Raw genomic sequence first — 56520 nt, forward strand, 5'->3', positions numbered from 1 at the left:
CCCATATAATCAAAATCGCCGGAATTACCTTAGCTCATTAGCTGGCGATGCTATGAACAACACCAAGGATCTGACCGCACAGCATCTTCGATATCTCGTGGCCTTGGTGTCAGAGTGCCATGTGACCCGTGCTGCCGAGAAAATGGGTATCGGCCAGCCGGCCATGTCCGCGGCTTTGTCACGCTTGCGCGAGTTGTTCGGCGATCCGCTGCTTATCAAGACTACGTCCGGCCTGGAGCCCACGCCGCGCGCCCAGGAACTGGCGCGGCGGGCGCAGGATGCGATCGAGCTGCTGTCGGGCGCCGAGCGCATGGCCGATACTTTCGACCCCGCCACCAGCAGCGGCCATTATCAGATCATGGCGTCCGAAGGCGTGACCGCGGTGCTGCTGCCGCGGCTGATGGAGCTGGTACGCGCCACCGCCCCGAATTTGCGGTTGACGGTCGGGGTGGGCGACATCTTGCGCGCGTCCGAGTTTTTGCGGAATGGCGAGGTGGATTTGATTCTGGGGTTTGTGCAGAAGCCCGCCCAGGATCTCTATCAAGCCGCGTTGTATTCCCAGCGGCTGGTCTGCATCGCAAGCAGCGCGCATCCGGTGATCCGCGGTTCGCTGTCCTTCGAGCAGTTCATCGAAGCGACGCATGTCGTATGGGGAGCACCGCCCCTTAGCCACCCAACGCTCGAGCTCATGGTCGACGAGGCGCTCAGGCGCCGCGGCGCCTATCGAAAGGTGGCCCTGCATCTGTCGAGCATGCGGTCGTCGGCTTCGATTGTGGCCAGGACGGACTTGCTGGCCGTAGTGCCGGAACGTATCGCGATGACGACTACCGGTTCGCTGTCGTTGCAGACTTTGCCGTTGCCTTTCGAAGTTAGCAGTGTCGATGTAAGCATGTTGTGGCACGAGAGATGGCATCACGCCGCCGCGCATGCCTGGCTGCGTGCCCAATTGCGCGACGTGGGCCGTACGCTGCAGCCCGGCAGTGTCTATGACTGACCGTCTATGCCGCCTGCAGTTTCTGCACCAGGAACTCGACGGCGTCTGACAGGCGCTCGCCTTCCAGTTCTTTATGCGGGCCGGGGTAGGCGACCAGGCGCTTGTCGGCCGAGCCGATGGCGTCGAATAATGCGTGCGTGCCGGGGTGGTCGAAGGCTTCGTCATTCCATTGTTGCGTGAACCACACCGGGCAGCTGATTTGCCGCGCCTGCGCTTCCAGGTGCTCGCTGGCTGCGTAGGTGGTAGACCACAGCCCGATGGCTGCCGCCTTGATGCGTGCTTCGCTGGCCAGTAGCGGCAGGCCGTATGCCGTGCCCATGGAGACACCGATGTACCCCACGGGTAGCGCAGCCCAGTCTTCTTGCTGTTGCAGCGCGTCCAGCAGGCATACGAAGTCGGCGGCGATGTCGAAGCGCCCTTTGCCCTGGCGCCATGCGGCGCGGAAATCGTTCTTGGCACGTATCGGATCCAGCGAGCCATCGGCGCGGCGCTGGCCGTGTACCGGGCCGTCGGGCGCCGCGACGACATAGCCGCGCGGCAGCAACTGATCGACTATGGCCAGAATGGCGCCCGATTCCTTGTGGCCGCTGCCTCCGTGGCAGGCCAGAACCAGGCCGTGCGCGCGGCCTTCGGGCACCCAGGCCGTCACTGGTATCTCGTGGCCGTCTCGCTGCAGGCTGAATCTGTGTATTCCGGGCTGGGCCGGGTCAAGGTGGCTGGCAATTGGAGTGTGCTGCGGCATTTTGCTTTATTCCCGGCATTCTTCACCCGACCGTGGGCATGCGCCAGTCTGGCCTGAGCGATTGTGGCTGGCTCCGCCATTGATGGAGAGCGCCCACGAAATATAGGATCGGGGTGGATTAGAGCATTGGCGGCGGGGCGCACGCCATGCCTGTGCGTCGATGGCGTCATCGGCCCGTAGCTATGGCGGCTGGGCCCTTGCCGTATGGATAATGGGCGCTCCCTGGACTGCCGGACGCTACACGTGGCAAGGCTGGGGGGAATGCGGCCCCGCCGGACGTACCCATGAGTATGGCTGTGCCGCGGAAATTACTTGGTCACAGCTGCGGTGGGAAATGCAGTAATAAAGAAGGCATATATGGACGACAACGGAATCCGGCCCGGAACCCTGGGGCCACAACAGATGCAAGAAAGGTTTGCCCGCTTTCCCGACTACGAGGCGGGCGGTCAGGTTCCCGCGCTTGCGCATGCCAGCGCGGTACAGGCGCTTTGGGGCGGAAAGCTCACTCCCATCATGGCCGGCGCCGCCGTACAAGGGCGGTTTGCGCGGGCCAAACTGCCCGCCCCGGACAGTGCCTGCACGGGTATGCTGGACTTGCCGGCAGGCGCGCGTTCGATGGTCTATCGCAACCCCGGCGCGTTCGAGAATATTCTGTGCCTGGATGGCAGCCTGGAAATCGTCTACGGCCCAGATTTGAGCCTGTCGATGACGCTTGGCCGCTTCGATATGCTGTCGATCCCGGCGGACGTGCGTCACAGTCTGCACGCAAAAGCAGGTACAGCCGCGCGCGCGGTCATGGTGCTGAACATTGTGGAGCAGGGCGACTACGGCGCAAAGTTCGAAGCAGCTACTGTGCCCGAGGCCGTCAGCAAGGCGGCCCTACAGGCCTTGCAACTAAGCATCGAGCCGCCTTCGCACGATAGCGGCGCCGCTGCAGACCTGGCCGCGCGCGTGGCTCGCTTTGCGACTCTGGTTCCCTATAAAAGCTCGCTGAGCGCCACGGCCGGCATTCCGCCCGAAGCCACCGAGATGCTGTCGGCAGGATCGGTTTTCCCGCTCATCGTTCCCGAAGGGCACGTGGGGCGCTCGCGTACGGCGCCCATGTATGGGCCGCAAGGGCTGTATCTTTCCATCGCCAAGTGTGTCGGAGGCGATGACGGCCCGCCGCCGCATGCCCATTCCGACACGCAGGAATCGTTTTTCGTGCTGGACGGCGAATGGGAGTTCGCCACCGGCTTCGATAGAGAATGCAGTGTGCAGGCCGAGGCCTACGATGTGCTGGCCGTGCCCACGCGGGTGATGCGCGCGTTCAAGAACAAGGGAAACAAGCCGGCGCATCTGTTTGTGATTATCCAGGGGCCCAAAAAAATGAACGATACCGTATCGTTCGCCAGCCATATCGGCGATGAGGTCAAACGCCGCTTCGGGCAGGAAACCATAGAGGCTTATTCGCGCATCAAGATGACGTTCGATGCCGAAGAAAGACTTTCTGCCGATGCGTAGATAATCGCGTATACACCACCGAAAGGAGGGCAAAGCAATCATGAAGTCCCTATTCAATCTTGCCGCCGGCGTGGTGGCATGCCTGGCCGCTACTTGTGCAGCAGCCGGAACTTATCCGGACAGATCCATACGCCTGGTCGTCCCCGCCGCAGCCGGCGGCAGCACGGATCTTGGCGCCCGGGTCATTGGCGACCTGCTGGGCAAAGAACTGGGCGTGCCCGTCATCGTAGAGAACAAGGGGGGCGGAGGCGGGCGCATCGGCGCAGCCTACGTGGCTTCGGCCAAGCCCGACGGCTACACGCTGTTGTATGGAAATTCCATTACCAACGCTTTGCTGCCCGCCGCATCACGCAAGCTGAATTACGATGCCGTCAAGGACTTTGCGCCTGTTGCCCAGGTGTTCTGGTACCCGACCATCATTGCGTGCAATGTCAATGTGCCGTTCAATGATCTTGCCGGCCTGATCAAGTATGGCAAAGAACACGACGGCAGGCCCGTGGTTGCCACAGCGGGTGTGGGCAGCGGCAACCATTTCAGCGGCGCGCTGCTGGGCTCCATGGCAGGCATCAATCAGCTATTCGTGCCCTACAAGGGCAATGCGCCCGCGGTGCAAGATGTTATCGCGGGGCGTGCGGACTGTATCCATATGACGGAGCTCAAGTCGTATATTGACGCCGGGCGGCTCAAGCCCATCGCCTCGACCGGGGCACGCCGGGATCCGCGCTTTCCGAATGTTCCCACCGTAAGCGAAAGCGGTCTGAAGGGCTACGACGCCACATGGCGCCAGGCTATTTTCGCGCCGGCCGGCACGCCGCAGCCCGTCATTCAGAAGCTTACCGCGGCTATCGAGCAGGCCGTCCAATCGCCCACGCTGCCCGCGAAAATGGAAGGCTCTGGTTTCGTGCCGGAATATGAAAATCCGCAGGCATTGGCGGATCTCATGGCGAAAGACACGCAAAAGTTCCGCAAGATTTCGCAGCAAGCCCATTTGCACCTGGATTAGATGTTGCAGAATCCATGGTGTATGTTGTGCCAGGCGCGCACGGGGCGCCTGAGCGGGGGATTTTCTATTGTGGGACGATACCGGCGGCTTTGATCAGATCTTTCCAGCGCTGTTTTTCCGATTTGATGAAGTCTGCGAAAGCGCGGCCCGTGACCCCTTCCACCGCGACAGAGCCTTGGCTTTCGATCGGTGCTTTGAATTCCGGATCGCTCAGTGTCTTTTGCAGCGCGGTCTCGAGCCTGGCTACTACATTGTGCGGCGTGCCCGCAGGCACGAGCAGCCCGAACCACGCTCTCAAGCTGATGTCCGGGTAACCCAGCTCTGTGAAAGTGGGGACGTTCGGAAGCCTGCTCAGGCGGCTTTTGGCGGTCGTGGCCAGGGCTGCGATAGAACCGCTATGAACCTGAGGCGTGACGGTAACGGCATAGTCGAACATCAGATCAATAGTGCCAGACAGTAGTGCCGTCATGGCATCTGCCGCACCCTTGAAGGGCACTTGGGTCATCTTGGTCTTGGTGATTCGCTGCAGCAGCTGGCTGGTCAGGTTCATGGCGCTTCCAGGCCCTGCAGTCCCGAAATTGATCTTGCCGGGATGTTCGCGGGTGTAGTCCAGTAACTGCTTGAGACTCCGGAAGCCGTGACTCTTCCCGACAACCAGCACGAGCGGGCTCTCCGAGAATACCCCGACAGGCTCGAAAGATCGCTCGGGCGAGTACGGCAGATTTTTATATAGCCAAGGGTTGGTTGCCAGCGTGCCGGAGGCGCCGAGCAGCAATGTATACCCGTCTGGTTTTGCATGGGCGACGAACTGGGTGCCTACGACCCCAGAGGCGCCTGCCTTGTTCTGGACGACGACGGAGACCCCGAGATTCTTCGTAAGGTGTTTGGCTAGCGTACGCGCCGCAAGGTCGGTCGCTCCCCCGGCGGGGAATGGAACCACGAAGTTGATTGGCCGTACTGGATACTGCTCGTCGGCGCGAGCCGCCCCGAACAGCATCAATGGGACAAGAAGGGAAAGCAGCAAGATTTTGCGCATGGGTTCCTCGATTGCTAGGTTGTGAGTGCGTGGCGGATCAGTGTTACGAGTTCTTCGTAGTCGTCTTCTGTGACGTATTGAGCCGCTTCGGGTGCGACGCATTGCAGTACGATGACGACCCGAATATCGGGAAGGACGCCGATGAAATGGCCGCGTGCTCCGAAGGCGGTAAAAGCAGCCGGCCGGCCACTCGACGCTTCCACCCACCACATGCAGCCATAGTGGGAAAACATGCCGGTGAGGCCGGTCTTGGAGATGGGCCGCGTGGTTTGTTCTACCCAATCGGAAGGGATGATGCTGCTGCATTCGAACAGGCCGTGATCCAGATAGAGCTGGCCGAAAGTCGCCTGGTCGTCGGCGGACAGTGAGAACTGGTAATACGGCGCGCGGGGCGTGGCGCCGAGGTAGTCGCGCCGATACAAGTATCTGCCGTGGGAAAACGGGTCGAAATGTCTCATGCGCGTCGGCCGGGCGATCAGGCGCTCGAACGCCAGGAAGACGCTCTTGCCGGTCAATTGTTCGAATAGAAGGCCGGCAACGTTGAAGTCCCAATTGTTATAGAACCACTTCGCTCCCGGCTGGAATTTCCCTCGGGCCGGGCGGGGTTCGTGCAGCCAGTGATGGTGTTGCGGCCGGCTGCGCAGCGAAGGATAGTCGGGCTGTGCGGGTTGGGGCGGGGCGGGTAGAAAGATCCCGGAACGGGAGCAGAGCAGATCCCAGAGCCTGGCTGTCTTCTCGTGCCCGGTCAGGCCGGGCGCCTCGTCGAAATCGGCGTCGCCAAGGGTTATGTTGACGTCGATGTCGCCATTCCGGACGGCGATTCCGTACAGGGCTCCGAGCAGCGATTTCCGTACTGAATTGACCGGTACCGGTCGATCGCATGGGCCGATCCGCAGCAAAAGCTGGCCCTGGTGACGCAACACCAGGGCAATGGATTCACCGCGCGACTCCATCCAGCGTTCGATACGGCGCAGGCTCTTCGCGGTGCCGCCGCTGCCGATTACACCCATGTCTGCCTCTTTCCCCGATTCCTCTGGTAGCGGAGCTTCAGTCCCGATCCGCGGAACGGCGCAGTGCGTTCCACTCGTCGGCACCAAAGCGTTGAAAGCCTTTCAGTACAGAATCTTGCCCGGCCGCCGCCTTCGGTAGCCGGGTATGAGCCAGATCTGCAAGTACCCGATCGAATGTCGCGATGGCGGATCGGAGCAATATGCCTGGCAGGATTGCCAGGCGGTATCCCATGGCTTGAACCTCATCGAGGCTTATCACGGGCGTCTTGCCGCCTGGAACGATGTTGAGCATGCACGGCCCCTGCACGCGTCGGGGTATGGCGGCCATCTCGTCGATATTCGCAGGCGCTTCCACGAATGCCATGTCGGCGCCGGCAGCGATGGCGTCATTGGCCCGCCCAATGGCTTCGTCGAGCCCATGCGTGGCACGCGAGTCGGTTCGCGCGATCACTAAAAAGTCAGGATCCCGCCGGGCCTGAACCGCCGCCCGGATTTTTGACAAGAATTCCTCGCGCGAGACAATTTCCTTCCCATCCAGGTGTCCGCAGCGCTTGGGCGACACTTGATCTTCGATGTGCAGGCCGGCGACACCTCTGGCCTCGTATTCGCGAACAGTTCGGGTGACATTCAGTTCGTTTCCATAGCCGGTATCCGCGTCGGCTATCAGCGGAATCGACACCGAGCGCGCGATCACACCGGCGTTTTCCGCCATTTCGGTCATCGTGACCAGGCCGAAATCGGGAAAGCCTCGAGCGGCTGACGTCCCCGAGCCGGTCATGTAGACGGCCTCGAACCCGGATTGTTCGATGGTGCGTGCAGAGATGGCGTCGTAAGCGCCGGGAGCAACCAGCAGTTCCCGGCGCTGGAGCAATTGCCTGAGTCCGGCCGGATTGTTCATTTCCCGATTTCGGTCATGGAGGTTCATCGTTGCTCAGCCTGCTTTGGCCCGATACGGATCAGCCGGAAGCTGTATGTCGAAGCGATCGCGCAGTACGGCGGCGATTTGGTCGTAGCAGATGCCGAATCGAACGACTTTGAAGTCGCGAAAGTCGATCTGCGTGCTGGACAGGCTGCGCGTCTGGATGTGCTTCGAGGGCCCGTAGTCGATGATCAAGTCAGCGGCGGCCAGAACCTCGGGTTCGATGTCTTCGACCCGGTATTTGGTGCCCTTGAGCGACGCGTTGGCCGATGACCCGATGATGGGGAACTGGTGTTCCCAGCTGAGCTTTGCAATCTCGTCGCGAAGCTTGCCGGCGTTCATGAGAAAGTTGACAGTTCCGTCGCGCGTGGCCATGCCGCGCAGGAACGGCGTGAGCTTGCCGATGAATGGGTCTTCCGGCGCGAAAGGCGCGATGACCGATAGCGGCAGGTCATACTCCTGCACAATGATTCGGATCATTTCCTTTTTTTCTTCTGGCAGGACATGCACCTTACGGTGTATTTCATAGCTGCCGCTCACGCCGCTGGCGCGGTCGTAGCTTCGATTCTTCGCCGCGTAGACCTTGCGCAGCGCATCGTCCGTAGCGCACAGAACGGCGTACGAAACGTCGTAGTGGAGGATGACCACGCCGCCGGATTGAAGGCACTCGAATGCCTTTTGCCCGTCCTTCTTGATGGTTGCGTCGTCGGGTATTTGTTTCAGGGCCATGAAGTATTCCTTTCTGTGTATTGAGTGGCTTCGAGGTGACTGCCGGAGGGCTGCTTGAGTCGTACGCGGTCTTTTCAAGATGCGGCGCAATCGGCCAGCGTAGCTCATGTTTCGCTAATCATAATAACATTATACTGTTAGGTCAATGTTTGTTTTGAACCATGATGGGCCTTTGCGGCAGCGGCATGTCTGGTCGTGGGTGCGGCCTCTGGCATTACTCCCGCGTTCGGCATCCCGCCGTTCCGTTGCCGTTTGTTCACACTGCCGGTGTTCTTGTCTATGGCCGGGAAAAGCGTGTGGGCGTGCGGGTGCGACGGGCCCGGCCAAAGGGGCCTGGCCTCGAACACACTTCATGAGGGCGGGCTTCAGGCGATTGAGCGGTCGTGCACGATCCGGCTGGAAATGCTTTGCTGCATTTCCGACGATGGCAAATTCAGCAATACGCGGCTGCGTTCTGGATTGGCATGAATGGTCAGGTGCTCCACCGGCCGCTCTTGTCGATCGTAGACGAGCCGGGTTACCCGCAGGAGCGGGGCTCCGACCTCGGCCTGAAGCAGCTTGGAGAACTGCGGATTGGCCGACACCGCCGTGATTTCTTCGATGACGCGTCCGAACTCAACGCCTTGGTCGATAAGGATTTGATACAGCGGCTTGCGCTTGAGGCGCGCGAGGGTCACGGTCTTGCCTAGGGCAATAGGCACCCAAGCTTCCGTCACCATGAGCGGAACTTCTTGTACGTGGCGTAGCCGCGCAGCGTAGATCGCCTGTTCCCCGCTGTGCATCTGCATCTGCAATGCCACGGCGCCGGGGGGGATCGCCGTCTTTATGTCCAGGACATGAACCTGGGTCTCGCGGCCCCTTTCCTTGATTGCTTCAAGAAAGTTGGTCGCGTGGAATGGGTGCGCGTCCGGAAGCTTGGTGCTGACGAAGGTGCCCCTACCCTGTTGCCTTTCGACGAGCCCCTGTTGCTTCAGATCCGACAGCGCTCGGCGCACCGTGATTTTCGACACGCCAAAGTAACCGCACAGCTCATCCTCGTTCGGCAGGAGCGCGCCCGGCGCATACACGCCGAGCATGATCTGCTCGCGCAAGACCAGGTACAGCTGCCGGTGCAGAGCGGTGCCTGGTGTCTTGACGAGTTTTTCTTGCTGGAAGGTTTCGTTCATGGGGATGCATTGTAATCTGCCAATCGAAACATTATAATATTATTCTGTTATGATCTTTAATCATGCTGATCACTGCCGTCAAAGTCCTATGAAAACTGCTTCCCCTCTTACTTTGTTCGACAAGGTCTGGCAGCGCCATGTGATTCTCGAAAGAGATGGCGCCACCCTCCTGCACGTCGGGCGCCACCTGGTTCATGACGGCTCCCGCAACGCCTTCCAGCAGCTCTATGATCACGGATTGAACTTGCGCAGGCCAGATCGCACGTTCGCCACTCCCGATCACTACGTCCCCACGGAAACCCGAATCCTGAGCGACGTAGCGGCCGAGAAGCAAGAGATGGTGTTGGCATTGAACCGCAACGCCAGGCAATTCAATTTCCCCATCTTTCCTCTTGGGGACGAAAGACAAGGCATCGTGCACGTCGTAGGGCCGGAACAGGGTATTACCTTGCCCGGTCTCGTAATTGTCTGCGGCGACAGCCATACCGCAACGCACGGCGCGTTTGGAGCGCTAGCATTCGGCGTCGGAACCTCCGAGGTCGCTCATGTGCTGGCGACGCAAGCGCTCTGGCAGATCAAGCCGAAATCGTTTCGCATCGATGTCGCTGGAACTTTGCCCCGGTTCGTGACGGCGAAAGATCTGATCCTGCACATCATTTGCCACATCGGGGCCAATGGAGCGGGCGGCCATGTCCTCGAGTATGCCGGCAGTGCCATACGAGGCCTGAGCATGGAAGGGCGAATGACCTTGTGCAATATGTCGATCGAGGCCGGAGCCCGCGCAGGAATGATCGCGCCCGACGATTTGACGTTCGCGTATTTGCGCGGGCGGCGCTATGCGCCCTCCGACGACTTCGACGAGGCGGTGCAAGACTGGCGTACCTTGCATACCGACGCCGATGCCGTGTTCGACCGGGAGGTGCGTCTGGATGCTTCGGCCGTCGTACCTATGCTGACCTGGGGAACCAGTCCGCAAGATGCTGCGGCCGCGGCCGGCAGCGTGCCGGATCCCGACAGTTTCAGTGACCCCGTGCGCCGGGCGGCGGCCCGCGATTCGCTCGCATACATGGGCCTGAGCCCGAGACAAGCCCTGGAGACGGTGGCTATAGACAGGGTATTCATCGGGTCGTGCACGAACGCCCGCATAGAGGATCTACGTGCGGCCGCGGGCGTATTGCAGGGCAGGCGGGTGCGTGTGCCCACGATGGTTGTTCCCGGGTCAACGCAGGTAAAAAGACAGGCCGAGCAAGAGGGCGTCGCAAGGATTCTGACCGAGGCCGGGGTGCAGTGGCGCGAGTCTGCATGTTCTATGTGCTCCGGCACCAACGGAGATGTTGCACAGCCCGGCCAGCGCGTCGTTTCGACAACCAATCGCAACTTTGTGGGACGGCAAGGCAAGAACGTGCGCACCCATCTTGCCAGCCCGGAGACCGCTGCGGCCTGCGCGGTAGCCGGCCGACTCATCGATCCCCGGGAATTGCCATGAAACCATTCAACATCGTCCGCTCCAGAGTCGTCCCGCTGGATATCAGCAACTGCGACACCGACCAGATCGTTCCGGGCCGGTTCCTGTCGAGAACGCGTTCGGCCGGTTTCTCGGAGCAGCTATTTCATGACCTGCGATACGAGAGCGGACGGAAGCGGCCCGAGTTTCCTATGAATCGGCCCGAGTTTTCGGGGGCTGAACTGATCGTGGCCGGAGCGAATTTCGCTTGTGGCTCTTCTCGAGAGAGTGCCGTCTGGGCTTTGGTCGATTCGGGAATCCGCGCCGTCCTGGCGCCCAGCTTCGGGGATATCTTCTTCGGTAATGCCTTCAAGAATGGCTTGCTCCCTGTCCAGCTGCCAGCCGTAGAGGTTGAACGCATCATGCACGCGGCGCAGGCGCATCCGGAGCAGGAACTCGAAATCGATCTTCCGAACCAGGACATACGGTGCGGCGATGGTTCCACGCTTCGTTTCGACATCGATGCCTTGCGCAAGCAGATGTTGCGTCAAGGTGTGGACGAGATCACTTTCACTTTGACACACGAATGCGAGTTGGCGGCCTTCGAGCGTGGCTATGACGCACGCCAGCCTTGGCTTGCCGCGGCGACACGAGCCGTTGCTGCCCGTTGACCAGCGAATTTCTTATTAATAACGACGGAGGAGTAAACCGTGCTAACGAAGCGACGATCCTTGTTGGCTGCCATGGCCAGCCTGCCGCTAGCCGCACAGGCTGCGGCGAATAATAGCTGGCAACCGCGGCGGCCCATCGAGATGCTTATCAGCTACCCCGCGGGCGGAGGCGCTGATACGATCGGCCGCGCACTGGCCGCGCAGGTGGGCCGGCAGGCAGGATGGAAAATCATACCGATGAATAAGCCCGGCGCAGGAGGGCTTGTTTTCCTGCGCGACTTGAGCGAGGCGAAGCCCGACGGAAGCCGCATCGGGATCTGCCTGAGTTCCCAGCTTACGTTTCCACCCGGCGGATCCAAGAGTCTGGCCGTCAATATCGACGATTATGTGCTGCTGGGCTCTGTCGCCACTAGTTATATGACCATTCTTTCGAAAGGCGGCGGCCCTCTTGCATCGATCGATGCAATCAAGTCGTATGCGAAGAAAAACGGGTCGGTGTCGATCGCCGTGAGCCCGACTTTCTCTTGGCTGAGCCATGCCCTGAGCGACGCCCTGGGCGTAACCGTGATCGGCGTCGTCTACAAAGGCGCGAGCGAATATCTGCCTGCGCTGCTCGGCGGGCATGTGGATCTGGTGGTATGGGCCGGCGGAACCCAGCAGCTCGAGGCGGCGGGAACCGTTGTTGTCGTCGCGACCCTGGCGTCGCAAAGGATTCCGGGCGACCCCTCGATACCGACCCTCAAGGAAAACGGTATACCCATAGAGGTGGAAGCGGATTTCATCGTGCTCGCCCCAAAGGCTATGGATACAGGCATTACAGAAACATTCACGGGTGTCATAGCGAAGGCGGCCCAAAGCCCGGCTTTCCAAAGCCGCATGGAGGCCTTGCTTGGCCGCCCGGCGCGCTACGTCGCGCCGCAGCAGCTGTTTCCCCATCTGAAGGCGCAGCAGCAAGTCGCGCTCGAATATGAATCCCGCTATGCGAAGCACTGAATCTCAGCGAGGCGCCTTCCCGTACTTTATTTATCCTGGAAATTCGGCTGCCGCTTCTCTCTGAGCGCGGCGACCCCTTCCTGGAAGTCTTCGCTGTTGCTCATGACGTCCAGTTCGCGCATTGGTATGGCGCTTTGTTCTACTGCGCTTCTGGGCAGTACGTCGCTGACGAAGCGCTTGAACATGCGCATGACAATAGGAGAGTTCTTGGTCATGCGCCTCGCCATCTCTTGTGCGACCGACAGGTGCTGGCCCACAGGAACTATCCGGTTGACGAAGCCTACGTCATAGGCGCGCTCGACGCTGATCTCTTCGCCCAGAAGCATGAGCTCCATGGCGATCTTGTGCGGGATGCGCCCGGCGATGGAAGCAATCATCCCGCCTCCGAAACCTACTTTGGATTCGGGGAACATAAAGCGGGTTCCTTCGGCCGCGACACAAAGATCGGCCGTTTGAACCAGCGTAATGGCGCCTCCGATGACCCAGCCGCTTACCGCCGCGATAATCGGCTTGTCGACAGGTATCACCGCGCCGGGGGTGAATCGCCTGTAGTCCGGCGGCTCGGTCATGTTGCGGTCGCGCCCCGCCGAAAAGGCCCGCTCGCCGGCGCCGGTAAGCACGGCCACGCGGTCTTCCTTGCTGGCGTTGAAGCGCCGCCACGCATGCGCCAGCCTGTCTTCGACCGCGGTATCGATGGAATTCATTTGCTTGGGCCGATTTATGGTGATGGTGGCTACGCCATCGCGGGACTCGTAGATCACAACGTCGTTTTCATCAAGCATTTCTCTCTCTCTTGGTAAGATGCGCAAGTTCGGTGCATTCGCGGCGGTTGGTAATAATGAACGGGGCCTGGCCTGCGGCTTTGCGCCCGGCAAGCGGACGGCTTCCCGCTACGGCTCGCGCCCGGCCATGATGATGCGGGCATCGACGGCATAGATATCGCCGTCGCTGATTATCAGCGGGTTGATATCAAGTTCCTCGAGGTGCTTTTGCTCGTGGGCCAGGCTGCCGACTTGCACGAGCAGCATGGCAAGCTTGCGCTTGTCCACCGGCGCGGCGCCTCTCCAGCCATCTAGCATGGGCTTGCATCGCAGACGCTCCAGCATGGCCTCCGCCTGTTTTATGTTGATCGGCGCGGGGCATAGCTGGACGTCCTTCAACAACTCGACGAGTATCCCGCCCGCGCCGACCATTACAAGCGGGCCGAACACCGGATCTCTTTGTATGCCGACGATCAACTCGGCGTCGGTCTTGATCATTGTCGAGACGAGAAATCCATCCAGGCGATGGCCGGCAAGCTGCAGCGCCTGCTCGATGGAAAGGCATGCCTGGCGCAAGGATTCTTCGTTCTTGAGATTGAGGCGAACCGCGCCGACATCGCTCTTGTGAACCAAGGTTGCACTAACCGCTTTGACAACGACGGCAACGGATCCAAGATCCTTCCACGCGGCGATGACTTCGTCGGGGCTGCCGGCCAGCCGCCATGGAGATGTCGGGATCCGGTAGGCCTCGAGGATCTTGCGCGACTCCGATTCCGGCAGGAATCCCGAGCCTGCTATCGGAGCCTGCGGCGTGGCCGGATCCGCGGCGTCGGCGTCTGGCGCCGGCATGCGTGCGCAGTTCCAGAGGGCTTGGAGGATTTTGATTGCGCCGGCCTGATTATTGACGAAGCCTTGCCGTCCGTCTTTCAGGATCTGTCGCGCCTTTTCGCCTACCGAGCTAGCCCCATATACAACGATTAATGGCTTCTTATAGGCTTGGGCAACCTCGATGGCCGCCAACGCAACTTCTTCCATATACGGAAGTGTGGAGAGGTAGACGATTCCGCCATTTACATTGGCGTCTGCCATCGTGTTGCCGACGATTGCGGCGATGGGCGAAGTGAAGGTCGGGTCGGCCGGCACCCCGGGCTTCATTGCCGCAAAATCTATGGGCAGTGAAATTTCGCTGCCGGCTATAAGTGCGGAGAGTTTTTGTCGGGTCGCGTCGCCGAGTTGAGGCAGGGCGAGGCCGGCTTCCTCCAGTGAGTCGGCAATCAAGGCTCCGCCGCCGCCCGAGCCGGAAAATACGGCGATATTGGGGCCGGCCATTCTGGCGCCGCCGTTCAATACCATCGCGCCTTCCAGCATATCGTAGACGTCGTCGAACAAAACCACCCCGTTGGCTCGGCATACTGCCTCGAACGCGGGCCAGGCTCCCGCCAGGCTGGCCGTGTGCGACATGACCGCCTTGCCGCCGGAGGCGCTGCGCCCCGATTTGACCGCGAGCACAGGCTTGTCCTGCTGCCTGGCTTTCTTGAGCAGGCATACGAATCGATCCGCTTCTTTTACCGCTTCGATATACATCGTGATCACTTGCGTAGCAGGATCGTCGATCAGGTATTCCAGAATATCGTTCTGGTCGATATCGTTTTGGTTTCCGAGCGACACCATTGTGCTGAAGCCGGCGCCCACGTCGATGCCGCGCGCCAGCATTGCGCCCATCAATGCTCCGCTCTGGGACACCATGCCGATGGATCCGACAGGAAGCTCATCGACATATCCCATCGTTATGGCGGTCGTTGCCGCCAGGCGGTGTTGTGTATTGAGTACGCCCATGCAATTCGGGCCCAGAACCCGAATACCGCTTGCGCGAGCCAGATCCATTATTTGACGCTCCAGGGCAGCCCCTTTTTCGCCTGTTTCCGAAAATCCGGACGACAGTATGATCACGGAGCGCACTTTTTTCCTGGCACACGCTTCCATGGCCGAAAGAACGTGATGGCTGGGCAGCACCAATACGGCCATATCGATTTCAGCGGGGCACTCGGCCAGCGACGGGTACGCTTGCTCGCCCATTAATTGGCCGCCCTTTGGGTTGATGGGATAAAGCTTCCCATCGTGCCGATGCCGTGTCATGTATTGGAGCAGCCGGCCGCCCCATTTTTTATTATCTTTGGATGCTCCAAGAATCGCCACGCTGCGCGGGTGCAAGATCTCCCGTATCGACGCAAATTCCGTCCCTTTCATTGTATTCATGCCTTCGTTAGCTATGTCTTGGAAGAACCGCTGGATGCTCCAATACTATTGCATTCATCACACCGCATGTTCAATTGAGATTTTTTTCAATTTTCTCTTATAAGAAACTGGATAAGAGCGATGCTCGGGTAGCGAGGCCGTGACGCGGTAATTTGCCTGGGTGAGCGGGCAGCGGAGCTGGCTGCAGAGCCGCCGCGCGTGCCGAAGGGCTATTCAGCAGAGGGGAAGCGGCCGCTGTTCAGCGCAGCCTGCTTGACAAAGATGACCCATATGTTGAAATGACCTATCATCATTTCGGATCGGCTGGATGGCTCGACGGAAAGACAGTCCATCTATGCATCAGTTTTTTCGATGCATAGAGACAAAATTATTTGGTATTGCTGGCGCAGCCTGCTCTATATAATTTCCCCAGGCATTACCCCCCAGGCGTAACCAGCCCGGCATCAATATATGCAGGCGTTATATGCCGGGGTTTTTATGTCGAGCCCAGGCCTTGTTCGTATTCATTTACCTGAGCGAGCCGGGCAAAAGCGCCCAGTATTTGTGCGGTAAGTTTCTGCTGCGGGTTATTTCTGCGCTGGACTAGGCAAACTTCTCTGTTAAATCCGGGAATCAATATGACCCGCAGCAATGGATCCAGGTGCCTCAGGTTGCCGCGAACCAATGGAACGATCGTTATTCCCAGGCCCTGCCTGACAACTGCCGTTACTGCGTCCAGCGAATTGAGTTCCATTTCGGGGCGAACTTCAATACCCAGCTGATGAAGAAAGTCGTCGATTTGCCGGCCGGCCCATGTGTGTCTGTCGAAGGCGATATACGGTGAGGATTGAAACGCGGCGGCCAGGCTGTCGTAGGGGATGGGTTCTGGCAGCAATAGCGCGTAAGGCTCTGAGTAGAGATGGTTTACACAAAGGCTGGAAATGACGTGTTTGGGTGGCTGGGTAACGATCGCGGCGTCGAGAATGCCATTTTCCACCTGGGCCAGCAGTTCCGCCGAATTCCCGGCGATTATTTTCACCTGGAGGTTGGCGGTTTCGATTTTCAGCCTATGCAGTACGGGAGGCAGCACTCCGGTAAGCGCACTGTTGACTACGCCGAGCGCCAGGTGGCCGGTAACGACCTCATCCTGGGCCAGCATGAGCATTTCTTCGTGAAGGGCAAGTATTTGCTCGGCCAGTGGTATGAGGCGATGGCCGGTGGACGTAAGGCGCAAAGACCGGCTGGTGCGCACGAACAGTTCCGCGCCCAGTTTCTGCTCCAGCATTTTCAGCTGTGCGCTGACCGCCGCCGGAGACAGATGCACGCGATCGGCGGCCGCGGAAATGGTTCCGAGGTGATGTACGGCGAGAAAAGCCCGCAGGGAGCGAATCGGCATGGTTTTAGGCAGTATTTGAAAGCTTATTGGAGCATTTGAATTCGTCAAATATCGAGTCGCATGGAGGACAAGATGAATTACTCAAAGCCTTTTTCGCAATTTGTCGACGGGCTTACCCGGATCGTGACGAGCGCCGGAGGAAATGAAGAAGAAATATTAAGTCGGGGAAAGCCGCTATTGGCCGATTTGGTTTCAAACGACAACTGGCTTCCGGAGGAGTTTGCGCAACCGCACCCGCAGTATTACCAACAATACCTTTTGCATGCGGATCCCGAGGATCGGTTTTCAATTGTAAGTTTCGTGTGGGGGCCCGGTCAATTCACTCCCATCCACGACCATACCGTCTGGGCGTTGATCGGCATGATGCGCGGCTCCGAGAAGGGCGAGCGATTCGCTTTGAATGCCCCGGGAACGCCCATGACACGGCTGTCCGAGGATGTCTTGACTCCGGGTATGGTCGACTGTGTGTCTCCCCGGCTTGGGGATATTCACCGGGTTTCGAATGTATATAGCGATAAGGTTTCCATAAGCGTTCACGCTTATGGCGGGAATATCGGAAAAATACGGCGCCATGTCTATGCGCAAGAGACGGGCGGTAAAAAGGAATTCGTTTCCGGATATTCAAACAAAGATATTTGACAGTGGGCCGCAATTTGCGGATCCGCTTTTCTATGACGATATAAGACGTGGTGTCGCCCATGGCTGCCCGAGGCTGAAGCCGATCGGGCCGGCTGGCTGCATATTGGGCGCTGAAGTATTCAGAGGTGAATGGTGTTTGTTTGATCTGTCAAAGCCATGGAATTACTGGCAAAAAGGAGTGTGAAGGTGATGATTTCAAAAAAAGCAATTAAATGTCTTGTCGCGGGAACCGCGCTATTGGTTTCATATAGCGCATCCGCTGCGTGGCCGGATAGGCCCTTGACGATAGTGGCCCCCTACGCGCCCGGCGGGAATGCGGATGTTTTGGCCAGGCTGATCGGGAAGGCGGTCGGCGAACGCCTGGGGCAGACCGTAATTGTCGAAAATCGCCCCGGAGCGGGCGGTATGGTGGGGTCGGCATACGTCGCGCATGCGAAGCCGGACGGGTATACGTTCTTGCTCGGCAGCATTGCCAACACGCTTTACCCGTATTTCTACAAGAAGGTGCCGTACGATGTGAAGTCCAGCCTTCAGCCGGTTTCCCAAGTGGTCAGCATTCCGAATCTGGTTGCTGTCGCGCCGAAATCGAAATTCAAGAATCTTCAAGAGATTATCGCCGAGGCGAAATCCCACCCCGGGGCGGTGAGTTGTGCCACCACCGGGGTCGGAACCAGCACGTATTTGTCGTGCGAGCTCATCAAGCTGCGCCTGGGCGTCAATATAACGGACGTTCCTTATAAGGGCGGGATTCCGGCGATTACCGACGTGATTGGCGGCCAGGTAAATTTCGTCATCGCGAATGAGGCGCTGCCCTTTATCAAGGACGGGCGGCTCAGGGGCATTGCCGTGACCTCGGAAAAGCCGACCTCTCTGGCGCCCAGCATCACGCCGGTTTCCAGCATGATCAAAGGCTTCAATGTCGTTTCCTGGTACGGCATATTTGCGCCGTCCCATACTCCGAAGCAGATCACCGAAAAATTGGCCCACGAGGTTGCCGAGGCGTTGAAATCAAAAGAGGTGCTTGACCGTTTGACGGTATTGGGGGCTACACCGGTCAGCAGTACTCCGGCGGAGTTCAAAAAATATTTTGACTCCGAACTGGAAGGTTGGGGAAAGATAACTAAAGAGATGAATGTCACACCCAGCTAGACTCGAATTTCAAATACTTAACCGGGCACTTCATGTTGAAGTGCCTTTATTTCAGAGAGAGAAACTTCCATGCTGAACGATTGGAAAGCACAACTGAGCAATACTCGTAAAGCCGCCGCGACGCTCGCCAATGCCAACCCCAAATTCATCCAGGCATTCCAGGCGCTGAATGCCGCCCAGGGCGCAAACGGGCATCTGGATGCCAAGACCCGCGAGCTGATCGCTCTGGCGGTTGCCGTGACGACCCGGTGCGACGGCTGCATCGCCTCGCACGCTTCGGCCGCGCGGCAAGCGGGCGCTACGGAAGGAGAGCTGAGCGAGGCCCTGGGAACGGCGATCGCCCTGAATGCGGGGGCGGCTTACGTTTATTCAGTCCGGGCGATGGAAGCGCACCAACAGTTCGGCGAATAACCAAGCCACCCGTCTCTACAAGGAACATCATGAAAGTCGAAGCGATCGAAACCTTGACCTGCGATGCGGGCTGGCGGAACTATTTCTTTTTGAAAATTACCGCCGACAATGGCCTGGTCGGATGGAGCGAGTACGACGAAGGATTCGGTTCCCCCGGAGTAACGAGCGTCATTGAACAGCTGGGACGGCGCTTGGTGGGGCAGCGTGTCACCGCGCACGAGCGCTTTTTCCAGGAAGCGAGTGCGTTGACGCGGCCCGCCCCCGGCAGCGTCATTGCAGAGGGGATCGGCGCTCTGGAGAATGCCTTGCTCGACTTGAAGGCAAAGCATCTCGGTGTTCCTTGCTATGAATTGTTGGGTGGCAAGCTGCGCGACAAGATCCGGGTGTACTGGTCGCATTGCGCCACCTGGCGTATCAGCCATCCGAATTTTTATAAGCCGGCCATTACCGGCCTCGAAGGGGTGAAGCAGGCCGGCAGGGAAGTGCGAGAACGGGGGTTCACGGCGCTCAAGACCAATATGTTCATCCATGACGACGGGCTTCCGTACGCCTGGAGGCCGGGGTTCGCCGTTCCCTTCCAGCCCGAGCTGAATGTCGACAAGAAGGTGATCGGCAACGTGCGCAGGCACCTGGAGGCTTTGCGCGAAGGGGCGGGGCCGGACATCGACATTCTTGTCGATGTGAACTTCAACATGAAGTCCGAAGGCCTGTTGCGGCTTTTGCGGGCCATCGAGGATCTCGACCTGTTCTGGGTGGAGGTTGACACCTATAATCCGAAAGCCCTGGCGCATGTGCGTCAGCGCAGCCCTCATCCGATCAGTTCGTGCGAGACGCTGTTTGGCGTGCGCGGTTTCATGCCGTACCTGGAAGCCCAGGCCATGGATGTCGGAATAGTCGACACCATCTGGAATGGCGTCTGGCAGTCGATGAAGATCGCCGCGATATGCGATGCGCACGATGTCAATATCGCTCCTCATAATTTTTACGGCGATTTGTGCACCATGATCAATGCGCAGTTTGCCGCGGCGGTTCCCAATTTGAGGATCATGGAGTGCGATATCGACCGCTTGCCGTGGGAAAGCGAGCTATATACACATACGCCGGAATTCGAAGACGGATACCTGCTCGTGCCCGACCGGCCTGGGTGGGGAACGGAGCCGATCGAGGAGGCGCTGCGCGCACATCCGCCGAAGGTGGCCGGAGGGCTGCTGCAGTACAAACGCAGCTAGCTCCTGCTGCAGCCGGTTTCTGCTCTATCCATCAGCCCAACCATCACCCGATTGAATGTCATGAAATTGCTTGTACCCGAAAGAATCCTTCCACAACAACTGGAGCGCCTGCAGCGCGAACACGATGTTCACTATGATGCGACATTGTTTGAAAGAGCGGATGACCTGATCGAGTCGGCCAGGGATGCCGCCGGCATCATCGTGCGCAACGTGACCCAGGTTCGAGGGCCGCTGCTGGAGGCCATGAAGGACTGCCGGGTGGTGGGGCGGCTGGGCGTGGGTCTGGACAACATCGACATGGATGCGTGCGCCAAGCGCGGGATCAAGGTGATTCCCGCCGTGGGCGCAAATGCGCTGTCCGTGGCGGAATATGTCGTAACGACAGCGATGATGCTGCGGCGGCGAGCCTATCTCGGAACCGAAGCTGTGGCGCATGGCCTCTGGCCCAAGCTGGCCATGGTGCAAGGCCGTGAAATTGCAGGGGCGACGCTGGGCATCGTCGGCTTCGGCTCGATCGGCAAGGCCGTGGCGAAATTGGCTGGCAATGTGGGCATGTCCGTCGTTGCGCATGACGCAAAGGCCACATCGGCGGACGGGCTTGAGGGGGTGAAGTTCATGTCCCTGGAGCAGCTCTTGGGCACGAGCGACGTGGTAACGCTGCACCTGCCGAGCATCCCGGCCACGCACAACTTATTCGATGCGGCGATGCTGGCGCGCATGAAGCCCGGCGGAATTCTGATAAATAGCGCTCGCGGCGGCATCGTCGACGAGGCGGCGGTGGTCGATGCCCTGAAAGCCGGGCATTTGGGCGGGGCCGCCATCGATGTGTTCGTCCAAGAGCCGCTTAAGGACACCCCTATTTTTCATGACGTGCCGAACCTGATCCTTACTCCGCATATTGCCGGAGTGACCCAGGACTCTGAATGGCGGGTCACCGACCTGGTAGTCGGCGAAGTATTGAAGTTCTTGGCCGCTTAGCGCCATACCTTTCGGGGCTCTCCGGCTTGTAAGGGAAGCCGCCCGCGAAAAAACAAGGCGTCCCCGCGCTTGCGAGCGTCGGGGGCGCCTTGCTTGCGGGCCGCATGTGTGCGGCTCGCGGAATCTTTTATGACGCCTTGTGCAGCCGTGAATACCCGTCGCGCGTTTGCGGCAGCTTCATCCCCAGCACGGCCGATGCGACCTGCGTGCGCAGGATCTGCGCGGTGCCGCCGGCGATGGTGAACATGCGGGCGTCGCGTACGTGCCTTTCCATGGGCATGTCCCTTCCGTAGCCGGAAGAGCCGTGCAGTTGCAAGGCGTCGTTGGTGATTTGAATGGCCGACTCGGCCGCGAACACTTTGGCTTGGGCGGCCATGGAGATGTCGGGAAAGCCAAAGGTCTGGTCTGTGCCGCTGAGCGCGGCGTGATGCAACATGTGGCGGGCTGCGCTCAGCTTGATCTGCATGTCGGCGATCATCCACTGCAGGCCCTGGAATTCGGCAATCGGGCGGCCGAACTGCTCGCGCCCTTTTACGTAGTCGACCGCTTCTTCGAATGCGCCTTGCGCGATGCCCAGGGCCACGGTGCCGGCACCCACCCGCTGCGAGTTGTAGGCTTGCATCAGCCGGGCGAACCCGCGCTTCAGGCCTTCCGGCGGAACGACCAGCATGGACTTGTGCACCGCCAGGTTCTTGAACTGGATGCGCGTCTCGGGAATGCCGCGTATTCCCATCGCATAAGAGCGGCTGGCAATTACCAGCCCGTCGGCTTGCGGGTTGTCGTCGCGGACGTGGATGAACCCGCCTATGCCCATGTCGGCGCCGTCGTCGAAGACGCGCGCGAAGATCAGGTACAGGCGCGACACCCCGCCGCCGGTGATCCAGTACTTCTCGCCATTGATGATGTACTGATCCCCCTGGCGTTCTGCGCGAGTGCGCATTTCAGTGGCTGCGCTGCCCGCGGTGGGTTCGGAAATGCATATTGCCGGCTTGTCTCCCGCAAGCACGCATTCGGCGGTCAAATGTTTTTGCTCTTCGGTGCCGTAGCGCATGATGGCGTTGATGGCGCCCATATTGGCGTCGACCGTGATGCGGCCCATGGTGGCGCAGGCCTTGGCCATCTCTTCCACCACCAGCAGCGTATCGAAATAGCTCAGGCCGCGGCCGCCGAGTTCTTTGGGAATGGTCATGCCCATGAAGCCCGCCTCGCGCAGCTTCTTGACGTTTTCCCAGGGGTATTGTTCTGTTTGATCGGTTGCTGCCGCGGTCGGCTTGAACTCCGCCTGGGCAAGCTCGCGCGCCGCCATTTGCAGCTCGGTTTGGTCTTTGGACAGTTTTATCATTTCATAGGCTCCGGAATTATTTTGGATGGGGCGCGCCTGCCGCCGGCGGTAGGCGTTCGTGTTTGTTCAAGTTTGCTTCGGCCGGGCGTGGACTGGGCGTCCGCCGGGCTCGGCCTGTTTGAAGAGGGCGGCGCGAGCTGCAATGACAATAAGGTTTTGCGTACATTCATCGCAGCTCATTTGCCATACCCAGCCAGTCGTCGAGCACTTCGTCCGCGTGCTCGTCGAGCCGGGGCGGCGGCCGAAGATAGGCGGCGGGGGTTCTCGACATCTTCAAGGGGTTGGCAAGCAGGCCTATTTCGCCGCCGCTAGCCCAGGGGCACCGCAGGCGCAGCTCTGCCCCTCGGGATTTCACGTGAGGGTCGTTGAACACGTCTTGCAGGTTGTTGACGGGCCCGCAGGGCACGCTGACTTTCTCGAGGTCTGCGAGCCAGTCTTCACGCGGCCGCGAACGCAAGCGTTCGTTGATGAGCGTGCAGAGCTCTTGCCGGTTTGCGATCCGGTCGGTGTTGCTGCGGAATTTATCGTCGGCGGCCAGCCCCGGGAGCCCGGCGACGTCGCAGAACCTGCCGAACTGGGCGTCGTTGCCCACGGCAAGAATCATGGGGCCCGTGGCGGTGTCGAAGACCTGGTAGGGCACGATGTTGGGGTGCCCGTTGCCCAGCCGGCGGGGCAATTGCCTGTCAGCCAGGAAATTGGTGCCGGCGTTGACCAGCCACGCAATCTGGGTGTCGAGCAGCGAGATATCGATATGCTGGCCCAGCCCCGACGCATTCCTGTGCTGTAGCGCGGCGAGGATCCCGACCGCCGCGTACATGCCGGTCATGACGTCGGCTATCCCCACGCCGACTTTCATCGGTGTGCCATCGGGCTCTCCGGTGAGGCTCATGATGCCGCCCATGCCTTGGATCAGAAAATCGTATCCGGAACGCGTCGCATAAGGGCCGGTTTGGCCGAAGCCGGTGATGGAACAATAGATCAGCTTCGGAAACCGCTCTTTGAGCTGTTCGTAGCCCAAGCCGTATTTGGCCAGGCCCCCCACCTTGTAGTTCTCCACGAGGATGTCGGCATGCTCGAGCAGCCGGAGAATCAGTGCTTGTCCTTCGTCGGAGCCGATATCGACGGCAATCGAGCGCTTGTTCCGGTTGGCGGACAGGTAATAAGCGCTTTCGCGTGTTTCTTTTCCTTGGGCGTCGCGGATGTACGGCGGCCCCCACTTTCTGGTGTCGTCGCCCTCTCCGGGCTTTTCTACCTTGATGACATCGGCGCCCAGGTCGCCCAGCAGCTGGGTGGCGCTGGGGCCGGCGAGAATCCGGGAGAGATCCAATACCTTTATGCCCGCCAGTGCGCCCGTTTGAGGCGTGTCCATGTTTTGCTTCTCCATTGTTGTTCTATAAGAGGCTGTGCGGGCGGTGCATAAACGTGCAGTTCTGAAGCCGATATTCCAACGGCGAGGCTTTCCGATAAGCGTATTGGCTCAGTGTATATTTCAATGTTTTCATATACAATTGAATTTATATTCAATAAAAGCGGTGCGCGACATGCCCGAAAGAGCCTCTAAATCAATCTCCTTGAAACAGCTGGAATTGTTTTTGGCCTTGATGTCGGCGGACAACATCGCCAGCGCCGGAGCGCGGCTCGACATGAGCCCCTCGGCCACGAGCCATGCGCTGCGCACGCTGGAGCAAACCCTGGGCGCTCCCTTGCTGGATCGGAACGCCCCCGGCATCCAGCTGACCTACGCGGGCAAGCAGATCCTGCCGCATGTCCGGGATCTGTTTGCCTCCCTGCAGATCATTCGGGCCACCGTCAATGCCAGCGCGGGTCTCAAATCGGGCCTGCTTACGCTGGGCTCCTTGGGGGCGAGTTCCTCCTTGAACCTGCTGCCGCCGATTCTGGAGCTCTTCAAGAGCCGATACCCGGGGGTCGATATCTTTGTCACCGAGAAGGCCGATACGGAACTGGAACGGGCGATTCTGGAGCGCCGCATCGAGATCGGTGTCGTGGCGCTGCCCAAGCCCGATCTGGATACGCTGCCTCTGGTCACCGACCACCTGATGGCGGTTCTGCCGGAAGGGCACGAGCTTGCCGACCGGGAAGTGGTCGGGGTGCAGGATCTCGTCAACTACCCGCTGATCATGACGCGCGCCGGATCGCAGCCGGTAATAACCAGGATGTTCGCCCGCGCCGGCGCCGAGCCGCATGTCGCGCACGATCTATCGCAGATCATGTCCATACTGGAATTCGTGAAGCGCGGAGAGGGCATATCCATACTTGCTTCGCTGGTATTGCCGCGGCACTACGACGGCCTGGTGTACAGGCGGATAAGCCCGATGTCGGAACGCAAGCTGGCGCTGGCGTGCCTGAATCAAAGGCGTCTTTCGCCAGCGGCGCACGCCTTCTGGTCGCTGGTGCGAGAGCAGGTGTCGTCGGGGAAGATGAAATTCGGCCAATGGCTGTGATGCAGGTACATAGACCCTTGAAGGCGGCACGCGGCGCGTGGCCGATCTGCGTGAGGGCGGCAAGATCGGCGAACGAGCCGGCTTGAGGCTGTTGGTTCTGGCGGCAGCTTCAGAGAACTCCAGCCGGGGAAGCGCGCCGACACTCAGGCGCTTTCGTCGTGGGCGCGCTTGAGCAGCTGTGCCAGATGCACGGCCTCCCGGCCTGTGCCGTCGCGGATCTGTTCCCGGCAGCTGAAGCCATTGGTCAAGACCACGGTATCTTCGGGCGCCCGCCGTAAAGCCGGCATCAGTTCCAGCTCTCCCACCGCGCGCGACATGGCGGCATGGCGTGTGCTCATGCCGAAAGAGCCGGCCATGCCGCAGCAGCCGCTGTCGAGCAGCGTGGCACGCGCGCCCATTGCCTGCAGCAAGGCCATTTCTCCTTTGGAGCCGAACAGCGACTTCTGGTGGCAGTGCGCGTGCACCAGCACGTCCACCGCCAGCGCGGGCGGCACATATCCTTGCGCGTGCAGGAAGTCGCCCAGCATCCATGCCGACTCGGATAAGCTGCGCGCACGCGCATCGTCGGGAAAGAACTTGAGCAGTTCGTCCTTGAAGACGGACATGCAGCCGGGCTCCAGGCCTATCAGTGCCGTAGGCGCACCGTCGCCGGCCAGCTGCGCATCCAGGGTTTCCAGCAGCTGGCGCAGCTTCTGCCGGGCGGCGTCGAGGTAGCCGAAGTCATACAGAGGCCTGCCGCAGCACAGCGGCGTAGAAGGCAGCAGGACTTCGAAGCCGGCATGGCCGAGCACCTCGGCGGCCGCCTGGGCTATCTCTGGATGGAAGTGTTCGCAGAAGGTATCCACCCATAACATGACCCGGCCCCGGCTCGAGCCGGGCTGCCGATCCGGCGTCCACATACGGCGAAAGCTCTTGTGGGCAAAGCGCGGCAGGCGGCGGTCTTGAGCGATGCCGCCGGCCAGGCGGCACAAGTGGGCCAGGCCGGGGGTCTGGGTAAATACATTGGCGAGGCGCGGCAGGCGCGCCGCCCACGGCGCCCAATCACCGATGCGGCCCATGGCCAGCGCCTGGCGCGGCCGGCGGTGGTTTTCGTAGTAATGGGAAAGGAATTCCGCCTTGTAAGAGGCCATGTCTGTATGTGTGGGACAGTCGCTGCGGCAGGCTTTGCAGGACAGGCAGGTGTCCAGAGACTCCTTCACGGATTTGCTGTTCCAGCCGTCGGCGACGACGTCGCCTTGCAGCATCTCCCACAGCAGGCGGGCGCGCCCGCGTGTGGAAAACCGTTCTTCCCGGGTGGCGCGATAGCTTGGGCACATGGTGTTGCCCTGGGTGTTCCGGCAACGGCCTATGCCGATGCAGCGTTCGACCGCCCGCTGAAATCCATTGCCCTCGGCGCTGCGGAAATTCAGGCGTGTGCCGATGTCGACCACTTTGTACGTGGGCCCAGCCCTGAGGTTCTCGTCGACGCTGTAGGCGTCGACCACCTTGCGCGGGTTGAGCCGGTTCTGGGGATCCCAGATGTGCTTGAATTCGCGCATGGCGCCGACCAGCTCTGCGCCGAACATGATGGGCAGGAACTCGGCCTTGGCCTGGCCGTCACCATGCTCGCCCGAGAGGGAACCGCCGTGGTCGACCACGAGCTGGGCCGCCTCGCGGATGAAGCGCCGGAAGTCCAGTACGCCTTGCGCCGAGCGTAGGTTGAAGGTGAGCCGCGCGTGCACACAGCCGTCGCCGAAGTGGCCGAACAGCGAGGTTCGGTACCCATAGCGATCCACCAGTGCCTGGAAGGCGCGCAGGTAGTCGCCCAGGCGCCGTGGATCCACGGCCGCATCTTCCCAGCCGACCTGCATGTCGGGCTCGTGGGGGTCTATGGACAACTGAGTGGCCGAAGCGCCGTTTTCGCGAATGGACCAGATGCGCGCCTGCATGGCCGGTTCTACGGCCATCCATCGCGATGGATGTGGGCCTTGCGGGCGTTGTTCGAAGTAGCGCGACGCGGCTTCGGCCTGAGCCACGGCCTGCTCGATGGTGTCCGCACCGAATTCCAGCATTACCCACGCGTCGCCGGCGGGCAGCAGGTCGATCTCTTCCTGTACCAGGCCGCGTGCCTGCAGGCCGCGGATGATGGCCCGATCCAGCCCCTCGATGGCTATGGGGCGCAGGCGCTGATATTCGGGCACTGCGTCGGCGGCCACATAGATGTCGGGAAAGCCCAGTACCAGCACCACTCGACGGGCTGGGTTATTGACCAGGCGCACGCGGGCCTGCAGCGTCAGCGCACAGGTTCCCTCGGTACCGACCAGCGCACGCGCTACGTTGAAGCCATTCTCGGGCAGCAGTTGATCCAGGTTGTAGCCGGATACGCGTCGCTTGATGCCGGGGAATTTGGCTCGGATCAGGTCGGCGTAGCGGTCGGCCAGGTTTTTCAGGGCGGCGTAGATCTGGCCGCGGCGGCCGCCTGCGGCGATGATGTCGGCCAGCTCCTGTTCAGTGGTTGGGCCGACCCAGAAGCGCTCGCCGTCGTAGGTCAGAACTTCCAGTGCCTCGACGTTTTCCAGCGTCTTGCCGGCCATCACCGAATGGGCTCCGCAAGAGTTGTTGGCGATCATGCCGCCCAGCGTGCAGCGGCTATGGGTGGACGGATCCGGCGCAAAAGTCAGGCCATATGCCTGCGCGGCATCGCGCAGGCGATCGCATACCACGCCGGGCTCGACCACCGCGTTGCCGGCGGCCGGGTCGATCGCGAGGACGCGATTGCAATACACTGAGAAGTCGAACACCACGGCGGTATTGACCGTTTGCCCGTTCATCGATGTGCCGCCGCCGCGCATCAACACCGGCGCGCCATGTTCACGGCAAATAGCCAGCGCGGCGACGAAATCCTCAATCGAACTCGGCACCACTACGCCTATGGGCACCTGCCTGTAGTTGGAAGCGTCCGAGGCGTAGGCGGCGCGGTGTGCTTCGTCAAAGCGTACCGCGGATCCCAGGCGTGCTTGCAGTGCCTGTTGCAGCGCCCGCCATGCACCGCTGCTCTTCCCCGGGTTTTTCATGGGCGGCGGGGGCCGGCTTGAGTGTGCCGGGGAAGGGAGCTAGCATTCACTGGTGGCATGGGTTCGGCTTGGCGGCTTGGGAAACGGGGACGATTTTAGAGAAGGGCAGCGAAAGGCCTCAAATGGAAAGAACTCGGTTTGTTCATTACCTGCATGAATGTCCAGAGCCTATATGCCTGGCCGTCACCGAAGCCGCCCTATGAATCCGCGCCTGCTTGCTCCGTCGATGTCTTTGCTGGCCGCCTTCGAGGCCTCGGCGCGCCACTTGAGCTTCACCCGGGCCGCGACGGAATTGTCCCTGACTCAAAGCGCGGTCAGCCGGCAGGTTCAGGCGCTTGAACGGCTACTGGGGGTGGCGCTCTTTCGCCGCGAGAACCGCCATATTCAGCTTACCGACGCGGGGGCCATGTACCTGCGCGAGATAGGCGGCGCGCTGCAGCGCATCCGCAATGCCTCGCTGCAGGCACTGAGCTATCGGGCCGGCGGCGGCTCGGTGCATCTCGCGGCGCTGCCTACGTTCGGCGCAAAATGGCTCATGCCCCGAGTTAGCGGCTTCTACGCACGCCATCCCAATACCCTGGTGCATTTGCATTCGCGCATAGGCCAGTTCGACCTGTCGCTGGCGGGCATAGACGCGGCCATCGGCGTCAGCGATACGCCCTGGCCCGGGCTGATCTCCCATCGCCTCTTCGACGAGCATCTGATGCCCGTCATCAGCCCGGCGCTCAAGCGGGAGCGGCCGATCAACAGGGCCGAAGACGTGGCGCAGCACCTCTTGCTGCAGGTCACCGCGCGATCCGACGTGTGGCACCGCTGGTTCAGATACAAGAGCCTGCCGGCAGCCAGCATGCGCCTGGGCCCACAGTTCGAGCTGACGTCCCACTTGATCCAGGCCGTTGCGGCCGGCCTGGGCGTGGGCCTGGTGCCGAGTTTCCTGGTCGAGGACGAGCTCCGCAGCGGACAGTTGGTACTCGCCCTCGACGAGTCGTTTGCCAGTTCGTTCCGTTATTACCTGTACATTCCCATCGATCGAACCGAACTGCCGGCTGTGCGGGCACTGACCGAGTGGCTGCTGGATACCGCCGCCGCGGGCCGGGCAAAGGGTTGAGGCGCTCGGGCCGGTGCGCTGGCGGGGCCGGCGGCAGCCCCCTTTGCTTCGTGCCGCTATATTGTTGCAAGCACTTCCTGCATTCATTTTATGAATGGATAAAGCGCGTACTTTTCGTTTGAGCAAACGCCATGGGCGTTGCAGAATTCCTGAAACTACTATTAATTCAGGAGACGAAAAACATGGAATTTTCTATGCACCGACGGTCGGTACTGGCGGCGGGATCGCTGGCGGCGCTTGGTGGCGCTTTCCTGACCAGGCCCGCGAGGGCCGAGAGCACCACCCAGATGCTGGTGGGTTTTTCCGCCGGCGGCTCGACCGACATCGTGGCTCGCACGCTTTGCCCGCCGCTGGGGCAGCGGCTCGGGCAGAACATCGTGGTAGAAAACAGGGCGGGCGCCAGTGGGATACTGGCGGCCCACTTGTTGCTGCGTTCCCCGGCCGACGGCCGCCATTTGATGGTCGCCCCCCAAACCAGCACGATCATGGCGCAGATACTCTACCCTGATCGAGTCAAGTACGACACGGTACGTGACTTCACGCCGCTTACCGATCTGGGCCAGTCTCCCCTGGTTCTGGTGGTGCCGTCCGGGTCATCCATCCATAGTGTGGCCGACCTGGTGGCGCAAGCGCGCAAGGAACCGGGCAGAATGACGTATGGCTCCGGCGGGGTAGGGACTTCGCTGCATATCGCCGGGGCGCTGCTGGCGGATGCCGGCCGGGTGAAGATGCTGCATGTGCCCTACCAGGGCGAAGCCAAGGCTGTCATCGGCCTGCTGAGCGGACAGCTGTCCTTCATGTTCTCGAATATTTTCGTGGTTCTGCCTTATATCAAGCAGGGAAAATTGAGGGCATTGGCGGTTACCGGCACGGATCATTCTACGCATCTTCCCAAGGTGCCCACGCTGAGTTCCCAAGTGCCGGTGACGCTGGATGCTTCCACCTGGTATGGCTTGTACGCCCCGAAGGAGCTGCCCGACAAGGTCGCCAACCATATCGTCTCCGCCGTCTGGGCCGTGATGGGTAGCCCGAAGGTAAGCAAGCAGCTGGCTGTCATGGGCATCACTTCCTCGCCGAACACGCCGGCACAGTTCAAAGAATTCCTGCGCAAGGAACTGGCCGCCGCGAAGGCAGCGGTGGCCCAGGCCGGGATCGCAGTGACATAGAAACATTTCTTCTTTTTTTTGACACGGGTATTTTGATGAAACTGCTTCCCCGTACCATTCGTGCCAACGGCATCGATATCGAGTATGACATTGCGGACTACACATTGCCGTGGCTCGAGCAAGAGCCCGAAACCATTCTTTTGCACCATGGGTTCTGCCGCAACATGGACTTTTGGCGCCAGTGGGTTCCCGATCTATCGCGCAATTATCGAGTGCTGCGCTTTAATTCCCGGGGTTGTGGTGCAACCACCGAGCCCGAACCCGGTGCGCGCTATGACGCGCTGGTGCTCATGGAAGACGCAATCGCCTTGCTCGATGCGCTGGAAATTCCCAAGGTTCACTGGATCGGCGAGTACTCGGGAGGCGTGTTCGGCCTGTTGGCGGCCATACATCACCCGGACAGGCTGAATACGCTGACCATTATCAATTCCCCATTCAAATTGAACAGCTCCACTGCCCAGGCCTACAGCGCCGGGCAGGGCAGCCACGTCGAGGCCATCACCCGCCTGGGCAGTGCCGGCTACAGCCGCAGCACCATCGAACTTCGGCTGGACTTGTCCCGCGCCAGCGACGCGGTGCGGGAATGGGTGATCGCGGAAATGGGCAAGGTGGCGCCGCACGTGGCGATCGGCCACATCCAGCTCACCCTGGACGCCAATCTGCTCAAGGATGCGGCTTCGATCCGGATTCCGGTGCTCAATCTTGTGGGCGAGCACAGCCCCATGGCGCAGGCCGAGCAGCTAAACGCCGTGCGCGCGTCCATGCCCGATGCGCAAGTGGTAGTCTTCGAGGGCTATGGCCATGCCATCAATCTCCTGGCTGCCGAACGCTGCCTGACCGAGGTGAACCGCTTTCTGTGCGAACATTCCGCGCGATGATCGGATACGGGTGGGGCACCCCGCTTCCCGTAATCCAGGACTTCTCGCAGTTGATGATGTGCTGATGTCATTCGCGAGCTATCGCGGATCAATTCCATGCTGTATAACCCACTGTATTTGTGAGCCACAGTACAAGGAACCACAGCATGCATGCTCCCGCCATAGTTCTGCGCGCAGCCGGCGAGCCCGATCAGCTGCGCCTGGAAGACGTGGAGGTCGCCGAGCCTGGCCCGGGGGAAGTGCAGATCCGGCACACGGCTATCGGCGTCAACTTCCACGATGTGTATGTGCGTTCGGGGCTGTACCATACCTTGCCCCTGCCGGGCATACCCGGCATAGAAGCCGCCGGCGTCGTCACGGCCACCGGGCCCGGCACCACGCAATTCCGGCCCGGCGACCGCGTAGCCTATATGACCCGGCAATACGGCTGCTATGCCGCCGCTAGAATCATCGACGAAGATCTGCTCATTCCTTTGCCGGACGCTGTATCCGACGAGCTTGCCGCAACGCACCTGCTCAAGGGGCTTACCGCGTATGCGCTGCTGCATGAGGTCTATGCCGTCAAGCCGCGGGATCGGGTGCTTGTGCATGCCGCGGCCGGCGGCGTGGGGGCCTTGCTTTGCCAATGGGCCGCGGCCAAGGGGGCTTGCGTGATCGGCACGGCCGGCAGCCAGAAGAAGGCCGGGTTCGCCCTGCAGCACGGATGCTCGCATGCCATTCTTTATCGCGAAGAAGACTTCGTGCGGCGGGTCGATGAAATCACCGCCGGGCAAGGCGTGCAGGTCGCCTATGACTCGGTGGGCAAGGATACTTTCTTTGGTTCTCTGGCCTGCCTGGCGCCTACGGGCCATTTGGCCAATTTCGGCCAGTCTTCCGGGGCCGTGCCGCCCTTCGAAGTGTCGCAGTTGTTCAAGAAGTCGAATTCCCTGTCGCGCATGAGCGTATTCGTGCAGTTGCGCGATGTCGGCCATCGCCGCGACGTTGCGCGGCAGCTGCTTGCAGCCTTCGGCGACGGCACGCTGAGCCCCAGTCCCGTGCAGCGCTTCAGCCTTGCGGACGCGGCGCAAGCCCATCGCGCCATGGAGTCGCGGGAACGAATGGGCTCGCTGCTGCTGGTGCCGTAGCCGGCCGGTATATCGGGAAGAAGCTACGCTTCTTGCAGCTTCTTTGCCGGGGCTCGCGTGCGGCGCGTGCCGGTCTTCTTCGGCGCTTGCCCGTCTGCCTTGGCGGCATGCAGCACTTCTTCCAGGTACGCCAGCGCAATCTTACGCGCGCGCATGTTGTAGATGACCGCGGCAGCGTGCGCGGCTTCGGAGTCGCGCGCCTTGATGCCTTCCAGCAATGCCAGCAAGTCCCGGATGCTCTCGGTGGGCCGGCCCGGCACCCGCAGGGACGACGCCCACATGAAGCTTAGCTGGGTATTCAGCTGGCGCAGCAGGTCGGGAAGGCCGAGGTTGCCCGATCCCTGCATGAAGCATTCAAAGAAATCGTTCTTGGCCACGCGAACGAAATGCCGGTCTTTTTGTTGCAGGGCGGCCTCGAGCGCGTGTATGCGCTGCTCGAGCATGGCGATGTCCTGGTCGGTGCCCTGGCTGGCGAAGCGCCGGGCCGCCAGGCATTCCAGGGTGGCGCGGATCTCCCATAAGTCCAGAAACTCTTGCTTGCTCAGTTGGCGTACGACCGGGCCTTTGTTGGGAATCAATTGAACCAGCCTTTCGGCTTCCAACTGCCGCAAGGCCTCGCGGATCGACGTGCGGCTGACCCCCAGGCGGTCGCACAGTTCGCGTTCGACCAGGCGGTCGCCGGGCTTGTACACGCCCTCGATGATCAGGGTCGACAGCCGTTCCAAGGTCTCTGAGTAAACACTATTTTTTACATATTTCACAATAAATTACTTTTTTCTTGATGAGCTAATTTTTAATCGTCATACAATCTTTGAAAATAATAAGCATAAATCCTAATTTATGGGTATATAAATATTAGTTTGTCATACAATTAAGGTCGAGGACGATATGGAAATACGCCGTTTATGCAGTAGTGTCTGTCTGGCCGTGGCAAGTGTCGGTTTTTCCGCCACATTGCTTGCCCAGCCGGCCTCATCGAGTTCCGCGCAATCATATCCCGATAAACCCATACGCCTGATCGTCCCTTTTGCGCCCGGCGGCAACACGGATGTGGTATCGCGCATCGTGGCCGACGGCCTGGGCAAGGTGCTGCATCAATCCGTCGTGGTCGAGAACCGGGCCGGCGCGGCGGGCATCGTCGGTACAGAGTACGTGGCTCATGCCGCGCCGGACGGCTACACATTGTTGGTGGGCCATATCGGCGCCTTGACCATCAATCCGTATATTTATTCCAAGCTGCCCTACGATACTTTGAGGGACTTCATGCCGATCAGCTTGTCGGCAAAAACCGCGCTCATCTTGTGCGCCGCGCCCAAAATGGGCTTCAAGACCGTCAGCGACCTGGTCGCGGCGGGTAAAAAGGATCCCGGCAAGCTTACCTTCGGGACGGCGGGCATAGGCAGCGCGGCCTATATGGCCTCGGTGCTGTTCAGCCATCGAACCGGCATCAACGCGCTGGCGGTGCCCTACAAAGGCGCGGCACCCGCCACCACGGCGGCGGTCAGCGGCGAGGTGTCCTACATTTTCGGCGGCCAGGCTCCGGCCCAGGGCCTGATCAACGACGGGCGCCTGCATCCCATGGCGGTCACCGGCGATCGGCGCAGCCCCTTGTTCCCCAATGTGCCGACCATGGCCGAAGCGGGGGTACCGAACTTCGAGGTGGAAGACTGGAACGGCATTTTGGCGCCCAAGGGCACTTCGCCGGCCATCATCAAGAAATTGAATACGGCCATCGTGCAGGTGCTGCACGACCCCGCCACGCAGAAAAGGCTGATCTCGCTGGGTTTCACGCCGTCGCCCACGACGCCGCAGGGGTTCACGCAATTCATCAAAAGCGAAATGGCCAAGTGGTCGAGCGCGGCCAAGGCCGCTCACGTGAAGGTGAACTAGTGGCCCGGGCAGGGAAGTCCGTTCGTCGGATTTCCGGCTCGAGACACCCAACGCAGGTGTATTGAAAATGGCAATGACAATGTCGGAAAAGATCCTGGCACGGGCCGCGGGCAAAGCCCAGGTCGTGCCGGGCGAGATCATCCAGCCCGATCCCGAGCTGGTGATCATCCACGACGGGTACGTCAACATGGCGTACAAGCAGCTGTCGGACATCGGCTACCGCAAGATCACCAAGCCTGAAAAGGTCATGATCATCACCGATCACAAGTCGCTGCACCTGACCCCCGAAGCCATTATGGGCGCCAAGAACCATAGGCACGTGGCAGAGCAATGGGGGGTGAAACACTTCTTCGGCGCGGGCCAGGCGGGACACGGCCACATCTATCCCATGGAGGCGGGGCTCGTCCGGCCGGGCATGTTCCTGTTTTCCTACGACATGCACTGCACTAATTTTGGTGCCGTGGGCGCCTATGCCCAGCGCGGGGGCCCCGACATCATTACCGTGCTGGCCACCGGCTCGCTCTTGATGTCGGTGCCGCCTACCGTGCGTATCGAACTCGCCGGGCAGTTCAAGCCCGGCGTGCATCCGCGCGACCTGGGGTTCTGGCTCTGTTCGCAATTGGCGCCCGACAGACTGGGCATCGATTTCGATTATCGGGTCATCGAGTTCGCCGGCCCGGTCATAGAAAGCATGCCTCTGTCGTCCCGGGTGGCGCTGTGCAATACCTTGACGGAAATAGGCGTGGCCAATGTGATGTTCCCGCCGCGTCCGGGCAAGGGGGCGGAACGGGCGGTGTTCAGCGACGACGATGCCGCCTTCGAACACAGGATAGTGTTGGACATCGGCAAGATCAGCCCTCAGGTCGCGCTGCCCGGATCTCCCGACCGGGGCGTTCCGGTCGATGAGGTCGCGGGGGTGAAAATCGATCATGCTTTCATCGGAGCCTGTGGCTCTGGGATGTATGACGATTTCGAATTGGCGGCCAAGCTGCTGAAAGGCCGGCACGTTGCTTCGCACGTGCGGCTGTTCGTGGTGCCGGGCACGGTGGCCATCGGCAAGCAGATGGCCGATGACGGTTTGTCCAACATCTTTGCCGACGCGGGCGCCATACAGCTGCCCGCGGGTTGCGGCCTGTGCGCCGGTGGATTGGGCGGGCCGCTGGCGTCGGGAGAGGTGTCCATTTCTACGGCAGCCACCAACGGCGCGGGCAGAATGGGGGCCAAAGATGCCCAGTGTTATTTGGGCAGCCCCATTACCGTGGCGCTCTCGGCAATCAACGGCTGTATTACAGATCCTCGCTCTTGAGTGTGCTGCAGACGCAAGGCCGGCGCACGACGGCCGGCTCAAGTGGCGAACGTTCATCGCAAAGGTGTATACGAATGACGAACTGGATTCAGCAGGGCAATGCCCATGTGTTGGGCGACAATGTGCCCCACGATGGGGGCATGATAAGTTTCGACAAGGTCATAGGCCGGGTGATCGATCCGGAAGAGCTGACCCCTTTGCTGTTCAAGGAAGTGGATCCCACCTTGGCCAGCCGCATCGGGCCCGGGGACTTCATCGTGGCGGGCAAGAATTTCCTGGCGGGCAAGGCGCACAACAATGCCCTGTATGCCTTGAAGGCCCTGGGCGTGGGCATCTTGTGCGAATCCATGGGGGTGCGCGCCTATCAGGGCGTGTACAACCTGCCGGTGCTTTGCCTGAAAGACTGCAAAGACATCAGCCATCTGATCGGGGATGGCGACGCCTTGCAGGTCAACTATCAGACGGGGGAAGTGCGCAACCTGAGCAGCGGGCAGGACTATTCCTTTTCGCCCATGCCCACAGGTGTGCAAAGCATTATCGAACAAGGCGGCACGCTCGGGATGCTGACCCAGCATCTTAAAAACAACCCACAGCTAGGCGAGTTGGCATGACTATCGAACTGACGGGCCGCGTCGCCCGGGAAAAAATCAAACTGCTGGAGCCGCCGCGGCTCGATGCGGACACCCTGGCCCAATTCGAGGCCCTGGGCGATGCAAGTTCGGCGGTGTCCGATGCGCTGGACGCCCTGGGTGTCGGCGGCGCCGTCAGCGGCTCGGTCTTGCGCTGCATCATGCCGCGCGCCCGCTTGGTGGGCACGGCATTGACGCTGAGAAACGCGGCCCGCGACGGCGACCCGCACCAGCTGGCCCAGGCCAAGGACAGCCGCATGGGGGAAATCGAATGCCACAACCTGGCGCGCCCCGGCGATGTGCTGGTGATCCAGGGGGTGTCGGGGGCGTCGAATATGGGCAGCGTGGGCGGCCGCATGGGGAAGCGCCAGGGCGAGCGCGGCGCCATCGTCGACGGTGCAGTGCGCGACGTGCCCGATTTCCAGGATATCAATTACCCCATCTGGTCGAAGGAAGTGACGCCCATGACGGGCAAGTGGCGGGTCGAGTGCGTGGAAATAAACGGGCCCGTCAAGATTTGCGGGATCGACGTCCATCCCGGCGATCTGGTGGTGGCGGACGGTGCGGGGGTGTGCTTCGTGCCGCGCCAGCATATTGCCGCCGTGCTGGCCTTCGCCCAGAAAAAGGTGCAGGCCGAGGCGGACAAGTGCGCCGAGATCGACAGCGGCAAGAGCATCGTGGAAATGGCGCGGCGCTGATCTTCAGCCTGCGATCCGTCAGCCCGCGGTCGCCAGGGCCCGCGTCAGCGCTTCGCTGCTTGCGATAAGCGCGTTCAGGTGGGCGGCCAGTTCGGCGTGGCCCAGCCGCGCCGATTCGGCGGACACGCACAGTGCGCCGAACAGGCGCCGGCGCGCGCCGAACACCGGCGTCGAAATACTGCACACCAGCGGGTCGCGCTCGCCCACCGAGACGTGGTAGCCGCGCCGCCGGATGGTGTCGTACAGCGCGCCTTTCTGGCCCGCGTAAGCCAGGAGAATGTGGCCTGAAGCGCCTTTGTCCAGGGGCAGGCGTTCGCCCGCGCGGATGTAGTGCCGCTCGAGGCTGGGGCGCTCGACCCGCGCTACGCAGGCGCGGCTGGAGCCTTCGCGCACGAACAGGGCGGTCGTTTCGCCGGTGGTGTCGGTCAGGGCGCGCAGCACGGAATCGATCACGTCGCGCGCATCGAAGGCGGTCTGGTAGCGCACCCCCAGCCAGCCGGCGGCCGGGCCCAGGCGCCAGCGGCCGTCGTCCCATTGTGTCAGGTAGCCCGAACGAGCCAGCGTGCGCGCGGTGCGCAGCACCGTGGTCTTGCCCATGCCCACGCGGCGGCTGAGCTCGGACAGCGTCATGCCCTGTTCGTGCGGCCGGAACGCGTCCAGCAGCATGAGTGCGCGCGTCACGGCGTACACATTTTCGCGATCGGCGGGGTCGGGAGGAGGCAGGATAGACGGGCGGGATTCCATAGTTTGTTCCGCTATGCACAACTCGATTGTAGGTGGATGACGGGCTCCGGACAATACGGCTCATTGGACGTTTGACGCATAGGACAACCAGGAGCCTTCCATCATGCTGATAGACAAACTGAAGCCGTCCGGCACTCCGGGCCAGCGCTTCCGCGCCGCGCTGGCCCGCAGCCAGCCACTGCCCGTAGTGGGCGCGATGAACCCTTTCTGCGCATTGCTGGCCGAGCGCGCCGGCCATCAGGCCGTGTATCTGGCCGGCGGCGGCATGGCGACTTACTCGCATGGCTTGCCCGACCTGGGCCTGACCACCATGACCGAGGTGCTGCAGGACGTGCGGCGCATGACCGATGCCTGCGACCTGCCTTTGATGGTGGACGTGGACACCGGTTTCGGCGGGGCCTTCAATATCGCCCGCCTGATCAAGGGCCTGATCAAGGACGGCGCGGCGGCGATCCACATTGAAGACCAGGTGCAGCTGAAGCGCTGCGGCCACCGCCCGAACAAGGCGCTGGTGGGCACGGCCGAAATGGTCGACCGCATCAAGGCCTGCGTGGATGCCCGCAGCGATGACTCGTTCTTCCTGGTGGCGCGCACCGATTCGCTGGCCAACGAGGGCCTGCAGGCGGCGATCGACCGCGCCTGCGCCTATATGGAGGCCGGCGCCGACATGATCTTCGCCGAGGCCTGCGGCGAGCTTGGCCAGTACCGCAGCTTCGTACAGGCCATAGACCGTCCGCATTCGGTCATGGCCAATATCACCGAGTTTTCGATGACACCGACCTTTACGCTGGACGAGCTGCGCCAGGCCGGCGTGTCGGCGGCGCTGTATCCCTTGTCGGCGGCGCGTGCCATGGCGGCCGCGGCGCAGAACGTATACCGGGCGATTCTCGAGGACGGATCGCCGCGCAGGATGCTGGGCGCCATGCAGCCGCGCACCGAACTCTATGAAGTGTTGAACTACCACGCCTATGAAGCCAAGTACGACGAGCTGTTCGCCGCTGGCGCTGACAAATAACCGTAGACTCAGGAGACCATCATGAATCGATCTGGACACTTGAACCGCCGCCACCTTTGCGCGGCGCTGCTGGCCGTGGCGTCGCTGGCGGCGGCCGGCACGGCCGGCGCCAAAGACATACTGCGGTTGGTGGTGCCGTTTGCCGCCGGCAGCTATACCGACAATGTGGCGCGCCTGGTGGCGCCGGGGCTGGCGCAGCATCTGGGCAAGGACGTCATCGTCGAGAACCGCGCCGGCGCCAATGGCATCATCGGCGCCAGCTACGTGGCGCACGCCAAGCCGGACGGGCTGACGCTGCTGGTCGGCGGCGCCAGCGTCAACACGATCAACCCCGGCGTGTACAAGAACCTGCCCTATGACCCGGAACGCGACTTGCTGCCGGTGGGGCGCATCGGGGTGCTGCCGTTCATGCTGCTGGTCAACCCCAGTCTGCCCGTGCATACGGTGGCCGAGTTGATTTCCTACGCCAAGGCGCACCCCGAAAAGCTTTCATACGGTACGCCCAATGCCGCCACCCTGGTGGGCACTGAGACCTTCAAGCGCGAGGCGGGCATCAAACTGCTGAGCATTCCGTACAAGTCCAGCCCGCAGGCCATGACCGACCTGGTGGGCAATCAGATCCAGGTGCTGATGGCCGATTTCGCCACGGCCATGCCGCAGGTGAAGACCGGCAAGGCGCGCCTGCTGGCGGTTACCATGCAGAGCCGCTCCGCCTTGCTGCCCGACACGCCGCCCATCAGCGATACCGTGCCGGGTTTCGACCTGTCGGCCTGGACCGGCCTGCTGGCCCCCGGCAAGACGCCGCTGGCAACGGTCAAGCCCGTCTACGAAGCCTTGCGCGCCTCGCTGGCCGCCCCCGCGCTGCAGGCCAAGTTCAAGAACATCGGCTTTGAAATCAACCCCATGGGGCCGGAAAAATTCGGCCCGTACATTCACAGCGAGATCCAGAAATGGAAGAAGCTGGCCCACGAAGCCGGGATCGAACCTCAATAATCGCCGCCAGGGATATTGCCCATCATGACTGAGCCCCAAAATCTTGCGAGCGCCCCGCCGTCCTATGCGGTGGACAGCCACGCACATGTGCTGGACAGCGCCGCGTTTCCGTTCAGCAACCCGGTCGGCTACAAGCCTGCGCCCAATGAAATCGGCACCTCCCAGGAATTCCGCACCGTGCTGGCCGCGCATGGGCTGACGCACGCCCTGGTGGTCAACCCGTTCGCCGGCTACGCCACCGACAATCGCTGCATGCTGGACGGCATCGCCGCTTCCGGCGGGCGCTGGAAAGGCGTGGCGCTGGTCGGCCACGACGCCACCGACGCCCACTTGCAGGCGCTTGCCAACGGGGGCGTGGTGGGGGCCCGCTTCAACACGCTGTTCAGCGGCGCCACGTCGCTGGAAGGGCCTGCCGGGCTGCGCCTGCTCGAACGCATCAAGGACATGGGCTGGTTCGCCCAGATCTACTACCACGACGACGGCCTGTTGACCTTGCTGCCTATATTACAGGCGGCCGGCATACGGGTGGTGGTCGATCACTGCGGCTGCCCGACGGTGGATCAGGGCCTGCAGCAGCCGGGCTTTCAGGCCTTGCTGGAGCTGGGCCGGCGCGGCAATGCGGCCATCAAGCTTTCAGGGGCGTTCCGCTCGTCGCGCCAGCCCTGGCCGTATGCGGATTGCGATCCCTACGTGCAGGCGCTGGTCGACGCCTTCACGCTGGACAATTGCGTGTGGGGGTCGGACTGGCCGTTCGTGCGCGTGCCGCGGCGCATGGATTACGGCCCGGTATACCGCTTGCTGGAGCGCTGGCTGCCCGATCCGGCGGATCGGCGCCGTGTGCTGTGGGACACCCCCTGCCGCTGGTTCGGCTTCAACGCTCCGGAAGACAGCCATGCCGGCCGCTGATGCGCAGCGCCGCCACCTGGGCGCGGCGCAGGCGCGCGAGCTGTCGCTGCGCGCATTGCGCGGCATCGGCTACAGCGCCGCGCAGGCCGAGGTGCTGGCCGGCCACATGCTCGATGCCGCCTTGTGCGGCTACGAGTATTCGGGGCTGCCCAAGATCCTCAACCTGGCCGAATACCGGCACAAGCGCCAGCCCAGCGGGCCGATGCAAGTAGTGCACGAGACGCCGCTGTCGGTGATGCTGGATGCCGCCGGGCACAACGGCATGCTGGCCGTGCAAGACGCCACCGAGCGCGTCATCGAAAAAGCGAGCCAGCAGGGCTTTGCCGTGGCAGGGGTCTACAACAGCTGGATGAGCGGGCGCAGCGCCTACTATGTGGAGCAAATCGCCCGGGCGGGCCTCATAGGCCTGCACACCATCAGCTCGCGGCCGCAGGTGGCGCCGCCGGGCGGTGCGCGCGCCGCGCTGGGCACCAACCCGATCGCGTTCGGATTCCCCACGCAGGGCGACCCGCTGCTCATCGACATGGGGACTTCCTCCCTGATGTTCACCGACCTGGCCCTGCGGGCGCGGCGCGGCGAATTGCTGCCCGAGGGCGTGGCCATCGATGCGCAGGGCCGGCCGACGCGCGATCCGGTCGCGGCCAGCCAGGGGGCGGCGCTGCCCTTCGGCGGCTACAAGGGTTTCGCGCTGGCGCTGGCGATGCAGGCGCTGGGCGTATTCGCCGGCTCCGGCTTCGGCGCCGAAGGGGCGGGGTATTTGCTGCTGGCCATGCGCCCCGACCTGATGCTGCCGCTGGATCGCTATCGGGCCGACTTGTCGGCCAACCTGGCACGCGTCAAGGCCACCGAGCGCCAGCCCGGCGTGAGCGAGATCCGCATCCCTTCCGAGCACGCGTTCGCGCAGCGAAAGGCCAAGCTGCAAGCCGGCATCGAGATCGACGCCGAGGTGTATGACGCGCTGCAGCAGCTGGCGGCCAAGGCCGACGGGGGGGCATAAGGCCTGGCGCAACGCTGGTTGGGCCGTTCTTTTTCGGGGTGGCTGGGCTCAGGTGTTCCGTTTGCCAGCCGCCGCGTGGTGGTGGTTGGCCGAGCTGCGGCACCAGGGCGATGTGCTGGTGCGTTCCAGAATGGACTTGCGGATGATTCGCTCCAGCTGATGCGCGGCCCGCGAGCGCGGGCGTTCGCGGGCGCGGATTATCTGCAGCCGGTTGGGAATGGCGGGCCGGTATGAAATGATCACCAGGTCGGGATGGGGCCGGGCGATCAGCATGAACGGATCCACTACTGCGACTCCCGCTCCGGCCTGAACCAAGTCCAGAGCCTGCTGGGTCTGATTGATGACAATGTCGGCGTCCCGGCGCACCCCGATGTCGCTGAACGACCGGCGCACCAGCCGGCCGGTGGCCGTGTCTTCGCGCAGGCAGATCAGCGGCTCGTCCTTGATTTGGCGGGGCCCCAAGGTTTTACGCCCGGCCAGGCGGTGCCCGCGGGGCACCACGCAGACACAATCGGCCTGGCAAATGAATTCCACGTCCAGGTAAGGATTGTCGGTTGGCGCGTGCACCAGGCCGAAGTCTGCGTGGCTACGCGCAACCTCGTCGACCACCACTAGCGTCTGGAGCACCCTCAGCTCGACCTGGATGTCGGGCCAGTCGCGCGTAAAACGGGCAATTGCCGGGGTGACAAAGGAATAGGCGATCGAGGGAACCACCGCCAACGTCACGCGGCCGACGTCGCCGGTGGAAAGCTGGCGCATCAGCTTGGACACCGCGCCCACTTCATTGCGCACGCGTTCGACCTGGGGCAGCAGGGTTTCGGCCTCCGGGCTGGGAAACAGGCGGCCGCGCACGCGCCGGAACAGTACGAACCCGGCGGATTCTTCGGCCAGCCGCAGCGACTTGCTGACCGCGGGTTGGGATATGCCCAGCAGGCGCGCCGCCTCGCTCAACGAGCCGGTGTGCATGATGGCATCGAAAATTTCCAGCTGGCGCAGATTCATTTCCAAGCCATAACTATAAGTACCAGATATTGAAACTATCAGTATAGGAAGAAGCTGATAGGATTTCAACGCTATGAAACTCATCGACTTCAACAGCCGGCCGCCGATTTCCGCGTATCAGCCGAACGCGGATCATCTGCAAAACTACCGCCGCGTTTATCGTGCCAGCGAGGCGCAAGCGAGCGGCAGCTTGCAGGACTATCTGCAGGCATACGACAGGCTGGAGGCCGAGCGCGTCGTCGTCAAGGCCAAAGATGCGCAAAGCACATTCGGGGTCAAGACCTCCAACGAGGAGGTGGCCGGTTTCTGCGCAGAACATGGCTCCCGCTACGTCGGCTGGGCCGGCGTGGATCCGCACAAGGGCGAGGCGGCGGTCGACGAGCTGCGCTACGCGGTGCGCGAATTGGGGCTGCGCGGCTTGAACCTGCAATGCTTCGAACACCGCCTGGCCATCAACGATCCGCAGATGATCCGGTTGTACCGGGCCTGCGTCGAACTGGACATCCCCGTCAACATTCATTGCGGCATCAATTTCTCGACTCACTCCCTGATGGAGTATGGGCGGCCGCTGCTGCTGGATGAGGTCATGGTCGCCCTGCCGCGGCTGCGCGTGGTGGCTTCGCCGCCGGGCTGGCCCTGGGTGCACGAACTGGTCGGCGTGGCATGGCGCCACCGCAATCTGTATATCGGCGTATCGGCCGTGCGGCCCAAGTACCTGGCCGTAGCGGGCTCCGGCTACGAAGGGCTGCTGCAATACGGCAACAGCGTCCTGCAAGACCAGATGATCTTCGGCACCTCTTATCCCATGCAGCCGATCGACCGTGCGGTCGAAGAGCTGCTGGCCCTTCCCCTCAAAGACAGCGTCAAGGAAAAATGGCTTTATTCGAATGCCGCCAGGCTGCTGGAGCTGGCATGATCCGCATCGGCATCGACATCGGGGGAACCTTCACCGACGTGGTCGCCGCCGGCGGCGGGCAGGTGCGCATCACTAAAGTGCCTTCCACACGCGCGGATCCCAGTGCGGCGGTACGCAAGGTGCTCGATGAAGTACTGCCCGAATGGGGCGTGCCTTTTGGCGACGTGGCCCGCTTCGTGCATGGCACTACTGTGGCCACCAATGCCGTGCTGGAGCGACGCGGAGCGCGTGTCGGGCTGCTGGCCACCGATGGATTCACCGACGTGCTGGAAATCGGCCGCCAAAACCGCCACCAGGTCTATGACCTGATTCTTAAGCCCGAGACACCCGGCTTTCTGGCTCCAGGGGCGTTGCGCCGCGGCGTCGTGGAAGCGGTCGAACCGGACGGCCGGGTGCGCATACCTCTGGATGAGGAATCCCTGCGGCGCAGTGTGGAGTCGCTGGTGGCAGAGGGTGTAGAGGCGATTGCCATCTGTTTCTTGTACAGCCACGTCAATCCGGTACACGAAAGGGTAGCGGCCGAATATATCCGCGGCCGCCATCCGGACATCATCGTGTCACTGTCTTGCGACATCGATCCCGCGTTCCGGGAATATGAACGTACCGTCGTGACCTGTTTCGATGCGTATATCAAAGGCGGCCTGGAGCGCTACCTGGAGAACATGGAATCCGATCTGGCCCGCGTGGGCATCCCCGCGTCGCTGCAGATCATGCAGTCGCGCGGCGGGGTCTGCGGGGCCAAGGTGGCGCGGCAGCGCCCCATCCGGCTGTTTTTGTCGGGGCCCGCGGCCGGCGTGGTGGGCGCATGCGAAGTGGGCCGTTCGGTCGGTTGCGAGAATGTCATCACGGTCGACATCGGCGGCACCAGCTCCGACATCGCGCTCGTAGCCCAAGGGCAGGCCTTGGTTAGATCCGAGGGCTGGCTCGACGGCTACCGCATCCGGGTGCCCATGGTGGATGTCAATTCGATCGGAGCCGGCGGAGGCAGCATCGCCTGGATCGACGTAGGCGGCGGCCTGCGCGTCGGGCCGCAGTCGGCCGGGGCGCAGCCCGGCCCGGCCTGCTACGGCCGCGGCGGCACGCAAGCCACCGTCACCGACGCCTCGGTCGTGCTCGGCCTGCTCGACCCGGGCTACTTCGCCGGCGGATCCCTGCAGCTGGATCCCGCGCTGGCTGCGGACGCCGTCCGCAGCTGCGTGGCCGAACCCCTGGGCATGTCCTTGCATGAAGCCGCCCTCGGCATCCATCGGGTGGTCAACGCGCAAATGGCCGAAGGCATCCGCCTGGTATCGATCAGCCGTGGCGTCGATCCGCGGGAATTCGCGCTGATGCCGTTCGGCGGCGCCGGCGGCCTGCATGCCGCCGCCCTGGCTCGCGAGCTGGACATGCGAACCATCATAGTGCCGCGCGCGCCGGGGGTGCTGTGCGCATCGGGCCTGCTTAGCGCCAAGACCGAGCATGAGGCGTCGGCGGCTTTCTTGTCCAAGTTCGCCGATACCGATCCTTCTGAAATTCTGGCGGTCTGTGACCGGCTTGCCGGCGACTGCGCCCGGCTGATGGCCATCGAGGGCATATCCGCCGAACAAGTCCAGACGCAATGTTATGCCGACGTTTGCTATATGGGCCAGTCGCACTACCTGGAAGTGCCAATTGCCATGGACGACCCCGAACACTTGATCGAGCGGGCCTATGAAAGTTTTTGCGCCCTGCATGCCCAGGTTTATGGGCACAGCACCCGTTCGCCGGCGCGCTTTGTCAATTTGCGAGTCGTGCAGCGGTCGGACAATCAGGCCGCCAGCGACCAGTCCGGGGCAACCCGATCCGAGCCGGGGGCGGCCAAGGGCGTGCGCCAGGTGCTGTTCGAAGACCAGCCGGGGTTCGTTCCGGCGCAAATTTTCCAGCGCGACACCTTGATACCCGGGCAGCTCATTATTGGCCCGGCCATCATCGAGCAGGCCGACACCACTACTCCCATAGAGCCCGGGTGGCAGGCCCGCGTAACCGACAACGGAGTGTTGATCCTGCGGAGGCACGCATGACCCCTCTTGAATCGGCATCCATGACGGCGCCAGCCGCGCGGCAGCCGGGCGTCGACTTGCCCGATCCCGCTGACGATCCCGTCGTGCAGGAAGTGGTGCGCAACAAGCTCGAGGGCATCGCCAACGAAATGCAGACCACGCTGCTGCACAGCGCCTTTTCGCCTATCGTCAAAGAGGGCATGGACTGCTCGGCCGCGATCTTCACCGCCGACGGCCAGACGATCGCCCAGGCGACGGCCATACCCATCCATCTGGCGACGATGATTCCGGCGCTCAAGGCCGTGCGGGATACCTACCCGGTGGACACCATGTCGCCGGGCGATGTCTACATCATGAACGACCCGTATTGCGGTGGTACTCATCTGCCCGACATCACTCTGTTCGTTCCGATATACGCCGAAGGGCAGGTCATCGCCTTCAGTGTCGCCACGGTGCACCACCAGGATGTCGGGGGAATGGAGCCCGGCTCCATTCCGACCCGGGCCACCGAGATCTACCAGGAAGGGTTGCGCTTGCCGCCGCTGAAGTTCCGCGATGCCGGGAAGCCCAACGAAACCCTGGAACAAATTCTGCGCTACAACATCCGCGTTACGGACACCTTCCTGGGCGACCTGCATGCCCAGCTGGCGGCCTGTCTCGTCGGAGCCCGCCGCGTGGCCGAACTGAGCTCGCGCTACGGCATGGATACCTTGTGCCGGATATTCACGCGGCTGCTGGATCGCTCCGAAGCCATGACCCGCGAAGCGCTGCGCAGGCTGCCCGAAGGCACCTACCGGTGCGTGGACTATCTGGACAATGACGGCGTCGAGCTGGACAAACGCGTGCGCATCGAGGTCGCCGTCACACTGCGCGACGGCACACTGCACTGTGATTTCACCGGTACTGATCGCCAGCTGCGCGGCCCGCTGAATTGCGTGCCATCCAGCACGCAGGCCGCCGTCTACTATGTCCTGCGCGCGCTGACCGACCCCCAGATCCCCACCAACGGCGGGTGTTTCCGCCCCGTCACGCTGCATCTGCCCGAGGGCTCGCTGGTCAATCCGCTTCCTCCCGCACCGGTCAACGCGCGTACCGCGACGATCAAACGCATCTGCGGCATGATCATCGGCGCTTTGGCCGAAGCCAATCCCGCCGAGCTTCCCGCCACCTCGGCAGGAATATCGGTCATGTTGGCGTTCGGCGGCACGCGGCCGGATGGCAGTCCGTTCATCGTCAGCGAACTGATCGCCGCCGGCACGGGAGCCAGCCGCTACGGCGATGGGGTGGATTGCCTGCAGACCGACGGCACCAACAGCATGAACCTGCCTATAGAGGCCTTGGGCACCGACGCGCCGATCCGTGTGCATCGCTTCGGGCTGCGCCGTGATTCCGGCGGCGCGGGGTGGTTCCGCGGCGGCCTGGGAGTTGTCAAAGAATACGAGTTCCTGGCCGACGGCATTCGCATGTCGTATCGGGGCGAGCGCCACAGCACCCGCGCGCGCGGCCTGCTTGGTGGGCAAGACGGCGCCATGTCGCAAGCGGCCATACACCGCCGCGACGGAAGCATCGAACCCATCGCTTCGAAAACCACCACCACAGTGAACGCCGGCGACCGGCTGGTGGTGGAGACGGCCGGGGGCGGCGGCTATGGCGAGCCCGGACGGCGCGATCCCGCCGCGCTGGCGTCGGATGTCGCCAATGGGAAAGTCAGCAGCGAGGCAGCAGATACTCTCTACAAATGAGCGGCTTTACAAGGGGGCTACACCATGAAACGCAATATTTTCGCTTGCCTTTCGCTATTGGCGTCGGCGCTATTCCTGACCGTATCGAGTGCGGCGGCGGCCAGCACCTATCCTTCCAAGCCCATACGCATCATTCTTCCATTCGGCCCCGGCTCGTCCACCGACGTCATCATGCGCATCATCATTGCGCCCTTGGCAAAGTCGCTGGGCACGACGGTATACGTCGATCCCAAACCAGGCGCCGACGGTGCCATCGCGGCATTGGAAGTAGCGCGTGCCGCGCCCGACGGCTACACACTGGGAGTGGGTAGCGGCAGCCCCATGGCGGCCGTGCCGTATCTGCGCAAGAACCCGCCCTACGATCCGGTGAAAGACTTCACGCCGATCGTGGATCTCGGCCGGTACACGGTTTTTCTGTATGTGAATTCGGCACTTCCCGTCCATACTTTCCAGCAATTCGTCGACTACGTGCGGCGCAACCCCGGCAAGCTGTCGTACGCCACGGGCAATGCCAGCGGCATCGTGGCATTTGCCCAGCTTTGCACCCTGACGGGGATGAAGATGTTGAGCGTACCCTACAAGAGCGCGCCACCCGCCATGATGGATCTGGTGGCGCACCGGGTGGATGCCATGATGGATCCCCCCACCACCGCCTTGCCCTATGTGCGCAAGGGCCAGATCCGGGCATTGGTGACCACGCTGAAGGCACGCTCGCCGCTGCTGCCCGACGTACCCACAATCTATGAGGCCGGCGTTCCGCAATTCAGCATCACCAACTGGATGGGGCTGATAGGCCCTGCGGGCATGCCTGCCGACGTCGTCAAGCGGCTCAACAAGGCATTCAGCGAGGCACTGCACGATCCCCAGGTTCAGACCCAGCTGCAGGGCCAGGCGTTCATGGCCAGTCCCTCCACGCCCGCCGAATTTGGCGCGTTCATCAAGGAACAGGAAAAGTCGTATGCCGAGCTGTTGGAAAAATCGGGGTTCAAGCCGCAGTAGCCGCTGCCGCGCAAGACTGTCGTGGAGCCGATATTGAATACCGCAACCGCCGCAGAAATGGCCCGGCGCAAGCGCGAAGAGAGTATCGCGCTGCCCGAATCGCTGGGTGAATTGGTGCGTGAATGCGCCGCGCTGGAAGGCGAGCGCACATTGGCTGTCTGGTTCGAGGACGACGCGAGGCTTACATACCGGGAACTGGATAGACAGGCCGACTCTTTGGCCGACGCGCTGGTGCGGCGCGGCGTACGCAAGGGGTGCCACGTGGCCGTGATGCTGCCCAACGTGCCGGCATTCCCGGTGACGTGGGTGGCTCTGGGGCGCATCGGTGCGGTCATGGTTCCAGTCAACACCGCCTACACCTCGACCGAGCTGGGCTTTGTCCTGGCCGACTCGGACGCCCAGTTCCTGATCATCGACACCGCGTACCTGCCTGTTCTGGAAACGCTGGAGGCGCTGCCGCCGCTGCTCGCGCAAGAGCGCGTCGTCGTGCATGGTGCCTCGGCGGCGGGCCGAACGGACTGGGACACGCTGATTGCGCAGGGAAAGACTCCTTTTGTGCCGCCGACGCCAGTCGTGCGCACCGATCTGCTCAATCTGCAATACACCTCGGGAACCACCGGTTTCCCCAAGGGATGCATGCTGACCCACGACTATTGGGTCATTGCCGCGCATAACGCCGCATGGCACCGGCAATCCTCCAAAGGCAAGTTCGCTCGTACGCTCATCTGGGCGCCGTTTTTCTATATGGATCCCCTGTGGCAGTTTCTGATGACGTTGCGGCTGGGCGCTACCGCATACATCGCCCGCCGCATGAGCCTGAGCCTGTTCCTGCAATGGCTGCGTGAATACCGCATCGATTATTGCGTGTTCCCCGAGCCGCTGCTCAAGCAGCACCCGCCGTCGCCCAGTGACGCGGACATCGACCTGAAATACATCAGCATCTACGGATGGATCGAGGCCAACCGGCAAGAGGTGCAGCGCCGCTTCAAGGTGGTGGCGCGCGAAGGGTACGGAATGACGGAGATCGGCAATGCCACGCTGGTGCCAGCCGAGGCGCATGAGCAAGGGTTGTTGCGCACCTGTGGCCTGGCGTCGCCGTTTCGCGAACTGAGCATCCGCAACGAAGACGGGACGCCTACGCCGGATGGCGAGATCGGCGAGCTGTGGGTGCGTGGCCGGGCCATTTCGTGGGGCTACTACAAGCGCGCCGCGGCCAATGCGGAAAGCTATCGCGGCGAATGGTTCCGCACCGGGGATCTGTTCCGGCGCGATGCCGAAGGCTACTACTATATCGTTGGCCGCATCAAAGAAATGATCAAGCGTGCCGGCGAAAACATCGCGGCCAACGAAGTCGAGGCGGTGCTGCGCAGCCTGCCGGACATCGAGGAAGCCGCGGTGCTGGCTGTGCCCGACGAATTGCGGCGGGAAGAGGTCAAGGCCTATGTAAAGCTGACGCCGGGACTGACGCCTCGGGACATTACGCCGCGAACTATCGCCGAGCATTGCGCCGCGCACTTGGCGGCGTTCAAAATACCCCGGTACATACAGTACGTCGATGATTTTCCCCGGACTCCGTCGCGCAAGATCGCCAAGAAGCAACTGCTGGCCGATGGCGTGGATCTGCTGGCAGGCTGTTACGACCGGCAGGAGAACCGCTGGCGATAGACGGCTTGCTTCGCAAATCTCCGGTCGGCCGACGGGCATGGGCAGGCAAAGCCTGTTCTATTGTTTTCCCGTCACGCCAGGCGCTCTTTGCCCGGCAGCGTGGCCGTGCCACAGCAATACCAGGCCGCAGACCACCGATGGCACGGCCAGCAGGACATACGCCGCCGCATAGCCCGCGCCCCAGCCCACCAGCAGCGTGAACAGGGGCGGGCCGAACAGTACGCCGGCATAGGTGAAGGCAAGCGCCCCGCCTGTGGCGTCGCCGGCCTTGCCCGGGGGCGCCAGGCGCGCTACCTGCGCCAGGTATACGCCGTTCCAGCCCACCGCCGTGGCGCCGAAGGCCACACAGACCACGGCAATCAGCGCATTCGGCCATTGTGCCGAGAAGCCGGCGGTGGCAACGGCGGCCGCTCCCATTGCCAGCGCCATGCCGCCGAGTACGCGTGTGGGGCGGCCCCAGCGGTCGGAGACCGCACCCCAGGCGACGCGGGCGATTGCGCCGCCTACTTGTGCAAGCATGAGCATCATGCCCGCGGACACCAGGGACAGGCCCGTGTCCAGCATCAGGTAGGTGACCAGAAAGGTCATGAGACACAGCTGCAGGGCGGCGAAGCAAAGGGAACATAGCGCCAGGCGGCGCAGGTCGGGGTTGCCCAGGGTATAGCGCAGCGGGCCGGCCAGGCTGGCCACCGCCAGCGGCTTGCGTGGGTTGCGGTCGGCGTCTAGCGCCTTGCGCATGGGCTGGGTGAGGATGGCGGTGACCAGGCAGGCGCAGGCCACCCACAGCGCGGCCATGCGCCAGCCGCTCCACAGCACCAGGGTCGGCACCAGGGCGCCGGCCAGCGCGCCGCCTATCGGCACGCCGGTCTGCTTGAGCGAAAAAATCAGCGCCATGCGCTCGGGAGGCGCGGTCTTGGCGAGAATATGCGAGCTGGCCGGGGTAACCGGGCCATAGCCGGCGCCCAGAAGCAGGGCGCTGACTATGAACAGCGGCAGTGTCCCTGCCGCTACGCTGGCCAGGCCTATTGCGCAGGCCACCAGGCAGGCCTGGCTGATGCGTATGGCCCCGAAACGCTGCACGAGCGGGCCCGATACCAGGCTCGAGGCCATGCTGGCGCCATATACCAGTGCGATGAAAATGCCGGCGTAGCTGGCGGAAACTCCGGTCTCGGATGCCGCTTCGGGCGCCAGCACCGGCACGGTGATCACCGCCATCGACACCAGAGCCTGCACCGTCAGTGTCGTGGCCAGCGGGGCCAGTGTCGCGTTACGCATTGGTGTCTACAGGCATCTGCGGGCGTGACGGCATGGAGTGCGGGTGGCGGCTGGCGGGGGATTGCACGTTCGGGGGGGCTCCGAGTCTGGATGACGGGTCGATACACCCTCCATCGTAACCGACCCGCCCAGGGCTGGCCCCCGTTTAGGGGGGCCAAAGCCTGGTACGGCTTGGGCGCCCGGGAACTCGGCGCTATTGGCTTGCGCGCCGCAAAGCGGTAGGCTAGCGGCCGATGCCTGCAACCGCAGGCATCGGCCGCGGCCGGTCGCCGTTGCGCCCGAGCAGGGAATCCGCGGCTGCTGTCAGTGCATGGAAGAGAGAATTTCAATCATGATGACGAAAGAAACCGTCCTGATGCTCGCCCGGTACAGCGACTGGGCCGACCAGGTTCTGTTCAAAGCCATGGCTGGCTTGCCCGCCGGTGCGGTGTACAAGGTCGGCCCATCGGTGTTCGGCTCTATGGTCAACACGCTGAATCACAACTATCAGGTCGACATGATCTGGCGCGCGCATCTGCTGGGTGTAGCGCATGGCTTTACCTCGCGCCGCGACGTGCTGCATCCCGAACTCGCTGATCTGGTCAAGGCGCAGTCCGAGGTCAATCAATGGTATATCGATTGGGCGCAGGCCCAGGATGCCGAGAGTCTTGCCGAGCGGCTGAAGTTCAATTTCGTTTCAGGCGCCCCGGCTGAAATGCCCCGAGGCGGCATGTTCCTGCATGTCGTCAATCACAAGACCTACCATCGCGGCTGGGTAGGCCAGATGTTTTTCGACTTCGGCGCCAAGCCTCCCCAGACCGATCTGAGCGTATTCCTGTGCGAGACCTGAGCTGAAATGCGGCGGGCCCCGTAGGGCCCGCCGATCGATCGCGTCGATCGGATGGGTCAGCGGCTGCTGACTGTCCAGAGGTCGCGCCAGTATTGCAGCTTTTTGAAGTCGTCGGGCGTGCTGGCCGAGTTGTTGGCAAACATCTGGGCGGTGAGCTTGTCCACGCCCGATGCTTCGCTTGCGGGCATTTTGGCGTTGCGATTCGTGGAGATCTTGCCGTCTTCCATTTGCGGCAGCATGCCTTCAGCCGACATCATGTAGTGCACGAACAACTTGGCGGCGTTGGGGCTTTTGGTGCCGGCGGCGATGACGGCGACGCGCGGCGTCAGCTGGCCGATCCAGGGCGTCATCTGCTTGCAGACGGCCATGGGGAAGTGCTGCTTCTTGGCGTGGCTGAAAATGGCCGCGCTGACGAAGCCTATGACAGGGTTCTGGGCAGTGCTGGCGCCGACGATGGGGCCGACGTCGGTATCGCTTTTTTGCACTTTGATCTTGTTGGCCGCAAAGCGCTTGACCCATTCGGCCATGGCGGTGGGCTCTTTGGTTTCCAGCGGCTTGCCGAAGTATTCTTTATAGGCCTCTTTCATCTTGGTGTCCGCGTTGTCCGCGATCTGGTTGAACCAGAACATGGTCTCGTTGCGCAGCAGGGGGTCGGGGATGCTGATCTTGCCCTTCCATTTCTTGTCGGTAAGGGCCCACATGTTGTTGACCGGGCAGGTGTCGCCGTAGACGGCCGGGTTGTAGACCCACACCCACGCGTTCAGGCTGGTGATGGCGGGGTGCTGGTATTCGGGCGGTGTCTCGTTCTTCAGATCGGGCGGCATCCAGCTGACGGCGATGCCCTGCGGCAGGAACTGCGCCGTGACATCGGGCAGGTTGCTCATGTTGAAGGCGTCGTGCCGCACGTTGTGCGCCTGGGCCTCGCGCACCAGGACTTCTTCCTGGTTCGACGCCGACATTTTCTCGCCGGTGGCCTTGATGCCGTATTTTTCAGAGAACTTCTGGGCCATGACCTTGATCTTGCCGGTGGCGTCCACCACGGTGATCGGGGGCTCTTTCTTGGCCGCCTCGATCAGCTTGTCCAGGCTGTATTCCGAGTCGGGAATGCCCAGGCCGGTGCTGCCGTTGGATGCCGCGGCGCCCGCGCCGGGCGCTGCATGGGCGGCATGGCCCAGCATCAGCGCCGCCGCAAGGGCCGACGCCATGAATAGGGTTTTATTTGCCTGAGTCAGTTTCGTATGCATTGCTGCCATCTCCTTATTGGTCTGTGTCTGTAGCGGCGCACCTGTTGCTGCGGCCCCGCCATCGATATTACTTTTCTTCGAGCTGCTTAGAAACCGGGGCGCCCAGCGTGGCGTCGTCCGGCAATCTGTTGCCGCTTTCGTCGAAAAGATGCAAGTCGGCCCGATCGGCCCAAAAGCTTATCTCGTCCCCCAGCCGGGCGTGGGGCGGGGTATTGGTCGTGGCGAACAGTTTTTGTCCCGCCACGCTTAGCTCAATGATCCAGTTGCCGCCGGTGGGCATGATGCCGGTGACGTCGGCGCAGCCTGTATAGGCGGCTGCGGGCGTCGAGCCCGAGGGGGCGCCGATGCACAGGCTTTCGGGGCGTATGCCCACCGAACCCCGGCATGCGCCCAGGCCCGCGCCGTCGAGGTATTTGCGCAGGGTTGTGGACAGCTCGGAGGCTTCGCCCGCGCCCAGCTCGATGAAGTTCATGGGCGGGCTGCCCACGAACCCGGCCACGAACCTGTTGCAAGGGCGGTTGTAGATATTGTCGGGAGTGTCGAACTGCTGCAGCGTGCCTTCGCTCATGACGGCGATCATGCTTGCCAGGGTCATGGCTTCCCATTGGTCGTGGGTGACGAACACAACGGTGGCCTTGGATTCGAGATGAATTCTCTTGAGCTCGGCTCGCATTTCCAGGCGCAGCTTGGCGTCCAGATTGGACAGGGGTTCGTCCATCAGTATGACGCTGGGCCGTACGACCAGCATGCGCGCCAGCGCGACGCGCTGCTGCTGGCCGCCGGACAGATCCGACGGATAGCGGTCGCGGTACTTGGCGATGCCGAGCTTTTCCATGACCGCGTCGGACGCCGCCCGTCGGGCCTTGCGATCCACTTTGCGCAGCGCCAGGCCGAATTCCACGTTGTCCTGAACGGACAAGTGCGGCCACAGGGCGTAGCTCTGGAACACGAAGCCCATGCCGCGCTTCTCGGGCGGCACATACGTGCCCTTTGCAACCGAGTCGACCACTTGCTCGCCGATCCGGATTTCGCCGGACGTCGGGTGTTCCAGCCCGGCGATCATCCGCAGGGTCGTGGTCTTGCCGCAGCCCGAAGGCCCGAGTACGCACAGGAATTCCCCGTCGCCGATGTCGAGATTCAAGTTCCTGACTGACGGAGCGGCGCTTCTGTTGTAGCGCTTTTCGATTCCGCGTAGCGTGATTCCCGGCACGATCAACCCCCCAATCCCGACGCAAGACTCGTCTTCGTCGCCTTTTGCAAAAACAATGTTCCAAAGAATGCGATGGCCGACAGCATCAGCACGACGGCATCGGCGGCCTGGCTGTAGCCGAAGTCGGCCAGCCGTATGGCGTATGTGGTCAGCAGGTCTGTGCCGGGCGTGGCCAGCATGATCACCAGGCTCAGCCCTTTCAGGCCGGATATGAACGGCAGCAGGATGCCCGCGGCCAGCGGCCCTTTCTGAATGGGAATGACCACCTTGACCAAGCGCTTCCACCAGCCCGCACCGGCGACCTGCGCGGCCTCTTCGGGGTCTTTGCCCAATTGCATCATCGCCGATATGCCGGCGCGCGACGCGAACGGCATCTGGTCGGCCATCAGGGCCAGGATCAGGATCGCGGCGGTGCCGTAAAGGGCCGGGATGGGCCCGTGCGGCACGGCGAATATCGACAGGCAGGCCGCGGCGAAGGCAATGCCGGGCACCAGGTAAGGCAGGAAGGTGACATAGCGCAGATAGGCGCCTATGGATTTCAGCGGCGTGCGCACCACCACGTATCCGACCAGTACGCCGAGCACCCCGGCGCATACCGCCGCGATGCCGACCATCCACAGCGAATTCCAGGCGGCCTGCCAGAAATCGGGCGTGACCAGGATGCCGGTGCTCAGCGCCGTGGTGGGCAGGTCGTGGCCGATCCAGTAGTCCCAGGTGAAGTTGTCGAAAGCGAATTGGCCCGGCACGCGCATGACGGTGCTCAGGAACAGCACCACCAGCGGGATCGCCACGCTTACCGTGAACATGAGGGCGGCCAGGGCGCTCATGGGCAGGCGCCACGAGCCCAGGCGCTGCGCGCGGTTCATGGAGCCCTTCGAGCCTATGGTGACGAAGCGGCGCGCCTCGCGCACCAGGCGCGCGTCGATGAGCACGGAAATGGTACCTATGAGAATGATGACCCCGGCCAGCACCGCGGCTTCTCCGCCCTGCCTGGCCGTGACGCTGCGAAACAGGGAGGTGGCGAGCACGTCGTACTTGACCGGCGCCCCCAGTATGTAGGCCACGCCGAAGTCGCCGAGGCATTTGGCGAAGATCAGGGTAAGCGCCGAGAGCAGAGAGGGCCGCATCAGCGGAATGATGATGCGGCGCGCCACCACCGAGGCACGCGCGCCCAGCATGCGCGCCGAGTCTTCCAGCTGGGAATCGAAAGAGCGCAGCGCGTTGCCGAACAGCAGTATGACGAAGGGTGTGTAATGCAGCGCCAGAACGACCGTAATCGGCAATTGGCCGTATGCGAGCCAGTCGGGCGGTTCGAAGCCCAGGGATTCCATCCACCCCGGCTGCCCGCCTACGGTGCGGTTCAGGAAGACCGCGCTCCAGGCCAATGCGATAGTCCACGAGGGCAGCATGTACGGAACAATGAGCGCGGTGGCGAACCACTTGCGGCCCAGGATGTCGGTTCTGCTGATGAGCCACGCCATGATGCCGCCGGCGACCAGGGCGATGGCCATCGCCCCGAGCGCGACACTGATCGTGTGTATCAGCGGGTACCACAGGATGTCGGGCGCGACGATGGACTTGAATACGCGCGCCAGGTTGTAGAACGTGAAAGCCCCGGCGCTTTGCCCTATGCGCATGGAGTCGGCGAATTGCACCCGGAACGCGTCGGCCAGCAGCGAGACGATGGGGGCGACGATCAGGTAAGTGAACAGAATCGCGGCCAGAATGCCGATGACGGCCGTCGGCTCGCGCAGCGCTATTTTCAGGCGGTACTTGGAAAATATCGGAAACCTTGCGCCGCGGCCTTGCAGGGCCGTGGCCTCACGATGCGTCGCGCTGTGCACCCTGCCTCCTGTGTGCAATCGAATTCAGCCATGGTTTGGAAAATTGATGGCCCGAACCGGCCATCAGTCCGGCCCGCGACACGGGTGGGGCGGCATCGCTGCCAAGCGCGTAGATTGGGTCAGTCGTATATTGATTAATAATCTGCGACGCTGCCCGCACGTCCCGCACGGTTCATCAAGCATGAAGTCTTATATGTCTGGCAGTGCTTGTCAAGCGCCTGCCCCTGCATAAGACCTACGTCGAGGGCGATAGTCATGCCATGGGGTGCGTGGCCTATCGGGGGGGCTACAGCAAATTGCGCATTGGGTGTTTGCTGTACATTTGCTCTTTGACGAATTGCGTATAGGTATCGTTGTTCAGGAAATCGGCCTCGGCCAGTAGGCGTTGGTGAAACTTCACGTTCGTAGTCACGCCTTCGATGTGTACTTCGCAAAGTGCGCGGCGCAGGCGAGCAAT

General features: G+C 62.1%; 50 protein-coding genes and 1 pseudogene (1 of these 51 running past the window's edge). 30 read left to right on the plus strand and 21 right to left on the minus strand.

Annotation, left to right across the window (positions count from 1 at the left end; translation table 11 throughout):
• Positions 1-52: 52 nt before the first annotated feature.
• Entirely contained in the window at positions 53-994 is a 942-nt protein-coding gene (locus CEY11_RS06535; RefSeq protein WP_158215210.1) for a LysR family transcriptional regulator, read from the plus strand.
• Positions 995-998: 4 nt separating this feature from the next.
• Here CEY11_RS06535 and CEY11_RS06540 read toward each other — a convergent pair whose 3' ends face one another.
• Complete coding sequence (locus CEY11_RS06540) at positions 999-1736, minus strand: alpha/beta hydrolase (RefSeq protein WP_088602532.1); 738 nt, start codon at positions 1734-1736, stop codon at positions 999-1001.
• A 357-nt stretch (positions 1737-2093) separates the two neighbouring features.
• Between CEY11_RS06540 and CEY11_RS06545 the strand changes: the two genes are divergently transcribed.
• Positions 2094-3239: a cupin domain-containing protein gene (locus tag CEY11_RS06545; RefSeq protein WP_088602533.1), complete on the plus strand. Its 1146-nt coding sequence runs from the start codon at positions 2094-2096 to the stop codon at positions 3237-3239.
• A gap of 40 nt (positions 3240-3279) precedes the next feature.
• On the plus strand, positions 3280-4242 hold the full coding sequence (locus CEY11_RS06550; RefSeq protein ID WP_088602534.1) for a Bug family tripartite tricarboxylate transporter substrate binding protein: 963 nt from the start codon (positions 3280-3282) through the stop codon (positions 4240-4242).
• A gap of 64 nt (positions 4243-4306) precedes the next feature.
• Here the strand turns inward: CEY11_RS06550 and CEY11_RS06555 are convergent, their stop codons facing one another.
• The 5 genes from CEY11_RS06555 to CEY11_RS06575 all read right to left on the minus strand — a co-directional run bounded on the left by CEY11_RS06555 (position 4307) and on the right by CEY11_RS06575 (position 9102).
• Positions 4307-5278: a Bug family tripartite tricarboxylate transporter substrate binding protein gene (locus CEY11_RS06555; protein WP_158215211.1), complete on the minus strand. Its 972-nt coding sequence runs from the start codon at positions 5276-5278 to the stop codon at positions 4307-4309.
• Positions 5279-5292: 14 nt separating this feature from the next.
• A complete protein-coding gene (locus CEY11_RS06560; RefSeq protein WP_088602536.1) occupies positions 5293-6288 on the minus strand; it encodes a serine hydrolase domain-containing protein in 996 nt (331 codons plus the stop codon).
• A gap of 37 nt (positions 6289-6325) precedes the next feature.
• Entirely contained in the window at positions 6326-7186 is an 861-nt protein-coding gene (locus CEY11_RS06565; RefSeq protein ID WP_088602537.1) for an isocitrate lyase/PEP mutase family protein, read from the minus strand.
• Between the two features lie 33 nt (positions 7187-7219).
• Positions 7220-7936, minus strand: coding sequence for a Sua5/YciO/YrdC/YwlC family protein (locus CEY11_RS06570; RefSeq protein WP_158215212.1), 717 nt, complete (start codon positions 7934-7936; stop codon positions 7220-7222).
• 365 nt (positions 7937-8301) lie between these two features.
• Positions 8302-9102, minus strand: a complete 801-nt coding sequence (locus CEY11_RS06575) for a GntR family transcriptional regulator (protein WP_088602539.1) — start codon at positions 9100-9102, stop codon at positions 8302-8304.
• Positions 9103-9190: 88 nt separating this feature from the next.
• Here CEY11_RS06575 and leuC point away from each other — a divergent pair, with 88 nt between their 5' ends.
• The 3 genes from leuC (at position 9191) to CEY11_RS06590 (ending at position 12210) form a co-directional block, all read left to right on the plus strand.
• Positions 9191-10588: a 3-isopropylmalate dehydratase large subunit gene (gene leuC, locus CEY11_RS06580; protein WP_088602540.1), complete on the plus strand. Its 1398-nt coding sequence runs from the start codon at positions 9191-9193 to the stop codon at positions 10586-10588.
• A complete protein-coding gene (gene leuD / locus CEY11_RS06585; RefSeq protein ID WP_088602541.1) occupies positions 10585-11217 on the plus strand; it encodes a 3-isopropylmalate dehydratase small subunit in 633 nt (210 codons plus the stop codon). Before leuC ends, leuD begins: the two co-directional genes overlap by 4 nt.
• A gap of 72 nt (positions 11218-11289) precedes the next feature.
• Positions 11290-12210, plus strand: coding sequence for a tripartite tricarboxylate transporter substrate binding protein (locus CEY11_RS06590; RefSeq protein WP_143322712.1), 921 nt, complete (start codon positions 11290-11292; stop codon positions 12208-12210).
• Between the two features lie 26 nt (positions 12211-12236).
• Here CEY11_RS06590 and CEY11_RS06595 read toward each other — a convergent pair whose 3' ends face one another.
• The 4 genes and pseudogenes from CEY11_RS06595 to CEY11_RS25680 form a co-directional block, all read right to left on the minus strand.
• Complete coding sequence (locus CEY11_RS06595) at positions 12237-12992, minus strand: enoyl-CoA hydratase/isomerase family protein (RefSeq protein WP_088602543.1); 756 nt, start codon at positions 12990-12992, stop codon at positions 12237-12239.
• A 108-nt stretch (positions 12993-13100) separates the two neighbouring features.
• Positions 13101-15218 carry an acetate--CoA ligase family protein gene (locus CEY11_RS06600; RefSeq protein WP_158215213.1) on the minus strand — a complete coding sequence of 706 codons (2118 nt, stop codon included), beginning with the start codon at positions 15216-15218 and terminating at the stop codon, positions 13101-13103.
• A 484-nt stretch (positions 15219-15702) separates the two neighbouring features.
• Entirely contained in the window at positions 15703-16365 is a 663-nt protein-coding gene (locus CEY11_RS06605) for a LysR substrate-binding domain-containing protein (protein ID WP_233154768.1), read from the minus strand.
• Between the two features lie 114 nt (positions 16366-16479).
• Positions 16480-16602: pseudogene (locus CEY11_RS25680) on the minus strand (helix-turn-helix domain-containing protein); the annotation flags it as partial.
• A 72-nt stretch (positions 16603-16674) separates the two neighbouring features.
• Here CEY11_RS25680 and CEY11_RS06610 point away from each other — a divergent pair.
• The 5 genes from CEY11_RS06610 to CEY11_RS06630 all read left to right on the plus strand — a co-directional run bounded on the left by CEY11_RS06610 (position 16675) and on the right by CEY11_RS06630 (position 21008).
• On the plus strand, positions 16675-17241 hold the full coding sequence (locus tag CEY11_RS06610; protein WP_088602761.1) for a cysteine dioxygenase family protein: 567 nt from the start codon (positions 16675-16677) through the stop codon (positions 17239-17241).
• 156 nt (positions 17242-17397) lie between these two features.
• Entirely contained in the window at positions 17398-18390 is a 993-nt protein-coding gene (locus CEY11_RS06615) for a Bug family tripartite tricarboxylate transporter substrate binding protein (protein ID WP_233154743.1), read from the plus strand.
• A gap of 69 nt (positions 18391-18459) precedes the next feature.
• The gene (locus CEY11_RS06620; RefSeq protein ID WP_088602547.1) at positions 18460-18801 is read left to right on the plus strand and encodes a carboxymuconolactone decarboxylase family protein; all 342 of its coding nucleotides are present in this window, start codon (positions 18460-18462) and stop codon (positions 18799-18801) included.
• Between the two features lie 29 nt (positions 18802-18830).
• Positions 18831-20030: a mandelate racemase/muconate lactonizing enzyme family protein gene (locus tag CEY11_RS06625; RefSeq protein WP_088602548.1), complete on the plus strand. Its 1200-nt coding sequence runs from the start codon at positions 18831-18833 to the stop codon at positions 20028-20030.
• 60 nt (positions 20031-20090) lie between these two features.
• Positions 20091-21008, plus strand: coding sequence for a hydroxyacid dehydrogenase (locus tag CEY11_RS06630; RefSeq protein WP_088602549.1), 918 nt, complete (start codon positions 20091-20093; stop codon positions 21006-21008).
• 127 nt (positions 21009-21135) lie between these two features.
• On the opposite strand, the gene acdA is transcribed toward CEY11_RS06630, so the two are convergent.
• Together acdA and CEY11_RS06640 are read right to left on the minus strand one after the other, a co-directional pair.
• On the minus strand, positions 21136-22350 hold the full coding sequence (gene acdA / locus CEY11_RS06635; RefSeq protein ID WP_088602550.1) for a 3-sulfinopropanoyl-CoA desulfinase: 1215 nt from the start codon (positions 22348-22350) through the stop codon (positions 21136-21138).
• Between the two features lie 166 nt (positions 22351-22516).
• A complete protein-coding gene (locus tag CEY11_RS06640; protein ID WP_088602551.1) occupies positions 22517-23719 on the minus strand; it encodes a CaiB/BaiF CoA transferase family protein in 1203 nt (400 codons plus the stop codon).
• Positions 23720-23891: 172 nt separating this feature from the next.
• On the opposite strand from CEY11_RS06640, the gene CEY11_RS06645 reads away from it, so the two are divergent.
• Entirely contained in the window at positions 23892-24812 is a 921-nt protein-coding gene (locus tag CEY11_RS06645; protein WP_088602552.1) for a LysR family transcriptional regulator, read from the plus strand.
• A 143-nt stretch (positions 24813-24955) separates the two neighbouring features.
• Here the strand turns inward: CEY11_RS06645 and CEY11_RS06650 are convergent, their stop codons facing one another.
• A complete protein-coding gene (locus tag CEY11_RS06650; protein ID WP_088602553.1) occupies positions 24956-27865 on the minus strand; it encodes an FAD-binding and (Fe-S)-binding domain-containing protein in 2910 nt (969 codons plus the stop codon).
• Between the two features lie 199 nt (positions 27866-28064).
• On the opposite strand from CEY11_RS06650, the gene CEY11_RS06655 reads away from it, so the two are divergent.
• The 4 genes from CEY11_RS06655 (at position 28065) to CEY11_RS06670 (ending at position 32141) form a co-directional block, all read left to right on the plus strand.
• Entirely contained in the window at positions 28065-28973 is a 909-nt protein-coding gene (locus CEY11_RS06655; protein ID WP_088602554.1) for a LysR substrate-binding domain-containing protein, read from the plus strand.
• A 182-nt stretch (positions 28974-29155) separates the two neighbouring features.
• Complete coding sequence (locus CEY11_RS06660) at positions 29156-30139, plus strand: Bug family tripartite tricarboxylate transporter substrate binding protein (protein ID WP_158215214.1); 984 nt, start codon at positions 29156-29158, stop codon at positions 30137-30139.
• A 35-nt stretch (positions 30140-30174) separates the two neighbouring features.
• A complete protein-coding gene (locus CEY11_RS06665) occupies positions 30175-31017 on the plus strand; it encodes an alpha/beta fold hydrolase (RefSeq protein ID WP_088602556.1) in 843 nt (280 codons plus the stop codon).
• A 146-nt stretch (positions 31018-31163) separates the two neighbouring features.
• Complete coding sequence (locus CEY11_RS06670; RefSeq protein WP_088602557.1) at positions 31164-32141, plus strand: quinone oxidoreductase family protein; 978 nt, start codon at positions 31164-31166, stop codon at positions 32139-32141.
• Positions 32142-32164: 23 nt separating this feature from the next.
• Here CEY11_RS06670 and CEY11_RS06675 read toward each other — a convergent pair whose 3' ends face one another.
• Positions 32165-32866 (minus strand): GntR family transcriptional regulator, encoded by a 702-nt coding sequence (locus CEY11_RS06675; RefSeq protein ID WP_143322714.1) that lies wholly within the window; start codon positions 32864-32866, stop codon positions 32165-32167.
• 163 nt (positions 32867-33029) lie between these two features.
• Between CEY11_RS06675 and CEY11_RS06680 the strand changes: the two genes are divergently transcribed.
• From CEY11_RS06680 to CEY11_RS06695, 4 genes are all read left to right on the plus strand, one after another.
• Positions 33030-34031 carry a Bug family tripartite tricarboxylate transporter substrate binding protein gene (locus CEY11_RS06680; protein ID WP_088602559.1) on the plus strand — a complete coding sequence of 334 codons (1002 nt, stop codon included), beginning with the start codon at positions 33030-33032 and terminating at the stop codon, positions 34029-34031.
• 73 nt (positions 34032-34104) lie between these two features.
• Entirely contained in the window at positions 34105-35337 is a 1233-nt protein-coding gene (locus tag CEY11_RS06685) for a 3-isopropylmalate dehydratase large subunit (protein ID WP_158215215.1), read from the plus strand.
• Between the two features lie 74 nt (positions 35338-35411).
• A complete protein-coding gene (locus tag CEY11_RS06690; protein WP_088602561.1) occupies positions 35412-35948 on the plus strand; it encodes a 3-isopropylmalate dehydratase small subunit in 537 nt (178 codons plus the stop codon).
• Positions 35945-36664: an RraA family protein gene (locus CEY11_RS06695; protein WP_088602562.1), complete on the plus strand. Its 720-nt coding sequence runs from the start codon at positions 35945-35947 to the stop codon at positions 36662-36664. The genes CEY11_RS06690 and CEY11_RS06695 overlap by 4 nt, the downstream gene beginning before the upstream one ends.
• Positions 36665-36682: 18 nt before the next feature.
• Here the strand turns inward: CEY11_RS06695 and CEY11_RS06700 are convergent, their stop codons facing one another.
• Positions 36683-37408 carry an IclR family transcriptional regulator gene (locus CEY11_RS06700; RefSeq protein WP_088602563.1) on the minus strand — a complete coding sequence of 242 codons (726 nt, stop codon included), beginning with the start codon at positions 37406-37408 and terminating at the stop codon, positions 36683-36685.
• Positions 37409-37511: 103 nt separating this feature from the next.
• Here CEY11_RS06700 and prpB point away from each other — a divergent pair, with 103 nt between their 5' ends.
• The 4 genes from prpB to CEY11_RS06720 are packed head-to-tail and all read left to right on the plus strand — an operon-like array spanning position 37512 to position 41319.
• Positions 37512-38423: a methylisocitrate lyase gene (gene prpB, locus CEY11_RS06705; protein WP_088602564.1), complete on the plus strand. Its 912-nt coding sequence runs from the start codon at positions 37512-37514 to the stop codon at positions 38421-38423.
• 21 nt (positions 38424-38444) lie between these two features.
• Complete coding sequence (locus CEY11_RS06710) at positions 38445-39416, plus strand: Bug family tripartite tricarboxylate transporter substrate binding protein (protein ID WP_088602565.1); 972 nt, start codon at positions 38445-38447, stop codon at positions 39414-39416.
• A 24-nt stretch (positions 39417-39440) separates the two neighbouring features.
• Positions 39441-40322, plus strand: a complete 882-nt coding sequence (locus CEY11_RS06715) for an amidohydrolase family protein (RefSeq protein WP_143322718.1) — start codon at positions 39441-39443, stop codon at positions 40320-40322.
• Entirely contained in the window at positions 40309-41319 is a 1011-nt protein-coding gene (locus tag CEY11_RS06720; protein ID WP_088602567.1) for an Ldh family oxidoreductase, read from the plus strand. The genes CEY11_RS06715 and CEY11_RS06720 overlap by 14 nt, the downstream gene beginning before the upstream one ends.
• Positions 41320-41367: 48 nt before the next feature.
• Here the strand turns inward: CEY11_RS06720 and CEY11_RS06725 are convergent, their stop codons facing one another.
• Entirely contained in the window at positions 41368-42321 is a 954-nt protein-coding gene (locus CEY11_RS06725; RefSeq protein WP_158215216.1) for a LysR family transcriptional regulator, read from the minus strand.
• A 73-nt stretch (positions 42322-42394) separates the two neighbouring features.
• Here CEY11_RS06725 and CEY11_RS06730 point away from each other — a divergent pair, with 73 nt between their 5' ends.
• Genes CEY11_RS06730 through CEY11_RS06750 form a run of 5 tightly spaced genes read left to right on the plus strand, consistent with a single transcriptional unit; the run spans position 42395 to position 49661 of the window.
• Entirely contained in the window at positions 42395-43237 is an 843-nt protein-coding gene (locus CEY11_RS06730) for an amidohydrolase family protein (protein WP_088602569.1), read from the plus strand.
• Complete coding sequence (locus CEY11_RS06735) at positions 43234-45276, plus strand: hydantoinase/oxoprolinase family protein (RefSeq protein ID WP_158215217.1); 2043 nt, start codon at positions 43234-43236, stop codon at positions 45274-45276. Before CEY11_RS06730 ends, CEY11_RS06735 begins: the two co-directional genes overlap by 4 nt.
• On the plus strand, positions 45273-46997 hold the full coding sequence (locus tag CEY11_RS06740; RefSeq protein ID WP_088602571.1) for a hydantoinase B/oxoprolinase family protein: 1725 nt from the start codon (positions 45273-45275) through the stop codon (positions 46995-46997). The genes CEY11_RS06735 and CEY11_RS06740 overlap by 4 nt, the downstream gene beginning before the upstream one ends.
• 24 nt (positions 46998-47021) lie before the next feature.
• A complete protein-coding gene (locus CEY11_RS06745; RefSeq protein ID WP_088602572.1) occupies positions 47022-47996 on the plus strand; it encodes a Bug family tripartite tricarboxylate transporter substrate binding protein in 975 nt (324 codons plus the stop codon).
• Between the two features lie 33 nt (positions 47997-48029).
• The gene (locus tag CEY11_RS06750; protein WP_233154744.1) at positions 48030-49661 is read left to right on the plus strand and encodes a class I adenylate-forming enzyme family protein; all 1632 of its coding nucleotides are present in this window, start codon (positions 48030-48032) and stop codon (positions 49659-49661) included.
• 57 nt (positions 49662-49718) lie between these two features.
• Here CEY11_RS06750 and CEY11_RS06755 read toward each other — a convergent pair whose 3' ends face one another.
• Positions 49719-50936, minus strand: a complete 1218-nt coding sequence (locus CEY11_RS06755) for an MFS transporter (RefSeq protein WP_088602574.1) — start codon at positions 50934-50936, stop codon at positions 49719-49721.
• A gap of 331 nt (positions 50937-51267) precedes the next feature.
• Here CEY11_RS06755 and CEY11_RS06760 point away from each other — a divergent pair, with 331 nt between their 5' ends.
• A complete protein-coding gene (locus CEY11_RS06760; RefSeq protein WP_088602575.1) occupies positions 51268-51765 on the plus strand; it encodes a DinB family protein in 498 nt (165 codons plus the stop codon).
• Positions 51766-51821: 56 nt separating this feature from the next.
• Here CEY11_RS06760 and CEY11_RS06765 read toward each other — a convergent pair whose 3' ends face one another.
• From CEY11_RS06765 to accC, 4 genes are all read right to left on the minus strand, one after another.
• Positions 51822-53009 carry an ABC transporter substrate-binding protein gene (locus CEY11_RS06765; protein ID WP_088602576.1) on the minus strand — a complete coding sequence of 396 codons (1188 nt, stop codon included), beginning with the start codon at positions 53007-53009 and terminating at the stop codon, positions 51822-51824.
• Positions 53010-53076: 67 nt separating this feature from the next.
• Complete coding sequence (locus CEY11_RS06770; protein WP_198958842.1) at positions 53077-54150, minus strand: ABC transporter ATP-binding protein; 1074 nt, start codon at positions 54148-54150, stop codon at positions 53077-53079.
• A gap of 71 nt (positions 54151-54221) precedes the next feature.
• Positions 54222-56063: an ABC transporter permease gene (locus tag CEY11_RS06775; protein ID WP_198958843.1), complete on the minus strand. Its 1842-nt coding sequence runs from the start codon at positions 56061-56063 to the stop codon at positions 54222-54224.
• A gap of 286 nt (positions 56064-56349) precedes the next feature.
• Positions 56350-56520, minus strand: the 3' end of a protein-coding gene (accC, locus tag CEY11_RS06780) for an acetyl-CoA carboxylase biotin carboxylase subunit (RefSeq protein ID WP_088602577.1). The gene runs 1206 nt beyond the window's last position; only the last 171 of its 1377 coding nucleotides appear in the window; its start codon lies off the right edge, out of view; its stop codon occupies positions 56350-56352.

The sequence above is a fragment of the Candidimonas nitroreducens genome (assembly GCF_002209565.1).
Taxonomy (GTDB): Bacteria; Pseudomonadota; Gammaproteobacteria; order Burkholderiales; family Burkholderiaceae_B; genus Candidimonas; species Candidimonas nitroreducens.

What these genes read in the sequence shown, in the direction of transcription:
- CEY11_RS06630 (WP_088602549.1), top strand. Translation starts at nt 20,091, where the DNA reads ATGAAATTGCTTGTACCCGAAAGAATCCTTCCACAACAACTGGAGCGC.
- CEY11_RS06610 (WP_088602761.1), top strand. Translation starts at nt 16,675, where the DNA reads ATGAATTACTCAAAGCCTTTTTCGCAATTTGTCGACGGGCTTACCCGG.
- CEY11_RS06680 (WP_088602559.1), top strand. Translation starts at nt 33,030, where the DNA reads ATGGAAATACGCCGTTTATGCAGTAGTGTCTGTCTGGCCGTGGCAAGT.
- CEY11_RS06685 (WP_158215215.1), top strand. Translation starts at nt 34,105, where the DNA reads ATGACAATGTCGGAAAAGATCCTGGCACGGGCCGCGGGCAAAGCCCAG.
- CEY11_RS06640 (WP_088602551.1), bottom strand. Translation starts at nt 23,719, where the DNA reads ATGGACACGCCTCAAACGGGCGCACTGGCGGGCATAAAGGTATTGGAT.
- CEY11_RS06660 (WP_158215214.1), top strand. Translation starts at nt 29,156, where the DNA reads ATGGAATTTTCTATGCACCGACGGTCGGTACTGGCGGCGGGATCGCTG.
- CEY11_RS06695 (WP_088602562.1), top strand. Translation starts at nt 35,945, where the DNA reads ATGACTATCGAACTGACGGGCCGCGTCGCCCGGGAAAAAATCAAACTG.
- CEY11_RS06560 (WP_088602536.1), bottom strand. Translation starts at nt 6,288, where the DNA reads ATGGGTGTAATCGGCAGCGGCGGCACCGCGAAGAGCCTGCGCCGTATC.
- CEY11_RS06755 (WP_088602574.1), bottom strand. Translation starts at nt 50,936, where the DNA reads ATGCGTAACGCGACACTGGCCCCGCTGGCCACGACACTGACGGTGCAG.
- CEY11_RS06600 (WP_158215213.1), bottom strand. Translation starts at nt 15,218, where the DNA reads ATGAAAGGGACGGAATTTGCGTCGATACGGGAGATCTTGCACCCGCGC.
- CEY11_RS06650 (WP_088602553.1), bottom strand. Translation starts at nt 27,865, where the DNA reads ATGAAAAACCCGGGGAAGAGCAGCGGTGCATGGCGGGCGCTGCAACAG.
- CEY11_RS06710 (WP_088602565.1), top strand. Translation starts at nt 38,445, where the DNA reads ATGAATCGATCTGGACACTTGAACCGCCGCCACCTTTGCGCGGCGCTG.
- CEY11_RS06720 (WP_088602567.1), top strand. Translation starts at nt 40,309, where the DNA reads ATGCCGGCCGCTGATGCGCAGCGCCGCCACCTGGGCGCGGCGCAGGCG.
- CEY11_RS06545 (WP_088602533.1), top strand. Translation starts at nt 2,094, where the DNA reads ATGGACGACAACGGAATCCGGCCCGGAACCCTGGGGCCACAACAGATG.
- CEY11_RS06735 (WP_158215217.1), top strand. Translation starts at nt 43,234, where the DNA reads ATGATCCGCATCGGCATCGACATCGGGGGAACCTTCACCGACGTGGTC.
- CEY11_RS06725 (WP_158215216.1), bottom strand. Translation starts at nt 42,321, where the DNA reads ATGAATCTGCGCCAGCTGGAAATTTTCGATGCCATCATGCACACCGGC.
- CEY11_RS06655 (WP_088602554.1), top strand. Translation starts at nt 28,065, where the DNA reads ATGAATCCGCGCCTGCTTGCTCCGTCGATGTCTTTGCTGGCCGCCTTC.
- CEY11_RS06620 (WP_088602547.1), top strand. Translation starts at nt 18,460, where the DNA reads ATGCTGAACGATTGGAAAGCACAACTGAGCAATACTCGTAAAGCCGCC.
- acdA (WP_088602550.1), bottom strand. Translation starts at nt 22,350, where the DNA reads ATGATAAAACTGTCCAAAGACCAAACCGAGCTGCAAATGGCGGCGCGC.
- leuD (WP_088602541.1), top strand. Translation starts at nt 10,585, where the DNA reads ATGAAACCATTCAACATCGTCCGCTCCAGAGTCGTCCCGCTGGATATC.
- CEY11_RS06745 (WP_088602572.1), top strand. Translation starts at nt 47,022, where the DNA reads ATGAAACGCAATATTTTCGCTTGCCTTTCGCTATTGGCGTCGGCGCTA.
- CEY11_RS06740 (WP_088602571.1), top strand. Translation starts at nt 45,273, where the DNA reads ATGACCCCTCTTGAATCGGCATCCATGACGGCGCCAGCCGCGCGGCAG.
- CEY11_RS06570 (WP_158215212.1), bottom strand. Translation starts at nt 7,936, where the DNA reads ATGGCCCTGAAACAAATACCCGACGACGCAACCATCAAGAAGGACGGG.
- prpB (WP_088602564.1), top strand. Translation starts at nt 37,512, where the DNA reads ATGCTGATAGACAAACTGAAGCCGTCCGGCACTCCGGGCCAGCGCTTC.
- CEY11_RS06700 (WP_088602563.1), bottom strand. Translation starts at nt 37,408, where the DNA reads ATGGAATCCCGCCCGTCTATCCTGCCTCCTCCCGACCCCGCCGATCGC.
- CEY11_RS06575 (WP_088602539.1), bottom strand. Translation starts at nt 9,102, where the DNA reads ATGAACGAAACCTTCCAGCAAGAAAAACTCGTCAAGACACCAGGCACC.
- CEY11_RS06730 (WP_088602569.1), top strand. Translation starts at nt 42,395, where the DNA reads ATGAAACTCATCGACTTCAACAGCCGGCCGCCGATTTCCGCGTATCAG.
- CEY11_RS06595 (WP_088602543.1), bottom strand. Translation starts at nt 12,992, where the DNA reads ATGCTTGATGAAAACGACGTTGTGATCTACGAGTCCCGCGATGGCGTA.
- CEY11_RS06670 (WP_088602557.1), top strand. Translation starts at nt 31,164, where the DNA reads ATGCATGCTCCCGCCATAGTTCTGCGCGCAGCCGGCGAGCCCGATCAG.
- CEY11_RS06765 (WP_088602576.1), bottom strand. Translation starts at nt 53,009, where the DNA reads ATGCATACGAAACTGACTCAGGCAAATAAAACCCTATTCATGGCGTCG.
- CEY11_RS06605 (WP_233154768.1), bottom strand. Translation starts at nt 16,365, where the DNA reads ATGCTGGCCCAGGATGAGGTCGTTACCGGCCACCTGGCGCTCGGCGTA.
- CEY11_RS06665 (WP_088602556.1), top strand. Translation starts at nt 30,175, where the DNA reads ATGAAACTGCTTCCCCGTACCATTCGTGCCAACGGCATCGATATCGAG.
- CEY11_RS06760 (WP_088602575.1), top strand. Translation starts at nt 51,268, where the DNA reads ATGATGACGAAAGAAACCGTCCTGATGCTCGCCCGGTACAGCGACTGG.
- CEY11_RS06590 (WP_143322712.1), top strand. Translation starts at nt 11,290, where the DNA reads ATGGCCAGCCTGCCGCTAGCCGCACAGGCTGCGGCGAATAATAGCTGG.
- CEY11_RS06690 (WP_088602561.1), top strand. Translation starts at nt 35,412, where the DNA reads ATGACGAACTGGATTCAGCAGGGCAATGCCCATGTGTTGGGCGACAAT.
- CEY11_RS06615 (WP_233154743.1), top strand. Translation starts at nt 17,398, where the DNA reads ATGGAATTACTGGCAAAAAGGAGTGTGAAGGTGATGATTTCAAAAAAA.
- CEY11_RS06535 (WP_158215210.1), top strand. Translation starts at nt 53, where the DNA reads ATGAACAACACCAAGGATCTGACCGCACAGCATCTTCGATATCTCGTG.
- leuC (WP_088602540.1), top strand. Translation starts at nt 9,191, where the DNA reads ATGAAAACTGCTTCCCCTCTTACTTTGTTCGACAAGGTCTGGCAGCGC.
- CEY11_RS06550 (WP_088602534.1), top strand. Translation starts at nt 3,280, where the DNA reads ATGAAGTCCCTATTCAATCTTGCCGCCGGCGTGGTGGCATGCCTGGCC.
- CEY11_RS06625 (WP_088602548.1), top strand. Translation starts at nt 18,831, where the DNA reads ATGAAAGTCGAAGCGATCGAAACCTTGACCTGCGATGCGGGCTGGCGG.
- CEY11_RS06715 (WP_143322718.1), top strand. Translation starts at nt 39,441, where the DNA reads ATGACTGAGCCCCAAAATCTTGCGAGCGCCCCGCCGTCCTATGCGGTG.
- CEY11_RS06555 (WP_158215211.1), bottom strand. Translation starts at nt 5,278, where the DNA reads ATGCGCAAAATCTTGCTGCTTTCCCTTCTTGTCCCATTGATGCTGTTC.
- CEY11_RS06565 (WP_088602537.1), bottom strand. Translation starts at nt 7,186, where the DNA reads ATGAACAATCCGGCCGGACTCAGGCAATTGCTCCAGCGCCGGGAACTG.
- CEY11_RS06540 (WP_088602532.1), bottom strand. Translation starts at nt 1,736, where the DNA reads ATGCCGCAGCACACTCCAATTGCCAGCCACCTTGACCCGGCCCAGCCC.
- CEY11_RS06645 (WP_088602552.1), top strand. Translation starts at nt 23,892, where the DNA reads ATGCCCGAAAGAGCCTCTAAATCAATCTCCTTGAAACAGCTGGAATTG.